53 protein-coding genes and 1 tRNA gene (2 of these 54 running past the window's edge) are annotated in these 57,514 nt (G+C 62.0%); 30 read left to right on the forward strand and 24 right to left on the reverse strand.

The features are described from left to right. The 10 genes from H7847_RS09900 to H7847_RS09945 all read left to right on the forward strand — a co-directional run. Nucleotides 1-289: the 3' end of an indolepyruvate ferredoxin oxidoreductase family protein gene (locus tag H7847_RS09900; protein ID WP_227269322.1), read on the forward strand. It extends 3,110 nt beyond the left edge of the window; 289 of the gene's 3,399 nt are visible here — the last part of the coding sequence; its start codon lies off the left edge, out of view; its stop codon occupies nt 287-289. 73 nt (nt 290-362) lie between these two features. After that, nucleotides 363-1,244, forward strand: a complete 882-nt coding sequence (locus tag H7847_RS09905; RefSeq protein ID WP_227269323.1) for a lysophospholipid acyltransferase family protein — start codon at nt 363-365, stop codon at nt 1,242-1,244. A 27-nt stretch (nt 1,245-1,271) separates the two neighbouring features. Further along, nucleotides 1,272-2,081 carry a glutamate racemase gene (locus H7847_RS09910; protein WP_227269324.1) on the forward strand — a complete coding sequence of 270 codons (810 nt, stop codon included), beginning with the start codon at nt 1,272-1,274 and terminating at the stop codon, nt 2,079-2,081. A 31-nt stretch (nt 2,082-2,112) separates the two neighbouring features. After that, entirely contained in the window at nt 2,113-3,141 is a 1,029-nt protein-coding gene (argC, locus tag H7847_RS09915; RefSeq protein ID WP_227269325.1) for an N-acetyl-gamma-glutamyl-phosphate reductase, read from the forward strand. A 6-nt stretch (nt 3,142-3,147) separates the two neighbouring features. Beyond that, a complete protein-coding gene (gene ccmE / locus H7847_RS09920; RefSeq protein WP_227269326.1) occupies nt 3,148-3,591 on the forward strand; it encodes a cytochrome c maturation protein CcmE in 444 nt (147 codons plus the stop codon). Nucleotides 3,592-3,670: 79 nt separating this feature from the next. Beyond that, a complete protein-coding gene (locus H7847_RS09925; protein ID WP_227269327.1) occupies nt 3,671-4,282 on the forward strand; it encodes a holin-associated N-acetylmuramidase in 612 nt (203 codons plus the stop codon). Continuing rightward, on the forward strand, nt 4,273-4,863 hold the full coding sequence (locus H7847_RS09930; protein WP_227269328.1) for a holin family protein: 591 nt from the start codon (nt 4,273-4,275) through the stop codon (nt 4,861-4,863). Before H7847_RS09925 ends, H7847_RS09930 begins: the two co-directional genes overlap by 10 nt. A gap of 59 nt (nt 4,864-4,922) precedes the next feature. Then, entirely contained in the window at nt 4,923-6,890 is a 1,968-nt protein-coding gene (locus H7847_RS09935; RefSeq protein WP_227269329.1) for a heme lyase CcmF/NrfE family subunit, read from the forward strand. Then, nucleotides 6,887-7,342 carry a cytochrome c-type biogenesis protein gene (locus tag H7847_RS09940; protein WP_227269330.1) on the forward strand — a complete coding sequence of 152 codons (456 nt, stop codon included), beginning with the start codon at nt 6,887-6,889 and terminating at the stop codon, nt 7,340-7,342. The genes H7847_RS09935 and H7847_RS09940 overlap by 4 nt, the downstream gene beginning before the upstream one ends. Nucleotides 7,343-7,412: 70 nt before the next feature. Next, nucleotides 7,413-8,189, forward strand: a complete 777-nt coding sequence (locus H7847_RS09945) for an enoyl-CoA hydratase-related protein (RefSeq protein ID WP_227269331.1) — start codon at nt 7,413-7,415, stop codon at nt 8,187-8,189. Between the two features lie 30 nt (nt 8,190-8,219). On the opposite strand, the gene H7847_RS09950 is transcribed toward H7847_RS09945, so the two are convergent. The 3 genes from H7847_RS09950 to gltX form a co-directional block, all read right to left on the reverse strand. Further along, nucleotides 8,220-8,510 carry a hypothetical protein gene (locus H7847_RS09950; protein WP_227269332.1) on the reverse strand — a complete coding sequence of 97 codons (291 nt, stop codon included), beginning with the start codon at nt 8,508-8,510 and terminating at the stop codon, nt 8,220-8,222. A gap of 315 nt (nt 8,511-8,825) precedes the next feature. Continuing rightward, nucleotides 8,826-10,121: a citrate synthase gene (gene gltA / locus H7847_RS09955; protein ID WP_227269333.1), complete on the reverse strand. Its 1,296-nt coding sequence runs from the start codon at nt 10,119-10,121 to the stop codon at nt 8,826-8,828. A gap of 107 nt (nt 10,122-10,228) precedes the next feature. Next, entirely contained in the window at nt 10,229-11,632 is a 1,404-nt protein-coding gene (gene gltX / locus H7847_RS09960; protein WP_227269334.1) for a glutamate--tRNA ligase, read from the reverse strand. Between the two features lie 24 nt (nt 11,633-11,656). On the opposite strand from gltX, the gene H7847_RS09965 reads away from it, so the two are divergent. Continuing rightward, nucleotides 11,657-13,768, forward strand: a complete 2,112-nt coding sequence (locus H7847_RS09965; protein WP_227269335.1) for a ComEC/Rec2 family competence protein — start codon at nt 11,657-11,659, stop codon at nt 13,766-13,768. Here H7847_RS09965 and lexA read toward each other — a convergent pair. From lexA to H7847_RS10000, 7 genes are read right to left on the reverse strand one after another with little or no spacing between them, the layout of a single operon-like run. Then, complete coding sequence (lexA, locus tag H7847_RS09970; protein WP_227269336.1) at nt 13,762-14,463, reverse strand: transcriptional repressor LexA; 702 nt, start codon at nt 14,461-14,463, stop codon at nt 13,762-13,764. The two genes, H7847_RS09965 and lexA, sit on opposite strands and share 7 nt — an antisense overlap. Before the next feature lie 57 nt (nt 14,464-14,520). Further along, nucleotides 14,521-15,705, reverse strand: coding sequence for a molybdopterin molybdotransferase MoeA (locus H7847_RS09975; RefSeq protein ID WP_227269337.1), 1,185 nt, complete (start codon nt 15,703-15,705; stop codon nt 14,521-14,523). Next, nucleotides 15,702-16,181, reverse strand: a complete 480-nt coding sequence (moaC, locus tag H7847_RS09980) for a cyclic pyranopterin monophosphate synthase MoaC (protein WP_227269338.1) — start codon at nt 16,179-16,181, stop codon at nt 15,702-15,704. Before moaC ends, H7847_RS09975 begins: the two co-directional genes overlap by 4 nt. A 1-nt stretch (nt 16,182) precedes the next feature. Continuing rightward, nucleotides 16,183-16,995 (reverse strand): indole-3-glycerol phosphate synthase TrpC, encoded by an 813-nt coding sequence (trpC, locus tag H7847_RS09985; RefSeq protein ID WP_227269339.1) that lies wholly within the window; start codon nt 16,993-16,995, stop codon nt 16,183-16,185. Beyond that, on the reverse strand, nt 16,992-17,663 hold the full coding sequence (locus H7847_RS09990; protein ID WP_227269340.1) for a uracil-DNA glycosylase: 672 nt from the start codon (nt 17,661-17,663) through the stop codon (nt 16,992-16,994). The genes trpC and H7847_RS09990 overlap by 4 nt, the downstream gene beginning before the upstream one ends. Further along, entirely contained in the window at nt 17,660-18,679 is a 1,020-nt protein-coding gene (gene trpD, locus H7847_RS09995) for an anthranilate phosphoribosyltransferase (protein WP_227269341.1), read from the reverse strand. The genes H7847_RS09990 and trpD overlap by 4 nt, the downstream gene beginning before the upstream one ends. After that, the gene (locus H7847_RS10000; protein ID WP_227269342.1) at nt 18,676-19,257 is read right to left on the reverse strand and encodes an anthranilate synthase component II; all 582 of its coding nucleotides are present in this window, start codon (nt 19,255-19,257) and stop codon (nt 18,676-18,678) included. The genes trpD and H7847_RS10000 overlap by 4 nt, the downstream gene beginning before the upstream one ends. Before the next feature lie 183 nt (nt 19,258-19,440). Here H7847_RS10000 and H7847_RS10005 point away from each other — a divergent pair, with 183 nt between their 5' ends. Next, entirely contained in the window at nt 19,441-21,396 is a 1,956-nt protein-coding gene (locus H7847_RS10005; protein WP_227269343.1) for a divergent polysaccharide deacetylase family protein, read from the forward strand. Nucleotides 21,397-21,480: 84 nt separating this feature from the next. Here H7847_RS10005 and H7847_RS10010 read toward each other — a convergent pair whose 3' ends face one another. The 9 genes from H7847_RS10010 to fabI form a co-directional block, all read right to left on the reverse strand. Further along, a complete protein-coding gene (locus H7847_RS10010) occupies nt 21,481-22,050 on the reverse strand; it encodes an EAL domain-containing protein (protein ID WP_227269481.1) in 570 nt (189 codons plus the stop codon). An 88-nt stretch (nt 22,051-22,138) separates the two neighbouring features. Continuing rightward, entirely contained in the window at nt 22,139-22,360 is a 222-nt protein-coding gene (locus H7847_RS10015) for a hypothetical protein (protein WP_227269344.1), read from the reverse strand. Nucleotides 22,361-22,573: 213 nt separating this feature from the next. Further along, nucleotides 22,574-23,611, reverse strand: a complete 1,038-nt coding sequence (locus tag H7847_RS10020) for a succinylglutamate desuccinylase/aspartoacylase family protein (protein ID WP_227269345.1) — start codon at nt 23,609-23,611, stop codon at nt 22,574-22,576. Nucleotides 23,612-23,614: 3 nt separating this feature from the next. Then, on the reverse strand, nt 23,615-25,126 hold the full coding sequence (trpE, locus tag H7847_RS10025; protein WP_227269346.1) for an anthranilate synthase component I: 1,512 nt from the start codon (nt 25,124-25,126) through the stop codon (nt 23,615-23,617). A 6-nt stretch (nt 25,127-25,132) separates the two neighbouring features. After that, on the reverse strand, nt 25,133-26,971 hold the full coding sequence (locus H7847_RS10030) for a peptidyl-prolyl cis-trans isomerase (RefSeq protein ID WP_227269347.1): 1,839 nt from the start codon (nt 26,969-26,971) through the stop codon (nt 25,133-25,135). Between the two features lie 83 nt (nt 26,972-27,054). After that, entirely contained in the window at nt 27,055-28,230 is a 1,176-nt protein-coding gene (locus tag H7847_RS10035) for an aminotransferase (RefSeq protein WP_227269348.1), read from the reverse strand. An 84-nt stretch (nt 28,231-28,314) separates the two neighbouring features. Beyond that, nucleotides 28,315-28,845 carry a xanthine phosphoribosyltransferase gene (gene gpt / locus H7847_RS10040; protein ID WP_227269349.1) on the reverse strand — a complete coding sequence of 177 codons (531 nt, stop codon included), beginning with the start codon at nt 28,843-28,845 and terminating at the stop codon, nt 28,315-28,317. Between the two features lie 5 nt (nt 28,846-28,850). Further along, the gene (locus H7847_RS10045) at nt 28,851-29,465 is read right to left on the reverse strand and encodes a LysE family translocator (RefSeq protein WP_227269350.1); all 615 of its coding nucleotides are present in this window, start codon (nt 29,463-29,465) and stop codon (nt 28,851-28,853) included. A 4-nt stretch (nt 29,466-29,469) separates the two neighbouring features. Then, nucleotides 29,470-30,276, reverse strand: a complete 807-nt coding sequence (fabI, locus tag H7847_RS10050; RefSeq protein WP_227269351.1) for an enoyl-ACP reductase FabI — start codon at nt 30,274-30,276, stop codon at nt 29,470-29,472. A 165-nt stretch (nt 30,277-30,441) separates the two neighbouring features. On the opposite strand from fabI, the gene pdxH reads away from it, so the two are divergent. From pdxH to H7847_RS10070, 4 genes are all read left to right on the forward strand, one after another. Continuing rightward, complete coding sequence (gene pdxH, locus H7847_RS10055) at nt 30,442-31,047, forward strand: pyridoxamine 5'-phosphate oxidase (RefSeq protein WP_227269352.1); 606 nt, start codon at nt 30,442-30,444, stop codon at nt 31,045-31,047. A gap of 286 nt (nt 31,048-31,333) precedes the next feature. Further along, entirely contained in the window at nt 31,334-31,852 is a 519-nt protein-coding gene (locus H7847_RS10060) for a cold-shock protein (protein WP_227269482.1), read from the forward strand. Further along, on the forward strand, nt 31,849-32,310 hold the full coding sequence (locus H7847_RS10065) for a DUF192 domain-containing protein (RefSeq protein ID WP_227269353.1): 462 nt from the start codon (nt 31,849-31,851) through the stop codon (nt 32,308-32,310). The genes H7847_RS10060 and H7847_RS10065 overlap by 4 nt, the downstream gene beginning before the upstream one ends. Before the next feature lie 41 nt (nt 32,311-32,351). Continuing rightward, nucleotides 32,352-32,428, forward strand: a tRNA-Pro gene (locus H7847_RS10070). A 114-nt stretch (nt 32,429-32,542) separates the two neighbouring features. On the opposite strand, the gene H7847_RS10075 is transcribed toward H7847_RS10070, so the two are convergent. Then, a complete protein-coding gene (locus tag H7847_RS10075; RefSeq protein ID WP_227269354.1) occupies nt 32,543-33,343 on the reverse strand; it encodes an endonuclease/exonuclease/phosphatase family protein in 801 nt (266 codons plus the stop codon). A 292-nt stretch (nt 33,344-33,635) separates the two neighbouring features. Between H7847_RS10075 and H7847_RS10080 the strand changes: the two genes are divergently transcribed. Next, a complete protein-coding gene (locus H7847_RS10080; RefSeq protein ID WP_227269355.1) occupies nt 33,636-34,253 on the forward strand; it encodes a hypothetical protein in 618 nt (205 codons plus the stop codon). Nucleotides 34,254-34,301: 48 nt separating this feature from the next. After that, the gene (locus H7847_RS10085) at nt 34,302-36,986 is read left to right on the forward strand and encodes a CARDB domain-containing protein (RefSeq protein WP_227269356.1); all 2,685 of its coding nucleotides are present in this window, start codon (nt 34,302-34,304) and stop codon (nt 36,984-36,986) included. A gap of 97 nt (nt 36,987-37,083) precedes the next feature. On the opposite strand, the gene H7847_RS10090 is transcribed toward H7847_RS10085, so the two are convergent. Continuing rightward, nucleotides 37,084-37,956, reverse strand: a complete 873-nt coding sequence (locus tag H7847_RS10090) for a MurR/RpiR family transcriptional regulator (protein WP_227269357.1) — start codon at nt 37,954-37,956, stop codon at nt 37,084-37,086. A gap of 116 nt (nt 37,957-38,072) precedes the next feature. Here H7847_RS10090 and H7847_RS10095 point away from each other — a divergent pair, with 116 nt between their 5' ends. The 9 genes from H7847_RS10095 to H7847_RS10135 all read left to right on the forward strand — a co-directional run bounded on the left by H7847_RS10095 (nt 38,073) and on the right by H7847_RS10135 (nt 51,424). Beyond that, complete coding sequence (locus tag H7847_RS10095; RefSeq protein WP_227269358.1) at nt 38,073-38,843, forward strand: N-formylglutamate amidohydrolase; 771 nt, start codon at nt 38,073-38,075, stop codon at nt 38,841-38,843. Beyond that, complete coding sequence (locus tag H7847_RS10100) at nt 38,831-39,352, forward strand: TRAP transporter small permease subunit (protein ID WP_227269359.1); 522 nt, start codon at nt 38,831-38,833, stop codon at nt 39,350-39,352. Before H7847_RS10095 ends, H7847_RS10100 begins: the two co-directional genes overlap by 13 nt. Continuing rightward, the gene (locus H7847_RS10105; protein ID WP_227269360.1) at nt 39,352-40,677 is read left to right on the forward strand and encodes a TRAP transporter large permease; all 1,326 of its coding nucleotides are present in this window, start codon (nt 39,352-39,354) and stop codon (nt 40,675-40,677) included. The genes H7847_RS10100 and H7847_RS10105 overlap by 1 nt, the downstream gene beginning before the upstream one ends. Nucleotides 40,678-40,737: 60 nt before the next feature. Next, complete coding sequence (locus H7847_RS10110; RefSeq protein ID WP_227269361.1) at nt 40,738-41,775, forward strand: TRAP transporter substrate-binding protein; 1,038 nt, start codon at nt 40,738-40,740, stop codon at nt 41,773-41,775. A gap of 68 nt (nt 41,776-41,843) precedes the next feature. Then, complete coding sequence (locus H7847_RS10115) at nt 41,844-43,208, forward strand: glutamine synthetase family protein (protein ID WP_227269362.1); 1,365 nt, start codon at nt 41,844-41,846, stop codon at nt 43,206-43,208. 2 nt (nt 43,209-43,210) lie between these two features. Then, nucleotides 43,211-44,578, forward strand: a complete 1,368-nt coding sequence (locus tag H7847_RS10120; protein WP_227269363.1) for an aldehyde dehydrogenase family protein — start codon at nt 43,211-43,213, stop codon at nt 44,576-44,578. 1,223 nt (nt 44,579-45,801) lie between these two features. Continuing rightward, entirely contained in the window at nt 45,802-49,455 is a 3,654-nt protein-coding gene (locus tag H7847_RS10125) for a vitamin B12-dependent ribonucleotide reductase (RefSeq protein ID WP_227269364.1), read from the forward strand. A 59-nt stretch (nt 49,456-49,514) separates the two neighbouring features. Next, complete coding sequence (locus tag H7847_RS10130) at nt 49,515-49,715, forward strand: hypothetical protein (protein ID WP_227269365.1); 201 nt, start codon at nt 49,515-49,517, stop codon at nt 49,713-49,715. Nucleotides 49,716-50,356: 641 nt separating this feature from the next. Further along, nucleotides 50,357-51,424, forward strand: a complete 1,068-nt coding sequence (locus tag H7847_RS10135) for a serine hydrolase domain-containing protein (protein WP_227269366.1) — start codon at nt 50,357-50,359, stop codon at nt 51,422-51,424. A gap of 33 nt (nt 51,425-51,457) precedes the next feature. On the opposite strand, the gene H7847_RS10140 is transcribed toward H7847_RS10135, so the two are convergent. After that, nucleotides 51,458-51,961 (reverse strand): RNA polymerase sigma factor, encoded by a 504-nt coding sequence (locus H7847_RS10140; RefSeq protein WP_227269367.1) that lies wholly within the window; start codon nt 51,959-51,961, stop codon nt 51,458-51,460. Between the two features lie 255 nt (nt 51,962-52,216). Here H7847_RS10140 and H7847_RS10145 point away from each other — a divergent pair, with 255 nt between their 5' ends. After that, the gene (locus H7847_RS10145) at nt 52,217-52,450 is read left to right on the forward strand and encodes an EF-hand domain-containing protein (RefSeq protein WP_227269368.1); all 234 of its coding nucleotides are present in this window, start codon (nt 52,217-52,219) and stop codon (nt 52,448-52,450) included. Between the two features lie 101 nt (nt 52,451-52,551). On the opposite strand, the gene H7847_RS10150 is transcribed toward H7847_RS10145, so the two are convergent. Together H7847_RS10150 and H7847_RS10155 are read right to left on the reverse strand one after the other, a co-directional pair. Further along, the gene (locus H7847_RS10150; protein ID WP_227269369.1) at nt 52,552-54,090 is read right to left on the reverse strand and encodes a trimethylamine methyltransferase family protein; all 1,539 of its coding nucleotides are present in this window, start codon (nt 54,088-54,090) and stop codon (nt 52,552-52,554) included. A gap of 214 nt (nt 54,091-54,304) precedes the next feature. Beyond that, on the reverse strand, nt 54,305-55,507 hold the full coding sequence (locus tag H7847_RS10155; protein ID WP_227269370.1) for a pyridoxal phosphate-dependent aminotransferase: 1,203 nt from the start codon (nt 55,505-55,507) through the stop codon (nt 54,305-54,307). A 223-nt stretch (nt 55,508-55,730) separates the two neighbouring features. Between H7847_RS10155 and cysS the strand changes: the two genes are divergently transcribed. Both cysS and cimA read left to right on the forward strand, forming a co-directional pair. Then, nucleotides 55,731-57,167, forward strand: coding sequence for a cysteine--tRNA ligase (cysS, locus tag H7847_RS10160; RefSeq protein WP_227269371.1), 1,437 nt, complete (start codon nt 55,731-55,733; stop codon nt 57,165-57,167). A gap of 145 nt (nt 57,168-57,312) precedes the next feature. Next, nucleotides 57,313-57,514, forward strand: partial view of a citramalate synthase gene (cimA, locus tag H7847_RS10165; protein ID WP_227269372.1) — the start only. It continues 1,415 nt past the right edge of the window; the window shows 202 of its 1,617 coding nt (coding positions 1-202); it begins with the start codon at nt 57,313-57,315; the stop codon falls past the right edge of the window.

Raw genomic sequence — 57,514 nt, forward strand, 5'->3', positions numbered from 1 at the left:
CCGCTTCAAGCGGCTCCGGGGGACACCGTTTGATCCTTTCGGATATACGGCGGAGCGCCGGATGGAGCGTGCCCTGATCAAACAATATGAGCGCGATATGGCGGAAGTCTTGCCGCTGACATCGGAAAAGACGAAAGAGGCGATCGTGGCCCTTGCGGAGCTCCCGCTCCAGATCAGGGGCTTCGGGCCGGTAAAGGCGCAAAATGAAGCCAAAGCGGCAAAACGCCGCGAAGAGCTTTTGTCGGTTATCCGCGCGGGAGGACCTGATATTGCCAAAGCGGCGGAATAACTTTTACCCATTTGTCACAGATTTCTTTTAAGTCTATTTCGTAATATTAAGGTCTTACGCTTTGGAGACACCGATGGGAGCACCGCGCCCCAACATGGCCCGCGACATAAGCTATGCGCATAGCGCTGAGACGCGTGGCGGGCGGGCCGTGATCCGGTTGATGGAAAACTCCACGGGACGACTGCGGCTTATCAAACGTGCGCGGGGCTATGAAAATGAAGTGGCGCAGGGGCGCGATTTTTTCGAGGTGATGGCGGATCGCTACGGTCTGACGCTCGATATTGCGACGGGCCGTCTTGAGAATATCCCCCGCAACGGGCCTCTTATCATGATTGCGAACCACCCCTACGGTATTCTGGACGGGCTGATGATGGGCCAGATCCTGGCGCGCACCCGTGGCGATTTTCGGATTCTGGCCAATTCGGTGTTTCGCAAGGCGGAAGAGATCAACCGCGTGCTTCTGCCCATCAGTTTTGAGGACACCAAAGAGGCGCGGGCGCTGAACATAGCCACCCGAAAGCGATCGCTCGAATATCTCGAAAGTGGTGGCGTGATCGGGGTTTTCCCCGGTGGGACCGTGAGCACCGCCGCGAAGCCCTTTTCCAAACCCATGGACCCCGGCTGGCGCAGTTTTACCGCGCGGATGATCGCCAAGTCAGGCGCAACGGTCTTGCCGATTTACTTTGACGGTCACACCAGCCGTTTGTTCCAGATCGCCAGTCACATGCATGTCACCCTCCGGATGGGGCTGTTGATCAAGGAGTTCGGAAAACGGGTTGATACCCCTGTGCGCGTATCGATTGGCGCGCCCATTTCTCCGCAGGTTCTGGGCGCATTTTCAAAAGACAGCAAAGCGATGATGGATTTCTTGCGAAAAGCGACGTATGAGCTTTCTCCACACCCGAAAAAGAATTTCGATCTTGGGTATGAATTCGAGGAACGGCATCGGTCTTGAACAGGTGCCCTGAAAGGCACAAAGACCATGGCGGTTGGAATTTTTGACAGTGGATTGGGCGGCCTGACCGTTCTTGAGGCAGTGCAGAAACGCTTGCCGGATGTGCCCATTGTCTATCTGGCGGACAGCGCACATGCCCCCTACGGCGTGCGGACCTCCGATGATATTTTCGAGCTCACCTGCGCTTCGGTGCAACGATTGTTCGACGCCGGCTGTGATCTGGTCATTCTGGCGTGCAATACCGCGTCGGCGGCCGCGTTGCGCCGGATGCAGGAATCCTGGGTGCCGCCCGATAAACGGGTGCTGGGTGTTTTTGTGCCGCTGATCGAAGCCATGACAGAGCGCCAGTGGGGCGACAATTCCCCCCCGCGCGAAGTCGGGGTCAAGCATGTGGCGCTGTTTGCCACACCCGCGACAGTGGCGAGCCGGGCGTTTCAGCGTGAGTTGGCCTTTCGCGCGATTGGCGTTGATGTGGAGGCACAGGCCTGTGGCGGCGTTGTGGATGCCATCGAAGAGGGCGACATGATTCTCGCCGAAGCGCTGGTGCGCAGCCATGTGGACGCGCTGAAGCGCAAGATGCCGGACCCTGACGCGGCGATCCTCGGATGCACCCATTACCCGCTGATGGAGGACAGCTTTCAGGCGTCGCTCGGTCCGGATGTGCAGGTGTTCAGCCAGGCGGATCTGGTAGCGGAGAGCCTTGCGGATTATCTGGACCGGCATCCGCACATGCTCGGGCAGGGCGCTGCCGGTTTTCTGACGACCGGGACACCTGCGCGTGTCAGCGACCGGGCCACGCAGTTCTTGCGACGACGCATTGAGTTCACAGCCGCCTAACCTGACATTCTTTCCAGACGGACTTCGACCAATGACATACTCTATCGCAATTCTGGGTGCCTCCGGCTACACGGGTGCCGAGCTGATCCGGCTCATCGCAGGGCATCCCAACCTCAAGATCACCGCCCTTGGCGCCTATTCCAAGGCGGGCCAGAAGATGTCTGACGTGTTTCCGCATTTGCGCCATCTCGACCTGCCGACGCTTTTGCAAATAGATCAGATCGACTTTGCAAATATTGATCTTTGCTTTTGCGCCTTGCCTCATAAAACCAGCCAGCAGGTCATCGCGGACCTGCCCAAATCGCTCAAGATCGTGGACCTGAGCGCGGATTTTCGGCTCAGCGATCCGGCGGCGTACGAGAAATGGTACGGCAATGCGCATAGCGCCTTGGCGCAGCAGGCCGAAGCCGTCTATGGTCTGACAGAGTTTTACCGCGATCAGATCAAAACCGCACGGCTGGTGGCAGGCACCGGTTGCAACGCGGCGACCGGGCAATTCATGCTGCGGCCTTTGATTTCAGCGCAGGTCATAGATCTGGACAACATCATCCTTGATCTGAAGTGCGCGGTGTCGGGAGCGGGGCGCAGCCTGAAGGAAAATCTGCTGCATGCGGAGCTTTCCGAAGGCTACCATGCCTATGCCACGGGTAGCACCCACCGGCATCTCGGCGAGTTCGATCAGGAGTTTTCAAAACTGGCGGGCCGCCCCGTCACCATCCAGTTCACGCCGCATCTGATCCCGGCAAACCGGGGGATCTTGGCCACAGGCTACGTGCATGGAAGCGCAGAGGTGATCCATGCCACGTTGTCGCAGGCCTATGCCAGCGAGCCCTTTATCGAGGTTCTGCCGCTGGGCGAAACACCCAGCACGCGACACATAAGAGGTTCAAACTTCTGCCATATCGGCGTTGTGCCGGATCGCACGGAAGACCGGACATTGATCGTCGGGGCGCTGGACAACCTGACCAAGGGATCAAGCGGACAAGCGTTGCAAAATGCCAATCTGATGTTAAATATTGAGGAGACACAGGGGCTTTTGATGGCGCCGCTATTTCCGTGAGGTTCCATGAAAAACCTTAAAAAACAACGCCGCATTCAGATTATCGCGCTGGCGACAGTGGCCTTGGTGCTGTCCACAGCGCTGATCGGATATGCGATGCGGGACGGGATCAATTTCTTTCGGGCGCCCAGTCAGATTTTGGCTGAGCCGCCAGAACCCAGCGAGGTGTTTCGCATCGGCGGTCTGGTGGAGGAAGGCTCCATCGTGCGCGGACAAGGCGAGACCATTCGGTTCAGTGTTACCGATGGCGGCGGTATTGTCCCTGTGACATTTACCGGTGTCTTGCCGGACCTCTTTGAGGAAAACCAGGGGATGGTTGGCACGGGAAGATACATTAACGGTGTGTTTGAAGCCTCTGAAATTCTTGCGAAACACGATGAAACCTACATGCCCGCTGAAGTCGTTGATGCGCTAAAGGAACAAGGTGTCTACAAGGCTCCCGAAGGATAGCACCGTACGCTGGAGTTAAGGCGTCTTAACCCGTTTCCGATGATCTTTGCGCGAAATCAATCGCCGCAAAGGGATCATCATGCTGAACGTCAGGCAAATCGCCACTGAGATTGTGGGGCGCGAGGGGGGCTTCGTGAACGACCCGGACGATCCGGGGGGGGCTACGAACTTCGGCGTGACGATACACACCATGCGCAGACTTGGTCTTGATCTGGATCGGGACGGGACGGTGTCCGTTGCGGATGTGCGGGCTCTGACAAAGGCGCAAGCCATCGACATCTTTGAAAAACACTACTTTGAAAAACCGCTGATCGCGCAGCTCCCACAGGTGTTGCATGCCACTGTTTTCGACATGTACGTTAATGCCGGATCGAACGCTGTGAAAATCCTGCAGAGGCTGTTGCGCGATATGGGCTATGCTCTGGTCGTCGATGGTGCGTTGGGCCCCAAGACGATCGGTGCGGCACAAAGCGCCCATCAAACCGCGCCGGATCATCTGGCAGATGCCTATGGGATCGCCCGCCGCAACTACTATTTCAGGATTGCAGACCGCCGGGCCGCCAGTCGCAAATATGCGCGCGCCCGGTCGGGCGGCAAGGGCGGGTGGATAAAGCGCGCCGAAGAGTTCATCTCGCCGCGCTACCACCTGACCGATCAGCAATTTCAGGAAAGGGTTTCGGGATGGGTTTGATCACCGGATTACTCAACGTCATTTTTGGCAATGACCGCAATGTGTTTAAGGAGACCGCCGAGGTTTTCCGTGCCAACGCCGAAGAAAACGCGGCCCGCGGTCAGGAATTGCGGATCGAGGCTCTGACTCAGTTTGGCCGCGAATACGAGGCAAAGAACGATTCCGTCTTCAATCGAATCATGGACGGCGTGAACCGCCTGCCAAGACCTGCCATGGCACTCGGCACCTTGGGGCTCTTTGTGGCGGCGATGGTCGATCCGATCTGGTTTGCTGCCCGCATGCAGGGCGTCGCCCTCGTGCCGGAACCGCTATGGTGGCTGCTGGGCGTTATTGTCTCGTTCTATTTCGGGGCACGGCATCAGATCAAAAGTCAGCAATTTCAGCGGTCTATTGCCCAGAGCGTGGCGCTGGTACCCAAGGTGGCGGATAATCTCCGGATGCTGCAGTCCCTGCGCGCCACCTCGCCCGGCGTTGCGGACAGTGGCCCCGATGCCCGACTGCGGTCTGTGGCGCTGCAACCTGAGGCAAACCCTGCCTTGGAAGACTGGCAACGTGCGGTGGCGCACCCCGCGACAAAGTGATCACCTAAAAGCGTCGATTATCGTTGGAGGAGCGCGCAGGCCGGATTATACTCCACTGTATGATTACAGAGCTTGGACACTTCGCCCTCATTCTCGCCTTTATGGTCGCCATTGTGCAGACCGTGGTGCCGTTGATCGGCGCACACAAACGATGGCCTGCCTGGATGGCGGTTGCCGAACCTGCCGCGAACGCGCAATTTCTGTTAACGGCGTTTTCCTTCGGCGCGCTGATGTGGGCCTTCGTTGTCTCGGACTTCAGTCTGCAACTGGTGACGCTCAACAGCCACTCCGCAAAGCCGATGATTTACAAGATCAGCGGGACATGGGGCAATCACGAAGGATCGATGCTGCTCTGGGTTCTGATCGTGGCGCTCTTTGGCGCGATGGCGGCCTGGTTTGGGGGCAATCTGCCGCCGACTTTGCGTGCCCGGGTTCTTGCCGTGCAAGCCGCGATCGGTGTGGCGTTCTTCGCCTTTATCATCTTCACCTCCAACCCTTTCGTGCGGCTGGTGGTGCCGCCGTTTGACGGGCAGGATCTCAACCCGCTGCTGCAAGACCCAGGTCTCGCCTTTCACCCGCCGTTTCTCTACCTCGGCTATGTCGGGCTGAGCATGGCCTTCAGCTTTGCCGTTGCCGCGCTCATCGAAGGACGCGTGGACGCGGCATGGGGGCGTTGGGTGCGGCCCTGGACGCTGGCCGCTTGGGTGTTCCTGACCATCGGTATCGCATTGGGGTCCTGGTGGGCCTACTACGAGCTCGGCTGGGGCGGTTTCTGGTTCTGGGACCCGGTTGAGAATGCCTCCTTCATGCCGTGGTTACTGGCGATTGCGCTGTTGCATTCCGCCATCGTGGTCGAAAAGCGTGAGAGCCTGAAAAGCTGGACAATTCTGTTGGCCATCCTCGCCTTTGGCTTTTCTCTCATCGGGACCTTCATCGTGCGCTCCGGTCTGCTGACCTCCGTGCATGCCTTTGCAAACGATCCGGAACGCGGCGTTTTCATCCTGATGATTATGGGCTTCTTCATGGGCGGTGCGTTGATTCTGTTCGTGTTGCGGTCCGGCGCGATGGAGGCGCGAGGCGTCTTCGGTGTAGTTAGCCGCGAAAGCGGACTGGTGGCAAACAACCTGTTGCTGGCGGTGTCGTGTTTCGTGGTGTTCGTGGGCACGATGTGGCCTCTGGTGGCAGAGATGTTCTTTGACCGCCAGCTGAGCGTCGGGCCGCCGTTCTTCAACATGGCCTTCTCGCCTTTCATGCTGGTGCTGGGGCTTTTGTTGCCCATCGGCTCTGCTTTGCCCTGGAAGCGGGCCAAGATCGTCAAGGCGGTCAAGCCCTTGCGCTACGTGTTCATGCTGGCCGTGGCCATTGGCGGGCTCGCCTATGCGATGCAGACCGGGCGCAGCATGTTGGGACCTATCGGTCTCTTTCTGGCAGCCTGGATCGTTATGGGGTCGGTTGTCGATCTCGTTCAGCGGGCCGGGCGCGGCCAGGATCGCTGGGCGCGGATGCTGCGGCTGCCGCGCGCCGACTGGGGCAAGATGGTTGCCCATGCCGGTGTGGGCATTACGATGCTGGGGGTTTGCGGCCTGATGGCCTGGCAACAGGAAGACATCCGCGTCGCCCAGTTCGGAGAGCCCTACGAGGTTGGTGGCTACACGATTACACTGGATCAGGTGAACCGCTCCGAAGGGCCGAATTACCTGTCGACCATGGGGTATATCACCCTGGCGCAGGACGGCCGCGAAATCGCACAGCTGCGCCCTGAAAAGCGCATTTACCCGGTGGCCCAGATGCCCACGACAGAAGCGGCGATTGACTATGATCTGCTGCGCGACGTCTATGTCGTGATCGGGGATGAGCAGGCAAACGGGGGCTGGGCGGTGCGGACCTATATCAAGCCGCTGACAAACTGGATCTGGATTGGCTCCGGCCTGATGGCCTTGGGCGGCCTGCTGAGCCTGTCTGACAGGCGCTTCCGCGTGGCCGCGGGTGCCCGCAAGCCTGTCGCAACCCCGGTGCCGGCGGAATGATCCGGGTTCTTCTCATCGTTCTGATGCTGCTGCCGACATCGCTGTGGGCGGTGCAGCCGGATGAGATTCTGGCCGACCCGGTTCTGGAAGAACGGGCGCGTGACATCTCAAAGGGGTTGCGCTGTCCGGTCTGTCAGAACGAAAGCATCGACGAAAGCCATGCCAATATCGCCCGCGACCTGCGCCTGCTGGTGCGGGATCGCCTTGTCGAGGGTGACAGCGATACCGAAGTGGTCGATTTCGTGGTCGCGCGATACGGGGAGTTCGTCTTGTTGAAACCGACATTCGGCGGCTCGAACTGGCTGCTCTGGGCGGCGGGGCCGTTCATGTTGCTCATCGCTCTGCTCATCGGTTTTTTCTATCTGCGCAGCCGCGACACGCAACGCGCACCGCACGAAGAAGCGCTCAGCACGGAGGAGGCGGCGCGGCTGAGGGAAATCCTCAGAGAATGACGCCTCGTTCCACTTTTGCCTTTGCGCAAACCTGCTAAGGTCCGGCCAAAGGCTGCGTGAAGGACACCCCATGGATTATCAGACGCTCACCTGTGCGCGGGACAACGGGATTGCGACGATCACCCTCAACCGCCCCGACAAGATGAACGCGCTGACCACGCAAATGCGGGCGGAGCTGACCTTTGCGGTGACCGAGGCGGGGCGGAGCGCGCGTGTCGTGGTGCTGACCGGCGCGGGCAAGGCGTTCTGTTCGGGGCAGGATCTGGGCGACAGTGTCAGTGCGGCCAACGTCGATCTGGAGCGGACATTGCGGGATGAATATGCTCCCTTGATCCGGGCCATTACCGAATGTCCCGTGCCGACCATCTCAGCCGTGAACGGGGCCGCGGCAGGGGCAGGGGCGAACCTCGCGCTGGCGGCGGATGTGGTGATCGCGGCGGAAAGTGCTTATTTCCTACAGGCGTTTGCGCGGATTGGCCTGATCCCCGACGCGGGGGGCACCTACGCGCTGCCGCGCGCGATGGGAACGGCCAAGGCCCTGGGGGCGGCGCTTTTTGCGGATAAGATTACCGCTCGGCAGGCCGACGATTGGGGCATGATTTGGGAGGCCGTGCCCGACGCGGAATTTGAGACGCACTGGCGCGCGCGCGCCACCCACTTGGCCGAGGGGCCGACGGCCACCTACGCCGCCATCAAATCGGTTCTGCGCAAAAGCTGGCACCACGACTTCGAAGAACAACTGACCCTTGAAGCGCGGCATCAGGGAGCTTGCGGCAAATCCCGGGACTTCAAAGAAGGTGTGCTGGCGTTCACCGAAAAGCGCAGCCCGCGGTTCGAGGGGCGTTGAGCCCCGCCGCCCGCGCGGCTGGGCAAGCGCTCACCTGTCCGAGACAAATCGTTCGACCAATACAACGTCCTGTGCGGTCAGGCGGGGCCTACCCGAACGGGCAATCACCGCCACCGCGACGCCATTGGCCAGCACCGTCTGGATCTGGCCTGCGGTCTGGGAGATCGTGATCTCGGGCGGCGGGGCGCCATGGTCATAGAGCACCACGATCCGGTCATCGCTTGCGGTGTTATCCGCGATCAACGCCCCTTCGGTGCCGGAGCCTGCCGACAGCGGCAATTGCCGGGCAAAGCCCTCCGCGTTTTGGTCCTTGCTCTGCATGCGCGTCCTCGCCCGGTTGTACCAAGTTACACAGGCCACCCCGATGCTCACGACGGCGCATTGAAAGCCTCATGCCCAGCAACCTAGGGGCTTTCTGGCAGTGAGGTCAAAGAAGCTTTGGGATTGGCAACGGGTGCGAAACAATGACACATTCGCGCCACATTTCTTGTGGCACGCTGTGAACAGTACCCGCAAAACGGGTGTCGCCCCTTGATCGGTGATGCGCGGTTTTCGTCGGAGTGATTCGATCTCGCAGGACAAAAAAGCCAGAGAGGCTTGCGCGCTCTCTGGCTGATGTGATCCGTTTGAGAGGCGTTAGCGCATTTCGATGTCGGTGTAGTCGCGCGTGGTTTCGCCCAGATAGAGTTGGCGGGGGCGGCCGATTTTGTGCTGCGGATCGCTGAGCTGCTCTTTCCATTGCGAAATCCAACCCACCGTCCGGGCCACCGCAAAGACCGGGGTGAACATCGACGTGGGAAAGCCCATGGCTTCGAGAATAATGCCGGAATAGAAATCGACATTCGGGAAGAGCTTTTTGTCGGCGAAATACGGATCGGCGAGGGCCGCGGCCTCCAACTCCTTGGCCACCTGCAGCACGGGGTTGTTCTCCACGCCCAGCAGCTCCAGCACTTCGTCCGCGCTTTGTTTCATCACGGTGGCGCGCGGGTCGTGGTTTTTGTAGACCCGGTGGCCAAAGCCCATCAGGCGGTAGGGGTCATCCTTGTCCTTGGCGCGGGCGATGAACTCCGGAATACGATCCGGCGTGCCGATCTCCTTGAGCATCTCGAGGCAGGCCTGATTTGCGCCGCCATGGGCCGGGCCCCAAAGGCAGGCAATCCCGGCGGCAATACAGGCAAAAGGGTTGGCCCCCGAAGAGGACGCAAGCCGCACCGTGGAGGTCGAGGCGTTCTGCTCATGATCCGCGTGCAGGGTAAAGATACGGTCCATGGCGCGGCTCAGGATCGGGTTCACCTCGTAATCCTCCGCAGGCACCGAAAAGCACATGCGCAGGAAATTGGACGCATAATCCAGGTCGTTCCGCGGATAGACAAAGGGCTGACCGATGGAATATTTGTAGGCCCAGGCGGCAATCGTCGGCATCTTCGCGATCAGACGGTGGCTGGCGACCTCGCGCTGGTGCTCATCGGAGATATCGGTGCTGTCGTGATAGAAGGCCGACATCGCCCCCACCACGCCGACCATGATCGCCATGGGATGCGCATCGCGCCGGAACCCGCGGAAGAAATTCACCATCTGCTCGTGCAGCATCGTATGATGGGTGATGTTCAGCTCGAAGGTTTCGAGCTGCGCGGCCGAGGGCAATTCACCATAAAGCAAAAGGTAGCAGACCTCCAGATAGTGCGATTTTCCGGCCAGCTGGTCGATCGGGTAACCGCGATGCAGCAGCTCGCCCTTGCCGCCATCGATGAAGGTGATGGTGCTGTCGCAGCTCGCAGTGGAGGTAAAGCCCGGATCATAGGTGAAAACCCCAGCCTGCGCGTAAAGCTTGCGGATATCGATGACATCGGGTCCGGCTGTCGGCGAATAGATCGGCAGATCGATTTCCTTGCCGTCAATCATCAGCTTTGCGGATTTTGTGCTCTGAGCCATAAGGTGGTCCTTCCATTCATCGTTGCGGGCAGCGCGATGCATCCCGTGCCTGACAGTCTATCGGTCAAGCGGTTCTCCTGGCTGCACATACGCGGAACACCCATTGGCTATCCATCAGCAGCGTCGGTCAAGCGGGCGTGGGTTTCATCCTGACCCAAAACCAGCATCATGTCGAACACCGAAGGCGTGACCGCTCGCCCGGCCAGAGCCGCCCGCAAGGGGCCGGCGAGCTTGCCGAACTTCGTGTCCTTGCTGAGGGCAAATGCGTTTAGGGTCGCCTCTAGATCTTCGCGGTTCCAGCTAGCATTTTGCAACTGCGGCGTCAATTCTCTCAGTATACCACGGGATACATCGTCCAGCGCCTTGGCTGCTTTCTCCTCCGGTTCAATCGGACGCGAGGTCAGCGCAAAGTGAGCTTTATCAAGGAGTTCCGGAAGTGTCTTCGCGCGTTCTTTGACACAGTACATGGCTTTTCCGAGCGTGTGTAATTGTGACGCGGTCAGGGGAGACGCGCCTTTGGCGGCCAAAAACGCCGTGATTTCTTGCTGCAGTGCGGCATCATCTGCCTGGGCAATGTGCTGACCTGACAGGTTTTCAAGTTTCTTGAGATCGAACCGCGCGGGGCTTTTGCCGATCCCGTCCAGATCAAACCAGTCTCTGGCCTGCGTGTCGGTAAAGAACTCATCGTCCCCATGGCTCCACCCCAGCCTTGCAAGATAGTTCCGCATACCTGCGGCGGAGTAGCCCATGAGCTGATACTCCTGCGCTCCCAGTGCGCCGTGGCGTTTGGAAAGTTTCTTGCCGTCCGGTCCATGGATCAGCGGGATATGCGCCCAGACCGGCACCTCCCAGCCCATGGCCTCGTAGATCATCATCTGGCGGGCGGCATTGTTCAGGTGGTCGTCCCCCCGGATCACATGGGTCACGCCCATATCATGGTCATCCACAACAACCGCCAGCATGTAAACCGGCGTGCCATCGGAACGTAACAACACCATGTCATCAAGCTGGTCGTTGCGGATCACGACATCGCCCTGCACCCGGTCGCGGATCACCGTTTCGCCGGTTTGCGGTGCCTTGATGCGGATGACATGAGGCTTGTTCGGGTAGGTGGCTGGGTCGGCGTCACGCCAGGGCGAGCGATAAAGCGTATTGCGTCCCTCGGCCCGCGCCGCCTCGCGGAAGCGGGCGATTTCCTCCGGCGTGGCAAAGCACTTGTAGGCCTTGCCCGCGGCCAGCAGCTGCGCCGCCACCGCCGCATGACGGGGTGCGTTTTCGAATTGGCTGACGATCTCGCCATCATGATCCAGCCCCAGCCAGGCCATGCCCCGGAGAATGGCCGCCGTGGCTTGCGGTGTGGAACGCGTCCGGTCCGTGTCTTCGATCCGCAACAGGAACCTGCCGCCGCGTCCGCGCGCATAGAGCCAGTTGAAAAGCGCGGTGCGCGCGCCACCGATGTGCAGAAACCCCGTGGGAGAGGGCGCGAAACGCGTAACGACAGGCGCGGACATGCGTGGATTAACCTTTCAGTAACCATGAGGAGCGTATTTCTGGAGCCGTATCTATCCAGTGCAGGGAACGGGGGCAAGGCGGTGCTGCTTGCACGCATCAAGTTGCAAATGCTTCATCAGCGCGGATACCTGTTCGAGTGGGGACCGGTGTGCCTTGCGATCGGGATCGGTCTTTACTTTGCCTTGCGGTTTGAACCCTCGGCGGGTCAGCTCTGGGGGGTCGGTGGCGGCGCGGTGCTGGTGTTGCTCGCCGCCCGCGCCTCGGGGGAGGCCTTCCGCCCGCTGATGATGGCCCTGGTTCTGATTGCCACCGGGTTCCTGCTGGCGGCCCAGCGGGCGCATGATGTCTCGGGTCCGGTGATCGGCTGGCGGTATTACGGACCCATCGAAGGTCGCGTGGTCAACCTTGATCGCAGCGGGTCGGACGCGGTGCGGATCACGCTGGACCAGGTGGTACTGGAGGATGTACGCACTGCTCGGACACCCACCAAGGTACGGATTTCCCTGCATGGCGATCAAAGCCACAGCGTCCAACCCAAGCCGGGTATGCGGATCATGACCACCGGCCATCTGTCGCCGCCGGGCGGGCCGGTGGAGCCGGGGGGCTTTGACTTCCAGCGGCATGCCTGGTTCGCGCAACTGGGGGCGGTGGGCTACACCCGCGTGCCGATCCTGGCCATCGCCCCGGCCAGCGAGGGCAGTGCGGGGCTTACGATCTTCCGGGTCCGAACCGCGGCGGCGGCGCGGGTGCTTGACGTGCTGCCGGGGGATACGGGCGGTTTTGCCGTGGCCATCACCACCGGTGCGCGCTCGGCGATCAGCCAACAGGCGCTTGAGGATCTGCGGGCGAGCAATCTGGCGCATTTGCTGGCGATCTCGGGGCTTCATATGGGGCTGCTCACGGGGTTCGTGTTCGGGTTGCTGCGGGCCATTTTCGCGCTCATCCCCGCGATTGCCCTGCGGTGGCCCGCCCGCAAGATGGCCGCAGCGGGGGCGCTGGTCGCGGCAAGCGGCTATCTGGCGCTCTCCGGGGGGAACGTGGCCACAGAGCGCGCCTTTATCATGGTCGCGGTGGCGCTTTGTGCCATCATGGTGAACCGGCGGGCCATCAGCCTGCGGGCCGTGGCCATTGCGGCGGTGATCGTTCTGGTGCTGCGGCCGGAGGCCTTGCTGGGCCCGGGGTTTCAGATGTCCTTTGCGGCAACCACCGCACTGGTGGCTGTCTTTGGATACATGCGTGACAAACAGATCAAGATCGGCCCGAAATGGCTCCAACCGGTGATCGCGGTTCTGCTCGCCTCCGGCATATCGGGGCTGGCCACCGCACCTGTCGGGGCCGCGCATTTCAATGCCATTTCGCACTATGGGCTGATCGCGAACCTCTTATCGGTGCCGGTGATGGGGACCGTCGTGGTGCCGGCGGCCGTTCTGGCGCTGTGTCTCGCGCCGCTGGGTCTCGATTGGATCGGGATGTGGATCATGGGGCTGGGTCTGCGCTGGATCCTGGAGGTCGGCGGTTTTGTGGCGGGACTTGATGGCGCCCGCTCCTTTGTGCCGGGGCCGGACGGTGTTGTCTTGCCGATGATTGCCTTGGGGTTCTTGTGGCTGATCCTGTGGCAGGGGCGGGCCCGGATGATCGGTGTTGTCCCGGTTCTGACGGCTTTCTGGCTGTGGGCCGGGGTGCAACGTCCCGTGGCGCTGATTGCGGAAAACGGCACGCTGGTGGGCCTTATGACCGAGGAGGGGCGCGCCCTGAGCAAACCCAAGGGTGCCGGGTTTATCGCCCAAAACTGGTTGGAAAATGATGGGGATGCGGCAGATCAGATCAGTGCCGCGGCCCGCTGGCCCGAAACCGGGGCAGGGGTTCTGCCGCAGGGCGCGGTCTTGCGGCATCTCTCCGGCAAGCGCGCTGTCGAAGGATTTGACGGCTGTGAGACAGGGCATATCATCGTGGCCTCGGTTCAGATGGCGGCACCCGATAGCGATTGCGAGATTTATGATCCGACCCGTCTGCGTAACACCGGCGCCATCGCCATTCACCCCGCCCGCGATGGTCTCAAGCTCGTGTCGGTGCGGGATGTCACCGGCACGCGGCTCTGGACGACCTGGCGCACCCCGCGCCGCCGCGATCAGTAGGTGCGGATCAACCCGACGAGCTTGCCCTGCACCTTGACCTTGTCCTCGGTGAAAATGCGCGTCTCATAGGCGGGGTTTGCCGCCTCCAGCGCGATGGTGTTGCCCTTTCGGACATAGCGTTTCAGCGTCGCTTCGTGGTCCTCGACCAGAGCCACCACGATGTCCCCTGTATCGGCGGCGGAAGTCTCGCGGATCACCACCACATCACCATCGTTGATCCCGGCGTCGATCATCGAATCGCCTTTGACCTCAAGAGCATAGTGTTCACCCGCGCCCGACAGCATCTGTCCCGGAACAGCAACACTTGCGGCATTCTGGTTGATGGCCTCGATCGGCACACCGGCTGCGATCCGCCCGACCAGGGGCACCTCGGTGGCGGCGGCGCTGCTGACGGCATGAGCGCCCGAGGGCTTGGGCCCGTCAGGTTTGTCGCCGTCGATCACCCTTGGCGTAAAGCCAGCGGTCGGCTCGCCGCCCATGCTCTCCGGCAGCTTCACGATCTCTATCGCACGGGCCCGGTGCGCCAGACGGCGGATGAACCCGCGCTCTTCCAGCGCTGTAATCAACCTGTGGATGCCGGATTTGGATCGCAGATCCAGCGCCTCTTTCATCTCGTCAAAACTGGGGGGAACACCGTCGCGCTGAACGCGTTTGTGAATGAAATCCAGCAAATCCAACTGCTTCTTGGTGAGCATCGTCTTGGTCCTCCGAGGCCTGATTTGCTTTTGTTCTATTCATGTTCTCTTTTTGTGTCAACGCTCCTGTCGCAGGGGCACGTAACGGGCGCTGGCCCCCGCAGGTTGCGCGGGGTCATGCGGCGGCCGCACCAGTAGGGCATCCGCCCCGGCCAAAACACTCAGCAAGGAACTGTCCTGCCGGTCAAAAGCGCGCAGGCCGTCTTTTGTCAGGGTGGCGCGCATGTAGTGCTCGCGCGGGCCGTTCGCCGCCAGCGGCGCGGCCAGAGGCGCTGTCCTCTGACCCGGAGCCTGACGCGGCAGACCCAGCAGCGCGCGCACCATCGGCACAACAAAGATCGTTCCGCAGACCATCGCCGAGACCGGGTTGCCGGGCAGACCGATCATCGGCACGTCGCGCAGCCGTCCCGCCATCAGGGGTTTGCCGGGCCGCATGGCAACCTTGTAGAACGATTGCGACATGCCGAGCTTCTCCGCCACCGGCGCCACCAGATCATGATCGCCGACCGAGGCCCCTCCGATGGTCACGATGAGATCGGCCGTGGCCGCGAGCTCGAACGCGGTGGTGAGCGAGGCTTCGGTGTCGCGCGCGATGGGCAGGAGCCGGGCGGTCGCTCCTTCCGCCTCCAACAGAGCGGCGAGACCGTAGCTGTTCGACGCGATGATCTGGTCGGGGCCCGGCACTTCGCCCGGCGCGACCAACTCATCCCCGGTGGCCAGGAGTGCGACGCCGGGCTTGCGAAAAACCGGCACCTGCGGCACATTCATGCTCGCCAGCAGCGCGACGTCCGAGGGCGCAAGCCGCCGGGGGGCGGTGACCGTATCCCCGGCCTTGAAATCGCCGCCTGCCGGTCTGATGTGGCTTTTTTCCCCCAGATCGCGGCCGAGCGTGATCAGATCATCGCGGCGGGTGACATCTTCCTGAATGACGATGAAATCGGCACCGTCGGGCAGCGGCGCGCCGGTGAAAATGCGAACGCATTGGCCTGCCGCCACATGGCCCGCATAGGCGTGACCTGCTGCTGCCTCCCCGATCACCTTGAACATGGCATCGGGCTCCACCTCGGCCGCGCGCAGCGCATAGCCATCCATCGCAGAGGCGGCAAAGGGGGGCTGGGTGCGCAGGGCTGTCACATCCTGCGCCAACACACGTCCCGCGGCGGCGCGCAGGGGAACCTCTTCGGTGTCCGTCGGCGTCACCAGATCGAAAAGGTGGCCCAACGCCTCCGCAACAGAGATCATGGTGCCTCGTAGCGACCTGATTTGCCGCCGTCTTTCAGCACAACGTGCAGACCACCGATTTCCATGCCCTTGTCCACGGCCTTGCACATGTCATAGACGGTCAGCGCCGCGATATTGGCGGCGGTCAGCGCCTCCATTTCGACGCCGGTCTGGCCTGTGGTTTTCACGGTGGCCTCAATGCGAATGCCGGGCAGCGCGGCGTCGGGGCTCAGATCGACAGCGACCTTTGTGATCGGCAGCGGATGGCAGAGCGGGATCAGGTCCGCCGTGCGCTTGGCCGCCATGATGCCTGCAAGACGGGCGACACCAAGAACATCTCCCTTTTTGGCACGACCTTCCTGAATGATATCATATGTTTCTGGCTGCATCTTAATGTAGCAGGCCGCGACTGCGATGCGGTCTGTGACAGCCTTGTCGCCCACATCGACCATATGCGCATCGCCCTTGCCGTCAAAATGCGTCAGCTTGCCTGCCATCTCAAAGACCACCTGCAACGACGGGGTTGGCCAGCAGATCCCGGGTTGCCTGGGCCACATCCTGCTGCCGCATGAGGCTTTCGCCGATCAGAAAAATCCGCGCCCCGTAGCGCGCCATATCGGCCAGATCCTCGGATGTGCTGAGCCCCGATTCCGCAACAATCAGCCGGTCCTCCGGCACGGATTTCGACAGGGTGCGCGTCGTGTCCAGGCTGGTTTCAAAGGTATTGAGATTGCGGTTATTGATGCCCATCAGGCGGCTTTTGAGACGGCTCGCACGCTCCAGCTCAGCCGCGTCGTGAACCTCCAGCAGGCAGTCCATGCCCCAGCCATGGGCGGCCTCCTCGAGCTCCTGCGCCTGCGCGTCGCTGACCGAGGCCATGATGATCAGGATGCAATCGGCCCCGAGCGCGCGCGCTTCGGCGACCTGATAGGGATCATACATGAAATCCTTGCGCAGCACCGGCAGGTCGCAGGCGGCGCGGGCCGCGACCAGATATTCTTTGGCACCCTGAAAACTCGGCGTGTCCGTGAGCACCGACAGGCAGGTGGCCCCTCCCGCCGCATAGGCTTCTGCAAGGGTGGCCGGGTCGAAATCCGCCCGGATCAACCCCTTGGAAGGGCTCGCTTTCTTGATCTCCGCGATCAATCCGTAGTTCTGCGTCGAGGCCACGTGCAGGGCGTCAGCGAAAGGTCGGACATTTGGTGCGGCTCTGGCGTCTGCCTCCACAGCATCGAGCGGCCGGGCGGCCTTGTCGGCGGCGATCTCCTCCAGCTTATAGGTTTTGATTTTGTCCAGTATCGTCTGTGTCATGGGGCCTCCGGCGGGTTGGCCCAGTTTATGGCCTGATGGCCGTGGTCCTGCAACCATGCATTCACCCGGCTGAAGGGGCGAGATCCAAAAAATCCCCGCCGGGCGGACAAGGGGGAGGGGTGTGCGGTTTCGATCTTGAGATTGGCACCCGGATCGACATCGCGCGCCGCCTTTTGTGCATGCGTCCCCCACAAAAGATAGGCACGGGGCACGTCAGACAGCCGGTCCAGCACCTGACGTGTCAGGTGATCCCAGCCCAGTTTGGCATGCGAGCCCGGATGGCCGGCCCGCACGGTGAGGGCCGTATTGAGCAGCAGCACGCCCTGATCCGCCCAAAACCGCAGGTCCGCCTGCGCCGGGGCGGCCCCCAGGTCAGACTGCATCTCCTTGAAGATGTTGGCCAGCGAGCGGGGCAGCGGATGCGTCGCGGCACTGGCGGAGAAGGCAAACCCATGGGCGTGACCCGGTGTCGGGTAGGGGTCCTGTCCGAGGATCACAACGCGCACCTGCGCCGGCGCGACCCGCTCTAGGGCTGCAAAAACCTGCGGTCCGGGCGGCAGTACCGGGTCTGTTTCAGTGTCGATCACACTTTGAATTGCGGGCAGCGTGTCGGTGAAAAAGGGCAGCGCTGTCCAGGCCCCCAACCTTCTGGGATCAAGAGCGTTCACGCCTCTTGGGTGATCCGGGCGACGGCGGCGATCTTGTCTGCCGCGGCCCCGCTGTCGATGGAATGGGCTGCTTTCGCCACGCCCTCTTTCAGATCGCCTGCGGCTTCTGCCACGACCAGCGCCGCTGCGGCATTGAGCAGGACCGCATCCCGGTAGGCGGAGGGTTGGCCACTCAGCAAGGCTTTGAAATCGCGCGCGTTTTCCTCAGGCGTGCCGCCGACGATGGCCTCAAAGGGATGCACCGGCAGGCCCGCGTCTTCGGGGTGAATCTCCATTTCCGTGACCGCGCCATCCCGCCCCAGTGCAGACACCCAGCTGACGCCGGTGATGGTCAGCTCATCCGTGCCGTCAGAGCCATGCACCAACCAGGCCTTTTCCGACCCCAAAGCGCCCAGCGTCTCGGCCATGGGGCGGATCAGATCGCGCGCGAACGCGCCGGTGAGCTGGCGTTTGACCCCGGCGGGATTTGTCAGCGGCCCCAGAATGTTGAAAATCGTGCGCGTCCCAAGCTCCGCCCGAGTGGGCATCACATGGGCAATCGCGGGGTGGTGCATGGGGGCCATCATAAAGCCGATGCCGGCCTCCTTCAGCGCCCTTTCCACCACCTCCGGGCCGACCATCACTTTCAGGCCCATCTGGGTCAGCGCATCGGCGGCGCCCGATTTTGAGCTGAGGTTGCGGTTGCCGTGTTTCGCGACAACGACACCCGCCCCCGCCACGACAAAGGCGGTGGCCGTCGAGATGTTGAGCGTGCCCTTGCCATCGCCCCCGGTGCCAACGATGTCGATCGCGCCGTCGGGGGCCTTGACCGCATTGCATTTGGACCGCATGACCGCTGCGGCGGCGGCATATTCGGCCACGGTTTCGCCTCGGGTGCGCAGGGCCATCAGCAGCCCGCCAATCTGGCTGGGCGTGGCTTCGCCGTCAAACAGAATGCCAAAGGCTTCCTCGGCCTGCGCACGGCTCAGCGGGCCGTCGGCCGCCGCCCCGATCAGCGGTTTCAACCTTTCGCTCATGCGGGGACTTTCATCTCATCGAGGAAGTTCTGCAACAGCGCATGACCATGTTCCGAGCGGATCGATTCAGGATGGAACTGCACGCCGTGGATCGGCAGGTCGCGGTGCTGCAGCCCCATGATCGTGCCATCCGTCAGTGCTGCTGTCACCGTCAGGCTGTCCGGCAGGCTGTCGCGCTCGACCACCAGCGAATGATAGCGCGTGGCCGCAAAAGGGGTGGGCAGGCCGGCAAACACGCCCTGCGCCTCATGGTGAATCTCGCCCCTCTTGCCGTGCACGATATCCTGCGCCTGCACGACCTTTCCGCCAAAGACCTGACCAATGGTCTGATGGCCCAGACAGACCCCCATCAGCGGTGTATGCGTCTCTGCGGCGGCTTGTGTCAGGGCCAGACAGATTCCCGCCCGATCCGGGTCACAGGGTCCCGGCGATAGGAGGATTCCTGCCGGATTCATGCCCATCGCCTCCTGAACGTCCAGCGCGTCATTGCGGCGGATGACGACATCCGCGCCTAAGCTGCCTAAATAATGCAATAAATTATAGGTAAAACTGTCGTAGTTGTCGATCAGCAGCAACATGTCCAAAACTTTGCAATCAGGGCTGGAGGCGAGGGCCTCTCGCGCGGTATATATGGGGCATACATGTTCAGGCTTGGCCTGCTGCGTCAAGAGGGCAGGGGGTCAGACCGGGGCAGGGACGAACGTCGGGGCAGGACATATGCACCGGGATCCGGACGCGTCAAGACAGAGGGTGAGCAGATCGTGGCCAGAGGATTTATCAAAGGCGTGCTTTGGGGAACCGGCGTCAGCCTGTGCGCTGTGACGCTGGTTTCGGCGTTGAGCGACCCGCCCGGAGTGCGGGACCAGGCCTCCCTTGGACAGGACCGCGCGACGGCAGCGTCAGGGGCCTCGCAACCGACCAACCGCTTGGGCTCAAGCCAGGTGCCCGTGGCGGGCATTGGTGGGGCGGCGGACGTGCCGCCGGAACCTGACACGCTGGCCGGTCTGGCGTCTGACGCGCTTGCGCCCGCGGCGGTGCCGCAAACCGGAACCGCCACGGATCTGGAGGGCGCGGGCCTGCCGCAGGGGAATGCGATCAGCGGGATTTCAACCCCGACCACCCAAGCGCCGGCGGTTGCCTTTGCCGGAGCCGGGTCGCTTGAAACCCCGGCAACAGAGCCGAACTTGTCGATCAGCACCGAACCTGCACAGCCCCGCGCACCGCGGCCCGTGCCGCAAACCTCAGCCTTTGAAGAGGGGGATGCGCCTGATCCGGTCGGGCAGGCCGCCGAGACAGTGCCCGCCACGCCCTCAACACCAGACGCGACGTCAGAGCCTGACCTGGCGACCGCCCCCTCCATCTCGGCTGATCCCGCGCAGCCGGCGAGCCCCTCTGCAGAGACGCAAGACACTGCTTTTCTGACCGAGGAGGACCCGCAGCCGGTCCCGGAGGTAACGGAAGACCTCAGCGAGGGGGGCCCGTCCGTGATGTCCGCTGCGCCAGAGCAATCTGTCACGGCGGCGCTGCTCCCGGAAAGCCCGACCGTTGAGCAGGTTGCGCCCGAACCGCCCGCACAGCAGGGCACAGAGGCGGCTCCGGAGACGGCAGAGGTGACGTCGGAGGCCGCGGCCCCGGCACCCGCGCCGGTCGAGGGCTTGGCGGCCCCCCAGGGCGCTGATGATGTCAGTGTTGCGGATGACACGGCGGCAGAGGTCGCGGCAGACGAGGCCGTGCAGACCCCGCAGCCTGCACCAGAGGCGGCTACAGAGGTTGCGATTGATACCCGCATTGCCCCGGCACCCGCGTCCCGACGCACGCAGCCCTTGCCGGTGATCGAGCCCGAAGGCGATGCGGAAGCACCGATCCCGGAAGAGCAGCAGCAGCCCACGCCTGTTGTCTCCCAGCAATTGCCGCAGGGCGATGGCTCTGTGCGGGTCAACCGGTTGCCGACCCTGACCGATCCGCCCCCCGTTTCTGACGCGGATGTTCCAGAGGTTGCGGAGGGCGATGCGCCGGTCGATGCGCCTGAGGACATGCGGCCCGTGGATCGCTATGCAGCCCCCTTTGACAATCCCGAGGCCAAGCCGGTGATGGCGGTTGTGCTGATGGATGATGGCGCGGATCTGACGGATGCTGCAACCGGACTGGCGGCGTTGCGCCAGTTGCCGTACCCGGTCAGTCTCGCGGTTGACGCGCTTTTGCCGGATGCGGCAGAGCGAATGGCCGCCTACCGCGCAGAGGGGTTCGAGGTTCTGGCGACCATCGATCTGCCTGCAGGGGCAACGGCGGGGGATGCCGAGGTCAACCTCTCCCTGGCGCTTGAGGCTCTGCCACAGGTTCTGGGTGTGCTCGAAGGGGCAGAGACCGGTGTGCAGACCACGTCTGACGCCGGACGGCAGGTGGCGAGCGCGCTGGCCCAGACGGGCCACGGGTTTGTCACGCAAAACCGAGGCCTGAACACCGTACAGAAACTTGCGGCGCGCGACGGCGTACCTTCGGGTATTGTCTTCCGGGATTTTGATGCGAACCAACAGGACGCGACCGTGATCCGCCGCTTTATGGATCAGGCGGCTTTCCGCGCGGCGCAGGATGGGCAGGTGATCATGCTGGGACGACTGCGCGAGGAGACGCTTGCGGCGCTTTTACTGTGGACCCTGCAAGACAGGGCAAGCACTGTCGCGATGGCCCCGATATCTGCCGCCCTGCGCACGGAGTAGGCTGCTCAGGCGCGCTTGATCCAGGGCTGCGGTACATCCATGTACCAGCCCGCAAACCCCGCCAGAGGCATCGGTTGCCCGATCTCATGGCCGGCCCTGCAGAACATCGCGTTTCAGCCGACGCACCGTCTCAAGATGGCCTGGTGTCTCGACACCTTCTGCAACGACATGCATGTCAAGATTGCGCGAAAGGGTAACGAGAGCAGAGATGATGCTGTCGGCCCTGGCATCCGGCACTGGTTTGATAAGCGACTTGTCCAGCTTGATGGCGTTGAGCCGCAGTCGGGAGAGGTTGGACATGGACGGGTATCTGGTACCGAAATTGTCCAGCACGATGGAAAACCCCGCCGCGGACAGTGTTTCGATCATGTGCAGGATTATGTCATCATCTTTGACCAGGGTGCATTCCAGCACTTCAATCGTCAGGTTTGACGCCTCGAGGTGACGCGCCTTGATCTGCTGGATCAACCGGTCCGCCAGATGCGGGTCCCGCAAGGTGGAAGGTGACGTGTTGACGGAGATTACCGGCAGATCAACGCCGGTCGCGCGCAGTTCCTCCAGCGTATCAAGTGCTTTCTCGATTATGATGCGGTCGATCTGGTCCACCAGCCCTGCTTCTTCGGCTGCGGCGATGAAGGTGGCCGGCGGTACGATACCGCGAGAAGGATGCCGCTAGCGGGCCAGCACCTCAGAGCCAAAGAGCGCACCGGTCTCAGTGCAGACCTGCGGCTGGAGGAAGGGCTCAAATTGATCCTGCTCCAAGGCTGCGCTGTCTGCTGCTCACGCTCAATACCTCCGCATCGTCCCGAGCGGCTTCAATGGTGGCCAGCGATGCCCAATGGGAAACGGAAACCGTGACAAAAATAAACGCAAAACCAATAAGGTGCCGCTGCAACAGGGTCTGTGGTCGGCTGATCCAGAGACGACGTGGAAAACGCCGCACATGTCGCGTTGATGCACCCATGTTGCCCGTCTCGAAAGACGGTATCCTTTGTTAAAATCTCTCATGATCACCGGGCTTTTTCGCGCGCACGGCTGGCCGTTGGGGGGATTATGCAGGGCGCAATTTAACAGCTCTTGGTCCGCAGGCGCAAAATACAAACAGAATGCTCTGGTTTTAGAGAGAATTTTAGACGAATTGATCCGTTCTCACGGCCCGGTTGGGCGGTGAGAGCGGTCAGATGATCTCGTCTTCATCAAAGAGAGGATCGCTCACAAGCTGCTGGGCCAGCCCTTCCACGGTGTCTTCGGCCGCCGTTGGGCTGAGGGCTGCCAGATGAAAGACGGCGTCGCCTTCGTTCACCACCGGCAGGATTGCCCGGCCGATCAGGATACCGGCGGCGGGGGCGAGGATCTCGGTCTCAACCTCCCCAAAGGGATCTGCAACGGAGGCCAGGACCTCCCCTGTCTCCACCGTTTCGCCCTCGGCCCGGAAGGTGCGCAAAAGCCCCCCCGCCGGCGCCCGTACCCAGGTTGATGATTTGCACAGATAAGGGGCCGCCTTGGCCTTGGCGATCCCCTTGGCGGGCAGCATCGCCATGCTGCGCAGAACCCGCAAAATCCCCGCCACACCGGCGCGCACCGCCAATTCGTCAAAGCGCAGCCCTTCGCCGGCTTCATAGAGCAGCACCGAGGTGCCGCGCGCCGCCGCTTCGGCCCGGAGCGAGCCGTCGCGCAGCGCCGAGGTCAGCACCACCGGGGCCCCGAACGCCATGGCCATCGCCATGGTGGTCTTGTCGCGGGGGGAGACGCGGATCTGCGGCAGGTTTGTCCGGTGGATGGCGGCGGAGTGCAGATCAATGCCCGCGTCACAGCGCAGCACAACCTCGTTGAGGAAGATATGAGCCAGGCGGGAGCCCAGAGACCCGGAAGGGTGGCCGGGAAAGCAGCGGTTCAGATCGCGCCGATCCGGCAGATAGCGCGACCGGTTGAGGAACCCAAAGGCATTGACGATCGGCACCACCAGCAGTGTGCCCCGCAGGGCGGTCAGTTGCGGCGCGCGCAGCAGGCGCCGCACGATTTCCACGCCGATGACCTCATCCCCGTGTACCGCCGCAGACACAAAGACCGTCGGGCCGGGGCGCTTGCCATGGTGCACCTGAACCGAGAGGTTCACCGGCGTGTGGTCGGGCAGGATCGAGACCGGCAGGTGAACGGTTTCAAAACACCCCGCCGCAATCCGGTTGCCCGCGATCTCAAAGGGCGCGCGGGCCATGGCTCAGCGGTTGCCTTCGCCACTGAAGCGCGCCGCATCCGCCGCCGCGCGCCGGATCGCGTTCGATTTGTGCACGGTCTCCTGGTATTCGGCCTCGGGGTCGCTGTCATAGACCACGCCCCCGCCCGCCTGGATATAGAGCCTTTGATCCTGCACCACGGCGGTGCGCAACGCGATGCACATGTCCATGTCACCGCCCGCGCTGAAATACCCCACGCCGCCGCCGTAGACGCCGCGCTTTTCAGGCTCCAGCTCGTCGATGATCTCCATCGCGCGGACCTTGGGCGCGCCCGAGACCGTGCCCGCGGGCATGCCTGCAAAAAACGCATCCAGTGCGTCTGCGCCGTCCTTCAGCTCGCCCACCACATTTGAGACGATATGCATGACGTGGCTGTACCGCTCCACGATGAATTCCTCGGTCGGGCGCACCGTGCCGATCTTGGCCACGCGGCCCACATCGTTGCGGCCCAGATCGAGCAGCATCAGATGTTCGGCCAACTCTTTCTGATCCGACAGCAAGTCTGCTTCGAGCGCCTTGTCCGCCTCGGGTGTCGCGCCGCGGGGGCGGGTGCCTGCGATGGGGCGGATCGTGACCTCATTGCCAAAGACCCGCACCAGAATCTCCGGGCTCGCGCCGATGACCTGAAAGCCGCCAAAGTTGAAGTAGAACATGAAAGGCGACGGATTGGTGCGCCGCAGGCTGCGGTAGAGCGCAAAGGGGGCTTGGGTAAAATCCTGTGTCCAGCGTTGGGCGGGCACCACCTGAAAGATGTCGCCCGCGCGGATGTAGTCGCGGGCTTTCTCCACCGCCTGCCTGTAGCCCTCGTGGGTGAAGTTGCTGACCGGGTCGCCCGGCGATTCCGCATCGCCCAGATCGCGGGTGGCCATGGGCATGGCGCGTTCCAGATCGCGCACCGCGTCCATCACCCGCTCTGCCGCCTGTGCATAGGCTGCGCGCGCCGATTGCCCGTCGCTGACCCAGGCGGGAGAGACCACGGTGACCTCCCCCTTCACGCCGTCCAGCACCGCGACGACCGAGGGGCGCAGCATGACCGCATCAGGCAGGCCCAGCGGGTCGGGGTTGATATCAGGCAGATGCTCCACCAGCCGCACCATATCATAGCCCAGATAGCCGAAAAGCCCCGCTGCCGCCTGCGGCAGGTCAGCGGGCAGGTCGATCCGGCTTTCCGCGATCAACGCGCGCAATGTATCGAGCGGATTGCCGGTCAGCGGTTCAAACGCATCCGCGTCGTAGCGGGCGGCCCGGTTCACGGCGCTGGTCTCGCCGGTGCACCGCCAGATCAGGTCCGGTTTCATCCCGACGATCGAATAGCGCCCGCGCACCTCGCCGCCGGTGACGGATTCCAGCACGAAAGCATCTTTCTGCGCCCCCGTCAGCTTGAGCATCAGCGATACCGGTGTATCAAGATCGGCCGCAAGACGGGTGTAGACGATCTGGTTTCGCCCGGCGCCATACGCCTCCTGAAAGGCGTCAAAGGAAGGGGTCAGGGTCATGCCGGGTCAGGGGAAGTTGACATGCACGGCCTGCAAGGCCTGCTGGTTGATCTGCGGATCGGCCCGGCGCCTCACGTCTGCGACGTAGATATCAAAGAGATCGCGCGCCAATTGCTGGGCGGACTGTTCGGAAAGCTGCGTGCGCAGGGCGGCCGCATCGCCATCTGCGGCGGGCGGCGCCACGGCGTCAAGGCGCACCAGAATCACCGCCGCGTCGCTTTCGACCACGCGGGATTGGCCAACCTCCATGGCAAAGACCTGCTCCATGAAACCGGGGGGGGTGCGGGGCACAAAATCAGACCGCAGCAGATTCTCTTCGGCAATGGCATCCAGACCCAGATCCGCGAAGCTGGCACCGCTTTCCAGCTCCGCAAGCTGCTCGACCACCTGTGCGCTCAAAAGACGTGCGGTCTCTGCCGCTTCCCAATGGGCCAGAACGTCTTCCTGCACCTCTTCGAAGGGGGCCGGGCGGGGCGGTAGCACCGCATCGAGCCGCAGCGCGAACAGCCCGCCATCATCCAGACGTTCGATCTCGGGGAAATCCTCTGCGGTGACCGCAGCGGCAACCTGACGGAACGCCTCATAGGCGGCGATGTCGTCGGTGCTTTGCGCGGTCCAGTCAATCTGGCCCACCGTCATATCCGTTTCATCGGCCAGCTCTTCGAGCGTCGCGCCACCGGCCAGCAGGTCATCAAGGTTCTCGGCCTGGGCTTCGACAAGCCGCATCGCGCGGTCATTGGCAAGCTGCGGGCGGATGATCTCGAGCGCCTCCTCGAAAGATGTCTCCTGCGCGGAGAGCACCGCGTTGACGCGGAAAAGCGCGGGGCCGATCGTGCTGGGCAGCGGGCCGACCACGTCGCCCACCTCGGCCTCGAAGATCGCGGCACCGGCCGCGCCGAGGTCGGTCTGCGCCACAGCGCCAAGATCGATGTCCTCAAGGGTCAGGCCGCGGCCTTCAACCAGCGCGTCAAAGCTGCCGCCCTCGGCCAGTGTCGCTGCCGCCGCTTCGGCGCTTTGGGTGTCCAGAAAGGCGAGGCGCTCCACCAGACGCCGTTCAGGCTGGTTGAATTCGGCGCTGCGTTGGTCGTAGGCGTCGCGCAAGGCCGCTTCATCCACCTCAACCTCATCGATGAGCGCATCCGGGCTCAGCCAGGCATAGGTGATCTGCTTGGTCTCCGGCAGGGTGAAATCCGCGATGTTGTCGTCGTAGTGGGCGCGCAGAACAGCCTCGCCCGGCGGGGTGATGGGGGCTGCGAGGTCGTTTGCATCCAGCAGCGACCAGGTAAAGCTGCGCTGCTCACCCACGTAATTCACCAGCGTATCGACATAGGCGTCCGGCATGATGACACCGCCCAGAACCGCCCCCTGAACGATGGTGCGGGCCACCTCTTCGCGCAGTTGCGTTTCAAAGGCGGCTTCGCTCAACCCGGTCTGTTGCAGCGCAAAACGGTAGCCTTCCCGGTCGAATGCGCCATCCAGCCCCTGGAATGCACCGATCTCCAGTATGCGGGTGCGCAGCTCGTCATCGCCAATCGACAGACCCAGCTGGCTGGTTTCATGATCCAGCGATCGGGTGGAGACCAGCCGTTGCAGCACCGCCTGATCGAGCCCGATCTGCTGGGCGCGGGCAAAGGGCAGGGGTTCTCGGGTCTGCTGTTCGACCGCGCGGATTTCCTGCTGCAACTGCCGGGCGTAGTCATCCACGGAAATGGCCTTGTCGCCCGCCGTTCCGATGGTGCGGACCGTGCCGGAGAGATTGGTGGCCCCGAACCCGGCGAGCCCGAGGATCAGCAGGCCCATCAGGATCCAGATTGCGGTTTTCGAGATGCTTGAACCTTTGAGCATGGTCGTCCTTTGCGCGCGCTGCGTTTTGCCTGTTGCAGGACTATCTATGCGGTGGCGCAGGCAGGAGCAAGAGGCCGCGCAGATCAGCCCTTGAGGCCGGCCAGGCGGTCATAGAGCGTTGCAATGCCCGCCGCATCGAGATTTGCAAAGGCGATGCGGAGCTGCCGGGCCCCGCTGGGGTCATCGGCGGGGGTGAACATCGTCCCCGGCAGACACAGAATGCCAGCCTCTCTGACCATCTGGGGCGCAAGTGCCGCGGATGACTTTGCAAAGGGGTGCTGAAAATATGCAAAGTAGGCTCCCAGCCCCAAGAGCCTCCAGCCCTGGGCTTCAAGCGCCGGGCGCCCCGCCTCGATCGCGGCGCGGCGGGTCAGGATTTCGTCCCGTTCGCCCGCCAGCCACTGGGTCAGGTTCTCCATCCCCCAAAGGGCGGCATGCTGACCGATCTGTCCTGGACAGATCGCAACCGTGTCGAGGAATTTCTCCACCTCTGCCAGCCGGGCCTCAGACGCGATCAGGGCGCCGACCCGGTGCCCTGTGAGGCGGTAAGCCTTGGAAAACGAATAGAGGTGGATCAGCGTATCGTCCCATGCCGGATCGTCAAACAGCCCATGGGGCGCGCCGGGCTGGCTGTGAAAGTCGCGGTAGGTTTCATCGACGATCAGCGCGATGCCGTGATCCCGGGCCAGCGCCATAAACGCGGCCATCAGCTCGGCGGGGTATTCCACCCCGGCGGGATTATTGGGGGTGACGAGGGTGATCGCGCGGGTGCGGGGCGTGATGCAGGCTGCCGCCTGCGCGGGGTCGGGCAGCAGATCCGCGCCTGTGGGCAGCGGGACGGCTGCGACACCGGACATATCGAGCCACATTTTATGGTTGAAGTACCAGGGTGTCGGCAGGATGACCTCATCCCCTTCGCCGCAAAGGGTCGCGATGGCGGCGGCAAAAGCCTGATTGCACCCCGAGGTGATGGCCACCTGAGCCGCCCCGATCTGGCCGCCGTAGATCTGCGCCGTGCGCTGCGCAAGGCTTTGGCGCAGGTCGGGCAGGCCCAGCACCGGGCCGTAGAGATGAGCGTCATCGCGGCTCAGCGCCACATCGGCCATCGCCTGACGCAGACCTTGCGGCGGCGGGTCAACGGGGGCGGCCTGACTGACGTTGATGAGCGGACGGTCGGCGGTGAACTGCACCCCCTCCAGCCAGCGACGGGCCTCCATCACGGGGGGCCGAAACGTGGCCTTGGTGCGTGTCAATGTCATGGCAAGACCACCGGTTGAATGCGTGCTGGATTTGGCGCGGTGCTGCCGACCGCTCTGCGCGCCCTCCCGCAAGGGTCCTTGCTGTCAGTCCGTGCCACGATAGGGTTCGACATATTGCAGTGCCATGTCCCAGGGAAAGAAAATCCAGGTGTCCTGGCTGACCCCGGTGATAAAGGTATCCACCTGCGGCTCGCCTTGAGGTTTGGCATAAACCGTGGCGAAATGGGCTTTGGGGTAATGCGCGCGCACCAGTTCGAGAGTTTTGCCGCTGTCCACGAGGTCGTCGATGATGAGGATGCCGGTGCCGTCCCCCATGACCTCGGCATTCGGCGCCTTGAGCACCTGCGCATCGCGGCGCTGATCGGCTTTGCCGCCGCCGGAATGATAGGACATCACCGAGATCGTATCGACCGTGCGGATGTCGAGCTCGCGTGCCACGATCATCGCCGGGGCCATGCCGCCACGGGTGATGGCCACCACCGCGCGCCAGCCGCCGTCGTCCGGGCCCTGCCCATCGAGCCGCCAGGCCAGCGCCCGGCTGTCGCGGTGCATCTGGTCCCAACTGATGTGAAAGCCTTTTTCATGGGGCAGGCGGCTGGGGTTCTTGGCATTCATCAGGGTCACCTTTCAATCAGCAGGCGCAGGCCAAGCGCCCCAAGGATCGTGGCTGCGATCCTGTCGGCCCAGACCTTCAGGCGCAGATAGGCCGCCCGCGCCGGTGTGCTGGCAAGACCAATGGCCATGGCGCTGTAGATGAGAATTTCCACAGCCAGATGGTTGGCCACAATGAGTGCTGCATCAAAGGCGGACAGCCCCGCAGGAAAGATCACGACGATGACGGCACCGGCGAAGAGCACTGACTTGGGGTTGGAGAGGTTCACGATCAGACCCTGGCGAAACCCGCGGTGGGCAGGCTGCTCAGCTCCAGTTTGCAACGGTTCGCGCGCACCGCGCCACATGCCCCAAGCCAGATAAATCAGATAGAGCGCGCCCACGGTCTTCATCAGGACATAGAGCCACGGCACCAGCTCGAACACAGCCGCCAACCCTAGCAATGCCGCAGCGGTCCAGAGTGCGGCCACAAGCCCAAGCCCGAGCCCTGTCATCACACCGGCACGCCGCCCCTGCGCCATACTATTACGTAGTACCAGCAGAAATGCAGGGCCGGGTGCGGCCATCGCAGCCAGCAGCGTGGCATTGAACGCAATAACCTGCGCGAGCGTGAGATCCGTCATCGCTTCATCCCTTGCTCATGTCCGGGGCATCCACGGCCTTCATGCCGACGACGTGGTAGCCTGCATCCACATGCAGGTTTTCGCCCGTGGTCCCCGAGCCGAGATCGGATACCAGAAAAAGCGCGGCTTTCCCGACGTCGTCGATGGTCACATTGCGGCGCAGGGGAGAATTGTACTCGTTCCACTTCATGATGTAGCGGAAGTCCCCGATGCCGGAGGCGGCCAGTGTCTTGATCGGCCCGGCAGAGATTGCGTTGACGCGGATGCCGTCTTTGCCGAGGTCCTCCGCCAGATACTTGACCGACGCCTCAAGGGCCGCCTTGGCCACGCCCATGACATTATAATGCGGCATGACTTTTTCCGCACCGTAGTAGGTGAGTGTCAGACAGGATCCGCCGGGGTTCATCATCTTTTCCGCGCGCTGCACAACGGCGGTAAAGGAATAGACCGAAATATCCATCGACAGGGTGAAATTGGCGCGGCTTGTATCCACGTAGCGGCCCCGCAGCTCGTTCTTGTCCGAAAAGCCAATCGCATGGACGACAAAATCCAAGCTGCCCCAGGTTTCCTTGAGGGAGGCAAAAAGCGCATCCATCGACGCCTCATCGGCCACGTCGCAGGGCAGCACGATATCGCTGCCCAACTGGCCGGCGAGCGGGCCGACACGCTTTTTCAGCGCGTCCCCCTGATAGGAAAACGCCAGCTCGGCGCCGGCATCCGCACAGGCTTTCGCAATCCCCCAGGCGATGGATTTATCGTTCGCCAGCCCCATGATAAGCCCGCGCTTGCCCGCCAGAAGAGTGTTGCTCATGAAGTGCCTCGATGAAAGTTTGGATGTTCACTGTCGCTGTTCTTTAGGCGATTGCGCCCCCCCCATCAAGGTGGCATGCGGCAGCTTGCCGACGCGCTGCCTCTTGACCTGGCGCGGATTTCGGTCACCTGTGCAGCGTGAGCAAATGAAGATGTGAGACAGGCCATGGAAACCAGAAGCGGAAAATTCGCGGGCGACACCCCCTTTGAGATCGCAGAGCGCTGGCTGGAAGAAGCCCAACAGACAGAGCCGAACGATCCCAATGCGATGGCGCTCAGCACTGTGGATGCTGAAGGGTTGCCAAATGTGCGGATGGTTCTGCTCAAAGGCGTCGAGCCGGACGGGTTCGTGTTTTACACCAACTATGAAAGTGCCAAGGCGGGCGAATTGGATCAGGCTGGCAAAGCCGCGTTCGTGATGCATTGGAAAAGCCTGCGCCGCCAGATCCGTGTGCGCGGTCTGGTGGCGCGCGAAGATGGTCCGACGGCGGATGAGTATTACCGCAGCCGTTCCCTGAAGAGCCGGTTGGGGGCCTGGGCGTCAAAACAGTCCCGCCCGCTCAGCAGCCGTGCCGCACTGATGGCGGAGGTGGCGAAAATGACCGCTCTGCACGGGCCAAACCCCAAGCGTCCTCCCTTCTGGGGGGGCTACAGGATCACACCCCTGGAGGTCGAGTTCTGGGCAGACGGGGAATTCAGGCTGCATGATCGATTTGTCTGGCGGCGCGAGAAAACTGACGGGTCCTGGGACATCGCGCGCCTTAACCCTTAGTGTTTCAATAGGGTATTCTGCCTGTGTTGAAAAATGCACAGTAAATGTGCATAGTATTTCTTTAGAATGAATTATCAGGGCGTTAAGGTCGGTAATTCTCGGATAGCGCGAGAATGGCTTTTTTTGACGGACCGGTGTTGCTTGTAAGGCAAAGTTTTCCAGTTTAACCGGCGGAAACAGAAGAATTGTCAGGCTTTTGGCTTGATTACCGGCTGCGATATCGCGCAAGACTATGTAAAGCACCCCAATAATCTGGGTAGAAGAGCAAGTGAACGAGACTGCAGATATGACAAGCCCCGTCGCAGGGGTGGTTAAATGGTTTGATCCAGCCAAGGGGTTCGGGTTTGTTGTATCAGACGCCGGTGGTCCGGATATTTTATTACATGTCAATGTTCTGCGTAACTTCGGACAGAGTTCGGTGGCAGACGGTGCGCGGGTCGAGCTTGAGGTCCAGCGGACCGAGCGCGGTGTCCAGGCGACCCATGTCATTTCTCTATTGCCACCCGCCGGAGACGATTCCGTCGGGCTGTCGGATATCGCGGCGCTGGATCCGCAGATTGTTGCTGCCGCTCCACTGGAGCCTGCGCGGGTGAAGTGGTTCGATAAGGGCAAGGGGTTTGGCTTTGCCAACGTCTTTGGTCGTCGCGACGATATCTTTCTGCATATGGAAGTGCTGCGGCGGTCGGGCCTGTCTGATCTCGCACCGGGCGAGGCGCTTGCATTGCGGGTGATCCAGGGCAAACGCGGGCACATGGCCGCCGAGGTCTTCGCGTGGGAGGCGGCCCTCGATCCCGAGGACGCATGAGCCTGCGGGCAGCGCTTTTCTGGGTCGCTCTGGCGCCGGGCGCTGTTGCTGAAACCTGCGCCCCCGACGCGGTCTATCTCAAGGGCGACTGGGGACAGGCGCGGTTTTCAGTTGAAATCGCGGATGATGGTGAGGAACGCGCCCAGGGCCTGATGCACCGCGAGACGATGGCGAGCGCTGCGGGGATGCTGTTTATCTATCCCAGGCCGCAGACAATGTCCTTCTGGATGCGCAATACGCTGATTGAACTGGACATGCTGTTTATCGATCCGCAGGGTGTCGTGCGACATATCCATCACCGCGCCCAGCCGCTGGATGAAACCCCGATCTTTGGCGGTCATGATCTGACCCATGTGCTGGAGATCAACGGTGGCATGGCGATGCGCCTTGGGATTGAGGTGGGCAGCGTTCTCAAACACCCAAGTTTTTCGCAAGCCGAGGCCGCTTGGCCGTGTTAGGGGTTTTCAAACCCAAAAAGGCGGTCTAAAGAGTGCTTCGTCGGAGCGTGGCGCAGCCTGGTAGCGCACCTGTTTTGGGTACAGGGGGTCGGAGGTTCGAATCCTCTCGCTCCGACCACTTCAAAAATGTCTGATCCGTCCGGAAAAACCGCTCTTTGCAGCGTGGGCCGGTGTCGATGCTGCGTGGGCTGTATTACCTGATGCGCTTGGCCGGTTTTCAGCGGCCCGCCCGCTAGAGCTGCAATAAAAGGGGGCAGTGGTCGGAGACTTCCGGGGCGTAGACGACCTCAAACCGTTGCACCGCGTTTTCGGGACTGACCAGCATGTAGTCCGCGAACTTACCCGGTTTCTTATACTGGGCGGTTCTGGTGCTGGCAAATCCCCGCGCGGTGACCAGCTCGGTCAGCCCTGTACCTTTCAGGATGGCCAATGTCTCGCTGTCTGGCTCCACGTTGAAGTCGCCGCAGAGGACGCGGATGTCCTGGCGCTCCGAGACCTGCCGGGAGAGCGCGAGCAATTTCCTGGCCTGTGCTGCGCGTTCCGGCGTGTCCATCTTGCCCCTCATATCCCGAAGCCCGTGCATATGGGTGATGCTGACCGGGCGCTTCCGGATGTCGTCGTAGAGGCGTACCGCATGGGCACTGCGGGATCTTGGATGATCGCCGTAGCCGTCGGGGGAATAGGTCTTGTGCACGAACCCCTGGGCCTGGCCGATGATCGGGTAGGACCGGTGAACAAAGGTCGCCAGCCCCCACTGTGACGCGACAGCGGTGCCGTCCTGCCACAAGACACCCTGGGCGGCGGGGCAAAAGATCGCCACATGGTCTGGCAGCGTCTTGCAGATGTCTCGAAAGAAATTGGCCCGTTGCGTCAGCACGTGATCGCCGTCCCGGTAGGTCAGCCACGCGGCGTCCGTGGCCGGGCTGTGGACCACCTCCTGCAGGCAGAGCACGTCGGGGGCTTCGGCGGAGATATAGGAGATAACCTCTTCGTGCAGCCTGCCGCCCCAGCCATTCAGGCAGATGATTTTCACGGCGCTCTCCCGACTCAAATGTGGTTCCGAACAGTTGCTGCGTTTGAGGCGATTTGCAACATGACCCAATGGTCGGTGATTGTCCTTTTGCCCCAAGAAGACGCGGCACAGACTGCTTTTCGCCGCAAGCCAAAACCCCCAAAATCGGGTTTTATCTCGGGACAGAGCTTGCAGGTGACCTGTCGCCAGATCGGCTGATAATGGCGCATGAAGCGCCGGTTTGCGAACCGTCGGCAGATTTTCGGGACGGATCGTGGTATACATTCATTTTTACCGGGGTGTGATAGCGCCCATGAAACACATTGTTAAAGTATTGATATTCCTATTGCTTGGCCCCTCTGCGGTGCAGGCTGATTATGGTGCGATGACCCTCTTTCAGATGCTGCTCCGCGCTGATTGGATCGTCACGGGCGAGATTGTCGCGAGCGATGCGGAAACCTATCGCATTGCGGTCAAGCGCAGTTTTAGGCCGTCAAAACCAACCGACACTCTGATGTTTCGCGCGGCAAGCGGGCAGGACTACCCGGCTTTGCACGACAGGTGGGAGACCGGGCAACATATCATGCTCATGGCCCAAGCAGAGGCAGGCGTACTGGACCCGTTGGGTCTTGTGGACGAAGGGGCCATGCTGATCCGGGACGGCGCTGTGCTTGTGCCATCCCTTGCGGGTCAGGGTCCGGCAGCCGAAACCATCTCTCTGCCGCAGGGCAAGATCATGGCCGTCGCCATCCCGGTTGAGCTTTTCCACACCGCATTGGCGGGATTTTTTCACTGCTACCGCGCTGACGGCCCCGCAATGACCCTCAGGCGCCTGTGCACGTCGGAGGCGCTTACAGCCTATAAATCTCAATCCTGGCTTGCCGAGTATTTGAGCGCGCAAGCCGAACGCCGCATCGGAAAGGAGCCATAAGGCGGCCTCTACTGCCATATTTCTAAATCATTTTTTTGGAGACACAAAATGCAACGGAACGATTTTTTCTTGCTGCCCCTAAAGGCAGTTCCTCTCAAGTCATGGCTGCTGAATACCAGCGCCTTTACGGTTCTGGCCTGCCTGGTCCTCGCTGCGGGGGGCGCGCGGCCCGCACAAGCGGCGACAGTCGACTGCCAGGCGGACCGCAGCGGCACGGAAATGGTGCTCTACCTCTATTTTCCGAGCGCAGAGGACAGCGATTTCCCCGCCAGCATTTCCTTTAACGGCAACAACGTGACGACGGGGCCGATCCCCCCGTTCGATGCCAGCGATCTGGACGACACGGTCGGCACCACGGCGCAATACCGCGATGCGATCGCCGAGCGGGTGCGCGATGACTATTGCGAATTCAACGTGCAGGTGGTCCAATCCACCAGTGCCAGCGGGACCACCAATCCGACCCCCACGGACGATCGGTGGCATGTCGTTGGGATTGCCAGTGACGGGTTCCCGACCGGCAACCTTTATGGGCTGTGCTGTGCAGGCTCCGGGTCTGCGCGCACGTCTCGCGTCTGGGCGGGAGAGTTCGGCGACGAGTCGCAACCCGGCGGGGCCATTGAAGACACGCTGACAGGGACCGGATCGACGCTGGCACGGTGGGCCAATGCGATTGCGGGCACAACCTCTCACGAGGCGGGTCACAGTTTCGGTGTCGGTCACGCTGACAGCGTCTCGCGCCCGACCGAGGATGCGCGCAACAATCACATCCTCGCCTCCGGGGCGGGCAACGGCAACATCACGGGCGAAGATCGCGCTTCGGACCGCCACTTCTCGGACACCAGCTACGAGGTGCTGGCCAACAGTATCGGGCTCTTTCAGCAGACGCTGTCGAACTGGGATTTCATCAACCCCAATGACAGTGCGGCCGATGGTTTGCAGATCACCATTCTTGTGGCGCAGGGGGGCGATGCGCCAATGATCGCCTCTGTCTATGATGGCGGCCTCAGCCCGTGGCGCGATGCGGCGCTTTCGGCGAACGGAACCGGGACCTTTCAGGGCGAGGCCTATGACCGCTACCGGGTCAGTTTTACCGACCCGCAGGCCTGGAACAACGGCGATCCCGGCGAAATTCCCGCGGGGGCGGAGTTTCACGTGGGCGTCGGGCTGACGCGCAATTACATCGTGCGGGACGTGACCTTGCTGGACAGTGGCGGCGCCATGACCCTGCACCCGCGGGTTGTAGGGTATACGCCCGAGGGATCATTCGATCCGGCCACGGGGGAGTATCACCTGACGATGTCGGTGCCCGACCCCGACAACGGACCGCTTCTGGTCTCGGATGTGTCGATCCTGCATCTGCCCCGCACGGTGACCATCAATGAAATGCGCGACAGTGGTGCATTGCTGGGGGATGACGGCCGGTCGATCCAGCCCTGGGACAGCCGCGTGGGCCCGGATATCACCGTGGCATCGGCCTCTGATCTGGGGGTGGCAAACCTGGCCCAGCCCCGCGCGGTCGATTTCCAGCGCGTGCCCGATCCCGATTGCCCGCCGTTCCCGGTGCCGCAGCCGGTCCCGGATTCCGATTTCGTGGATCTGCGCTACTGCGAGGAAGGGCCAGTGCTGGGGCTTTTCCCCTCCGCGCGCGTCTATGTCGCGGCGACGGTCACCGATCCCAATGCCCGGTATTTTGACCGCACGACCGGCACGATGGTCACAGGGCCGCTGTCCAACCGGATTTTTATCCAGTTTCCGGGGGGCAAGCCGGATCTCAATGAAAACGGAGTCGATGATGCGATCGATATTGATACCGGTATCTGTGACGATGCAAACGGCAATGGTGTCTGCGACAGTGCGGAACCCACCCGCTACAGATACGGGGCCAAGCTCGTTTGCGGCACCCAGCCCAGTGCCCCCAGCGACGGGCGGCTGGTCAAGGCGCATTACGCCACGACCATCAACGTGCTGAACGTCTCGGACAAGGCCGCGCGGATCAGGAAATCTCTGGCGCTGTCCTACCCGCCCAAGGAGCAGAAACAGGGCGATGTGTATCCGATTGCGGTGGATGCGCTGGCCCCGGGGCATGCGCTCAAGACGGATTGCGCCGATATCGAAGCGCGACTCTTTCCGGGTGGGTTCCCGACCCCTTACATCGAAGGCTACGTCACGCTGGAGGCCATCGTGCCGCTGGATGTCACCGGCGTCTACACCAGCCGCGCGCTTGAGCAGGCCCCGGCGTGTCACGGCGGCGGTGGCGACGGGTGCAAAAAGAGCTGCACCGAGGATCCGCATCACGGCTGTCCCGCAGGTCCTTCGGTGTCGACAACACTCGATGTCGTGCCGATCAAGGAGCACATCATCGACCGCAAGGCGCCGCCGGTCCCGCTATGCTCTGATCTGACCGTCGGAGGGCTGAGCACGCCACGGGTCCGCTGCCCGGAGGGGGCGGGGTCCTGCGTGACACAGCTCGACTATACGGTGGCGAATATCGGCGTCGCGGCCAGCGGGCCGTTCGAGGCTGTCGCAACGCTCGACCCGCAGCAAAGCGTCACGGTGTTGGAGAGCCTGTCCTCCCTCTTGCCGGGGCAGTCGCGCACCGTCTCGGTTGTCACGCCGCCCGGTGGCAATTGCTTTGACCCCGATTGCACGGTGCGCGTGGTTGTCGATCCGGCCAATGGAATTGCGGAGTGCCGCGAGGACAATAACACCGCGACCGCAACGACCGGCGGGTAGCCCGGCCGCGGTCCATGCGATCTCCCGGTGCGGCCGGATCAGGCCGTGCCGGGGGACCCACACCGGCTGCCCCTCCCGCCGCGCAGAGGCCCAAGGCTCAGGTAAACTTGCGAAACAGCTTTGTGCTGTCGAACATCTCTTCGAGTTCCTGCAAGCGGTCTTTGGTCTCGTCCCAGGTCAGGGTCTGCACCGCAGAGATCAGGCTCTCCAGCAGCAGCATGGTGGTTGCGGCGGAATCCCAGGCGGACGGCACGATGATGCGGCTGGTAAAGCTGACACTGGCCAGCTGGTGCACGGGCGAATGCCATTGATCCGTGAACAGAATGATCTCTGCCCCGCGCGCGCGCGCCATCTCCGCCAGCTTCAGAGTATTGTTTTCATAGCGCCGCACATCAAAGATGACGAAGACATCCTTCTCCCGGGCGTTCAGAAGGTAATGCGGCCAGGTGTTGGAGGTAGATTGCACATGGGTCAGGTTCGGTCGGATCACCTGCATGTGCAGAAACAGATACTCCGCCAAAGTATGGGTGATGCGGCCGCCGACGATGTAGAGGTGACGCTCCTGGTCGGCGACCATGCGGCAGGCCTCATCAAAGGAGACAGGATCGATATGCGCCAGCGTGTTGCGGATATTGTCGATCACGGCGTCGGTAAACCGGTTGAGAATGTGCTCGGAGGGGGCGGCCCCGGCCCAGGTCTCCTGCTTTGCAATCGGCCCTTTGCCGATGGCCCCCAGCTCCTCGCGCAGATCGGCCTGAAAATCCGGGTAGCTGGTGTAGCCGAGTTTTTGCACCATCCGGGCCACGGTGGGCACCGATACCTTGGCGCTGCTGGCAAGTGCGGTGAGGGGACCCAGCCCGGACGCGGGGTAGTTTTCGAGGATCGATAGTGCCAGTTGCCGTTCCGCGCGGGTGAGGTCATCCAGTTTTTGCTGGATACGGTCCGAGATGGTCTGGTTTGCAGCGGCCATGGCAATGCCTCAGGGTGTGTAAAAAATTATCACCATGCGATTGCCTGTGATAATTCTTTCACAATTGTGTTGACAGAACGGCCGCTTGGCAAGACCTTTTGCAGGTGGGGGCCGAGATGAATCATTCTGATCATTCAACAGACAACGGCGTGGTGGAGATCCTGAACAAGGACGCCAAGTCGCCGGTCGTGCTGGTGTGCGAACATGCCAGCTCTTACATCCCCGCAGAGTTTGAAGATTTGGGGCTGTCAGAAGACGCGCTGAAAAGCCACGCTGTCTGGGATCCGGGGGCGATGGCCCTGACGACCCGAATGGCGGATACGCTGGATGCGGTTCTGGTCGCCTCGAAAGTGTCCCGTCTGGTCTACGATTGCAATCGTCCCCCGGAGGCCCCCGACGCCATGCCGGGCCAGAGCGAGGTGATCGCTGTGCCGGGCAATCTCGGCCTCAGCGCGCACCAGCGGGCGGCACGGGTCGCACGATATTATCAGCCATTCCGCACGTCCGTCGCAAAAGTCATGGCCCATAAGGCCGCGCCGATACTGGTGACCCTTCACAGCTTCACACCGGTCTATCACGGGGTCCCCCGCGCGGTTGAGATCGGTGTGCTGCATGACAGCGATGACCGGCTTGCGGAGGCTCTTTTGACCTTGGCCAAGGGCATGGTCCCATATGACGTGCGCCGAAACCAGCCTTACGGGCCGGAGCATGGTGTGACGCATACGTTGAAAGAGCACGCTTTGCCGGCGGGCCATCTGAACGTCATGCTCGAGGTGCGCAGCGATCTGATCGCAGACGCCTCGGCTCAGGACAGAATGGCTCGGACCCTGTCAGACTGGGTGGCGCAGGCTTGCGTCCGGGTAGGAGCCGATCCATGCGGGGTCTGATGCGCGGCTATATACGCCGCGTGGATGCCGTCAACTACCACATCGGGCGTGTCATCATGTACGGCATCTTTGTGATGATGGCGATCCTGCTGTGGTCCTCGGCCTCCAAGACGTTCTTTACCCCCTCCCTCTGGACGCTTGAGGTGGCTCAGTTTGCCATGGTCGCCTATTACATGCTGGGTGGGCCCTATGCGTTACAGATGGGGTCGAATGTGCGCATGGATCTACTCTACGGCGAATGGTCGGACCGCCGAAAGGCACAGATCGACGCGATGACGGTGATGTTCCTGATCGTCTATCTGATCTTCCTGCTCTGGGGCGGGTGGGAAAGCCTGATGTATTCCTTCGCCTACGGGGGAGAGCGCAGCTCTTCGGTCTGGCGACCGTATCTTTGGCCGATCAAGTCGATCATGGTGCTGGGCATCTTCCTTATGCTGCTGCAGGCTCTATCGGAGTTCTTCAAGGACATCCTGCGCCTGCAAGGGCACGACATGGGAGAGAAGGTCTGATGGCCTATGAGACCATCGCCATCCTGATGTTTTCATCCATGATGCTGATGCTTCTGACCGGGCAGCGCGTGTTCGGGGCGATTGGATTTGTCGCAGTGGTGGCGGCCTTCTTTCTCTGGGGGGATCGGGGCGGCTATGATCTGGGCTTTGCGGCGGCGATCAAGCTGATGCGCTGGTACCCGCTGCTGACGCTGCCGATGTTCATCTTCATGGGGTATATCCTGTCGGAATCGCGGATTGCCGACGACCTTTACAAGATGTTCCACGTCTGGATGGGCGGGCTGTCGGGCGGGCTTGCGGTTGGCACCATCGGGCTCATGGTGCTGATCTCCGCGATGAACGGGCTGTCGGTCGCGGGGATGGCCATCGGGGCCACCATCGCACTGCCCGAGCTGCTGCGGCGTCACTACGACAAACGCATGGTGACGGGGGTGATCCAGGCGGGGTCTTCGCTGGGAATCCTCGTACCGCCCTCCGTTGTGCTGGTGCTTTATGCGATGATCGCGCGACAGCCGGTGGGGCAGTTATGGCTGGCGGGCGTGGTGCCGGGGCTGCTGATGGCCACCCTGTTCGTGATCTATATCGTGATCCGCTGCCGGCTGAACCCATCGCTCGGGCCGATCCTGCCGCCTGAGGAACGGGCGATGCCCAGGGGCGAAAAGCTCAGACTGCTCGGGGCCGGGCTTTTGCCGCTGTTTATCTTCTTTGCGATGATGGTGCCTTTCGTGAACGGCTGGACATCGCTGGTCGAAAGCTCGGCCATTGGGGCGATCGCGGCCTTTTCGGCGGCGGTTCTCAAGGGCCGGATGACCCGCGAGGTGTTCGAGACCTCCGTGCGCAAGACGCTTGGCATCTCCTGCATGTTCATGTGGATCATCCTCGCGGCACTGGCCTTTGGCGCGGTGTTTGACGGGTTGGGGGCTGTCAAAGCCATCGAGAGCCTCTTTACCGAGCAGCTTGGCCTCTCGCCCTGGACAATCCTGATCCTGATGCAGCTCAGCTTTATTCTGATGGGGACCTTTCTGGATGACACCGCAATGCTGGTGATTGTCGCCCCGCTTTACGTGCCGCTGGTCGGCGCGCTGGGCTTTGATCTGATCTGGTACGGCATCCTCTACACGATCACCACGCAGATTGCCTATATGACGCCGCCGTTCGGGTATAATCTGTTTCTGATGCGGGCGATGGCCCCGCCCGAGATCACGCTGCGCGACATCTACGCCTCCATCCTGCCTTTCGTGCTGGTGATGGTGGCAGCCCTTGCCACGATCATGGCCTTTCCCGAGATCGCCCTGTGGCTGCCGGGATATGTTTACGGAAATTAACCGCAAAGAAGATCCCCGAACGGGACGCATAAGACGAGCTTTAACAGAGAGGAAAATAAAATGACGACAAGACGTAAGTTTCTGACCACGGCGGGTGTCGGGGGGGCTGCGGCCCTGGCCAGCCCTTCGATTGTCAAGGCACAGACCGCGATCACCTGGCGGTTTCAGACCTATGCCGGGGCGGCGCTGGGCGAGCATGTGACCAAGCCGGTCATCGACTACATCAACGCCAATGCCAACGGGGAGCTTGAGGTCGAACTGTTTTACGCCGACCAGATTGTGCCCACGGGCGAGCTGTTCCAGGCGCTTCAGCGCGGTACGATCGATGGGGTGCATTCGGATGACGATTCCATGGCGTCGCCCACACCGCTGCGCCAGTTCGGCGGCTATTTCCCCTTCGCGACCAAACACATTCTGGATGTGCCGGTGCTGTTCAACCAGTACGGCCTCAAGGAGATTTGGGAAGAGGAATACGCCAAGGTCGGCGTCAAATGGCTGTCGGCGGCCGGGCAGGACCCCTGCAACTTCAACACCACGCGGGAAATTACCTCCGTGGCCGATCTGGATGGGCTGAAACTCTATACCTTCCCGACGGCGGGGCGTTTTCTGGCCAAGTTTGGCGTCGTGCCGGTGAACATTCCCTACGAGGATGCCGAGGTTGCGGTGCAGACCGGAGAGCTCGACGGCATGGCCTGGTCCGGCATCACCGAGGATTACACGGTGGGCTGGGCGGATGTCACCGACTACTTCCTGACCAACAACATCTCGGGGGCCTGGATCGGGTCGTGGTTCGTCAACGAAGAGCGCTGGGCCGAACTGCCGGATCACCTGAAATCCGTGGTGATGGCCGCGACAGAGGCCGGGCACACCTACCGCAACCAGTGGTACTGGGGCGGCGAGGCAGCCTTGCGCGCGAACGGCGACAAGCTGGCGCTGCGGTCGGTGCCGCCCGCCGAATGGGCCGAGGTCGAGAATGCCGCCAAGGACTTCTGGGAAGAAGTCGCGCAGGAAGGCGAAATCCAGCAGAAGATCGTCGACATCTTCAAAGAGTACAACAGCGTCATCAACCAGGCCGGCGTGCCCTATAACTTCGAGTAAACCGCCGACCGTGACCGCAGGCGTCCCCGGGGTTCGGGGGCGCTTCTTTTCGAGAAAGGATTTTTCCCATGGCTGCCCCCCTGACGTTCGAGGCGCTGAAAAAGGCCGTCACCGCCGGTGAGGTGGATACTGTTCTGGCCTGTCTGGTCGACATGCAGGGGCGGCTGCTGGGCAAACGCTTCCATGCGGTGAACTTTGTCGACACCGCCTGGCGGGAGACGCATTGCTGCAATTACCTGCTGGCCACCGATCTGGAGATGGCGACCCCCGATGGCTATGCCGCCTCCTCCTGGGAAAAGGGCTATGGCGATTATGTCATGCGCCCGGATCTCGACACGCTGCGGCCGGTGCCCTGGCTTGAGGGCACCGTGATGGTGCTCTGCGATGTGCTGGACCACCACAGCCACGCACCGGTGCCCCATGCGCCGCGCGCGATGCTGCAAAAGCAGGTCGCCCGGCTGCAGGCGCTGGGGTTTGACGCGATGATGGCCACGGAGCTGGAGTTCTTTCTGTTTGAAAAGAGCTTTGATGAGATCCGCAAGGGGGGCTTCCGCGATCTGCAGCCGATCAGCGGCTACAACGAGGATTACCACATCCTGCAGACCACCAAGGAAGAGGGCGTGATGCGCCCGATCCGCAATCACCTCTATGCCGCCGGTCTGCCCATTGAAAACACCAAGGGCGAGGCGGAGACCGGACAGGAAGAGCTCAACATCCGCTACGCGGCGGCCTTGGATTGCGCCGATCACCACACCATTGCCAAACATGCGATCAAGGAGATCGCCTGGCAGCAGGGGCATGCCGCGAGCTTCCTGCCCAAATGGCACCATGACAAGGTGGGCTCTTCCTCTCATGTGCATCAATCGCTGTGGCAAGACGGGGTGCCGGTGTTTTTCGACAAGGAAGCACCGCTCGGCATGTCCGAGCTGATGAAGCACTACATGGCGGGGCTCATCGCTTACGCCCCGGACTACACGTATTTTCTGGCCCCCTACATCAACAGCTACAAACGGTTTGCCAAAGGCACCTTTGCGCCCACCAAGACGGTCTGGTCGGTCGATAACCGGACGGCGGGCTTTCGTCTCTGCGGGGATGGGACAAAGGGCGTGCGGGTCGAATGCCGCATTGGCGGCTCTGATCTGAACCCCTATCTGGCGCAGGCCGCCATGCTGGCCGCCGGGATCAGGGGCATCGAGGACAAGATGGTGCTGGCCCCGCCCACCCGTGGTGACGTCTATGAGGACGCCAAGGCGCAGGACATTCCGCAAACCTTGCGGGCCGCGACCGAGACCCTGCGCGGCTCAAAGCTGCTGCGCGAGGCGATGGGGGAGGATGTGGTCGACCACTACACCCGCTGCGCGGAATGGGAACAGGAAGAATTTGACCGCGTGGTGACCGATTGGGAAATCGCCCGCGGATTTGAAAGGGCTTGAAGATGATCCGATGTATCTCTCCCATTGATGGGTCGGTTTACGCTGAACGCGAGACCTTGTCGGCGGATGCGGCGCAGGCTGCGGCGGGGCGTGCCAGGGCCGCTCAGGTGGCTTGGGCCAAGCGTCCCCTGTCCGAGCGCATCGCGCTGGTGCGGACCGGGGTCGCCAATGTGGGGGCGATGAACGACGAGATTGTGCCCGAGCTGGCGCATCAGATGGGCCGCCCGATCCGCTACGGTGGAGAGTTTGGCGGCTTTAACGAGCGCGCAAGCTACATGGCCGACATTGCGCCTGCCGCCCTTGCGGATATCGAGATCGAGGACAGCGATGCCTTCCGGCGGGTGATCAAACGCGTACCGCATGGGGTGGTGCTGGTGGTGGCCCCCTGGAACTACCCCTATATGACCGCGATCAACACGGTGGCCCCGGCGCTGATCGCGGGCAACGCGGTGATCCTGAAACATGCCAGCCAGACCCCGCTTGTGGGCGAACGGATGGCGCGGGCCTTTCACGCGGCGGGGATCCCCGAAGAGATCTTCCAGAATGTCTTTCTGGATCACCAGACCACCTCTGACCTAATTGCCGCAAAGAGCTTTGGCTTTGTGAATTTCACCGGCTCCGTGAGCGGCGGGCAAGCCATCGAGCGGGCCGCCGCAGGCACTTTTACCGGTGTGGGGCTGGAACTTGGCGGCAAGGATCCGGGCTATGTCTGCGACGACGCCGATCTGGAGGCAGCCGCGGAGACGCTTATAGATGGGGCGATGTTCAACGCGGGCCAATGCTGTTGCGGGATTGAACGGATTTACGTGGCCGAACAACATTTCGATGCCTTCGTGGCAAAGGCGGTCGGGATCGTCCAGGCCTACATCCTCGGCAATCCGCTGGACCCCGAGACCACCCTGGGACCGATGGCGCACAAACGCTTTGCCGAGGAGGTCAGGGCGCAGACAGGTGAAGCTGTGGCACAGGGGGCAACGGCGCATATTCCGACCTTTGACGCGGATGATGGCGAGGCCTATCTGACGCCGCAGATCCTCACCGGTGTTACCCATGAAATGCGCGTGATGCGCGAGGAAAGCTTTGGCCCGGTTGTGGGCATCATGCCGGTCAAGGATGACGCGGAGGCCATCGCCCTGATGAACGACAGCCCCTTCGGTCTGACCGCATCGGTCTGGACCAAGGAGGTTGCCCGCGCGGAGGCCATCGCAGACCGGATCGAGACCGGAACAGTTTTTATGAATCGGGCGGATTACCTTGATCCCGGTCTCTGTTGGACCGGCTGCAAGGATACCGGGCGCGGGGGCGGCCTGTCGGTCATCGGCTATCACAACCTGACCCGCCCGAAATCCTACCATCTCAAAAAGGCCTGAGCCCAGGCTGTTGATTGCAATCTGGTTCTGATCGACCGTGATCCGTTTGGGGCCGGTCGGGTGCCCGAGATTTCAGAGGCCTTCGTCGTTTCAGGCATCAAGAAGCCGCTTCTGGTCAGTGAACAGGCCTCGCCAAGACGGAGCGCACCCCCAGAACGCGCGCCTCGCCGCCCTGAAACGCAAGCCCGGCGCACGTGCGGGCTTTTCAACCGGCATGGGCACGTCTGCGGTGGCAGGTTCGGAGGTGTTGCGCAATCTGCTTGCTCTTGCAACGCCACATCCGGTCCGGCGTGCTTGACTGTGGCAGTGGCTCTTTGGGGCATGAGGCAAGCAGCGTGCAAATTACTCTCACAAGGGTACCGGCGATTCGTCACAAGGATGTGACAGCGTTCGCATCTGCCGGTCCCCGATGGCGCAGGACCGGGGAGAAAGGGCCATGGGCCTCGAAAGGCTTGCTCTGAAAGGGTTTCGATGGTTCGCGGTCAGCGCATCCGCTGGGTTGGCGGCGCTGAATTGGGGGCTCAGGCCGGAATGGCACAAGGCATATTGTTGAAAGAGCAGCATTCAGGTGGCTTGCGGGTTCCCCCATATCTTGTGTTCTTTTATCGGTTGCGCCGCTTGCCTCCCCCGATCTGGCGGGTCGGATGTCTTGGCTGTGGCGTCCTCGCCACATCGCAGAGCGGGCCATCCAGAAAAAATGACACGATCAATTCAGGAGGCCCGATTCATTTCCTTAACGCCAATTTTCCAAGTTAACCTGTGGGTAATTTCACGTATCGCCTGAAGCTCGGAGGCTAACTGCAACAATCCATTCAGTTATTCCAAAGCATCTCCCACAGGGGGATTCACGGGGGAGTTGTGGATAATAAAAGGGCGTTAATCAATTGAATCACATCGGCACGGTCAGCACTGAAAAAGAGCCTTCCGTCAAGACGCCTTCCTGTAAAAAAAACATAAAAAGCCCGTTGACCGACTAGGGGTAGATACGTCAGGTTGTGGAGGCCGACGATATCGCCACAACATGTAGTGGTAAAACGCTCAGGGGGCGGATCGACGGGGCAGGGACAACAGACGATCACATGACGAGCTGATCCGGGCCGGGGGGCGTTTGCGTTTTTCCGGGGCGAGAGCTGTTGCCGCTGACCTGCGGCACCGGGCGGGGGCCTGTCTGCAATGACAGAGGGTCCCCTGAATTGGAAGAAGCTGGAAACGAGGCAGCGCATATGAAAATTGAACGTAAATTCACCAAAGCCGGTCAGGACGCCTACGCGGACCTCGATTTCATTCATACTGCGTCAGAAATCCGGAACCCGGATGGCACCATCGTTTTCCGGCTCGACGCGGTTGAAGTGCCCGGCTCCTGGAGCCAGGTCGCCAGCGATGTGATCGCGCAGAAGTATTTCCGCAAGGCGGGGGTGCCGTCCAGCACGCGCAAGGTAAAGGAAAAAGGCGTGCCGGAGTTCTTGTGGCGCTCGGTGCCGGCGGAGGGCGCTGAAATGGGCGGTGAGACGTCGTCCAAGCAGGTGTTTGACCGGTTGGCGGGGGCCTGGGCCTATTGGGGCTGGAAGGGGGGCTATTTCACTTCCGAAGACGATGCCAAGTCCTATTTCGACGAGATGCGCCATATGCTGGCCAGCCAGCGTGCCGCGCCGAACTCTCCACAGTGGTTCAACACCGGTCTGCACTGGGCCTACGGCATCGACGGGCCCGCACAGGGTCACCACTATGTGGACTACAGAACCGGCAAGCTGACCAAATCGAAGTCATCCTACGAGCATCCGCAGCCGCACGCCTGCTTTATCCAGTCTGTTTCGGACGATCTGGTGAACGACGGCGGGATCATGGATCTCTGGGTGCGTGAGGCAAGGCTTTTCAAATACGGCTCGGGTACCGGCACCAACTTTTCGTCGCTGCGCGGCGAAGGCGAGGGGCTTTCGGGCGGCGGCAAATCGTCTGGCCTGATGGGGTTCCTCAAGATCGGGGACCGGGCCGCGGGCGCGATCAAATCGGGCGGCACCACACGCCGCGCGGCCAAGATGGTGATCGTGGATGCAGACCACCCAGATATCGAGGACTTCATCAACTGGAAGGTTGTCGAAGAGCAGAAAGTGGCGAGCATCGTGGCAGGCTCCAAAATGCACGAGCAAAAGCTCAACCTGCTCTTTGAGGCGATCAAGGCATGGGATGGGGCGGCAGAGGATGCCTATGATCCGGCCAAGAACGATGGCCTGAAGAAGGCGATCCGTGAGGCGAAAAAGGTCGCGATCCCAGAGACATACGTAAAACGTGTTCTGGACTATGCGCGGCAGGGGCATACGGCGATTGAGTTCCCCACATATGACACCGACTGGGATTCGGAGGCCTATAGCTCTGTCTCGGGCCAGAACTCCAACAATTCGATCCGCGTGACCAATGCGTTCCTGACAGCGGTCGAAAAGGACGCCGACTGGGAGCTTATCAACCGTGTCGACGGCAAGGTCACCAAGACCGTCAAAGCACGCGATCTGTGGGAAAAAGTAGGCCATGCCGCCTGGGCCTGCGCCGATCCGGGCATTCAGTATCATGATACCGTGAACGACTGGCACACCTGCCCGGAAGATGGCGCGATCCGCGGGTCGAACCCGTGCTCGGAATACATGTTCCTCGACGACACAGCCTGTAACCTCGCGTCGATGAACCTGCTGACCTTCCTCAAGGACGGCGAATTCCAGGTCGAAGATTACATGCACGCGGCCCGTCTGTGGACCGTGACGCTGGAGATTTCGGTGATGATGGCGCAGTTCCCTTCGAAGGAAATCGCGCAGCGCTCTTATGACTTCCGCACGCTGGGTCTGGGCTATGCCAACATCGGCGGTCTCCTGATGAACATGGGGTATTCCTACGACAGTGATGAGGGGCGCAGCCTTTGTGGTGCGCTCACGGCGATCATGACCGGCGTGTCCTATGCCACCTCCGCCGAAATGGCGGGCGAGTTGGGCCCGTTTCCGGGCTATGCCAAGAACGCCGAGCATATGCTGCGGGTGATCCGCAATCACCGCACGGCGGCCTATGGCAAGGTTGGCGGCTACGAAGACCTCGCGGTCAACCCGGTGCCGCTTGACTATAGGAACTGCCCCGATGAGCGGCTCATCCAGGTGGCCCGGGGAGCCTGGGATCAGGCGCTGGAACTGGGCGAGAAGTTCGGCTACCGCAACGCGCAATCCACCGTGATTGCCCCCACCGGCACCATCGGTCTGGTGATGGACTGCGACACCACGGGGATCGAGCCGGACTTCGCGCTGGTGAAGTTCAAGAAGCTCGCCGGCGGCGGATACTTCAAGATCATCAACCAGTCGGTGCCGGCTGCCCTTGAGAAACTGGGCTACGGCTCCGCCGAGATCGAAGAGATCGTGGCCTACGCCGTGGGGCATGGCTCCATCGGAAATGCGCCGGGCATCAACACCAAGACGCTGGCCGGCCACGGTTTTGGCGCCAATGAGCTGGCCAAGGTCGAAGCGGCGCTGGCCTCCGCCTTTGACATCCGGTTCGTGTTCAACCAGTGGACGCTGGGCGAAGAGTTCTGCACCCAGGTCCTTGGGATCCCGACCGAAAAGCTGAACGACCCGACGTTCGACCTGCTGCGCCACCTGGGCTACTCCCGGCAGGATATAGAGGCGGCCAACGACCACGTCTGCGGCACCATGACCGTCGAGGGTGCGCCTTTCCTGAAAGAAGAGCACTACGGCATTTTCGATTGCGCCAACCCCTGCGGCAAGAAAGGCAAGCGGTTCCTGTCGGTCAACAGCCACATCACCATGATGGCGGCGGCGCAGAGCTTCATCTCGGGGGCGATCTCCAAAACGATCAACATGCCGAACGATGCAACCATCGAAGACTGCCAGAAGGCCTATGAGTTGAGCTGGTCGCTGGGGGTCAAAGCCAACGCGCTCTACCGGGATGGCTCGAAACTGAGCCAGCCGCTGGCCGCTGCTCTGGTCGAAGACGACGAGGAGGCCGCAGAGGTGCTGGAGACCGGCAGCCCGCAGGAAAAGGCGGTCGTGCTGGCAGAGAAAGTGGTCGAGAAGGTGATCGTCAAGGAGATCATCAAATCGCACCGCGAGAAGATGCCGCAGCGCCGCAAGGGCTATACGCAAAAGGCCATCGTCGGCGGGCACAAGGTCTATCTGCGCACCGGCGAGTACGAAGACGGCAACCTCGGTGAAATCTTCATCGACATGCACAAGGAAGGTGCCGGTTTCCGGGCGATGATGAACAACTTCGCCATCGCGGTCTCGGTCGGTCTGCAATACGGTGTGCCGCTGGAGGAGTTCGTGGACGCCTTCACCTTTACCAAATTCGAGCCTGCGGGCATGGTGCAGGGCAACGAGACGATCAAGAACGCGACCTCGATCCTCGATTATGTGTTCCGGGAACTGGCCGTTTCCTACCTCGACCGGACAGATCTGGCGCATGTGCAGCCCTCGGGCCATACCTTCGACGATCTGGGGCGTGGCGAAGAGGAAGGTGTCAGCAATGTCACCGAGTTGAGCGACAGCGCGGCCTCCAAATCCCTGGAAGTACTGAAGCAAATCAGCTCCACCGGGTATCTGCGCAAGCGGCTGCCACAGGAGTTGATGGTGTTGCAGGGCGGCCAACAGGGGTTTGCCGAAGAGACGGTGGCCTTCGACAACATCGCGCCTGCCCAGGCCGGCAATGTCGCGGTGGCCATGACAACCACAGCCGTGGCAACCGGCACGGTCGAAATGGACGCCCGTACGAAAGCCAAGATGCAGGGCTATGAGGGCGAGGCCTGCGGCGAGTGCGGCAACTACACGCTGGTGCGCAACGGGACCTGCATGAAGTGCAACACCTGTGGCGGCACGAGCGGGTGTAGTTGAGGGGAGGTTCAATGTCCGTGAATAGCGATAGGCGCGCAGACTTTCTGTGGATCGTTCAGATGATCATGATCAAATACGAGGACAAGATTTTTGGTTGGTCGGGAATAGCTGGAGACGCGATTGCAGCCAGTTATCGAATTCCAAAGGAACTAACGGCACGGGAAGCAGCTTTGAAGTTCTGTGCGTTGTTCGTCGAGGGTTTTAGCGGCGATGAAAGACCGTCGGTCCCCAACTGGCTGGCAGAACTCGATGATCCTTAAAGAGATGGTAATGACTTGCAAAGCGCAATGACCTCCAAAGGAAGTGCGACACTTGTAGCTAGACGCCTTCGTGCCGCTGAAGAAAACGCGCCGGTGATGGCGTGTAGGGGTCGCGGTCCTGCCATCGGCAGGCCGCACCCCGACGAATAGGGGAATGGCCGATTTACCGGCTGTTCCTGACTAAGGCGGGATGAGACTCCGCAGAAAACCGACGGTTTTCCGCTCTGTCTCACTTGTCGGAAATCCTTTGGATTTCCAACGTGGTTGGGGACGGGCAGGGTGGGACCTTGGCCTCTTCAATAGGGACAGAGTTGGACTCCGCAGGTTTCTGCGAAACCCGCTCTATCCAACCCGGCGGGTTTTCGGTGAAAACCCGCGCGTACAAGGGGCGGGTGCGCTCGCCCCCGACGACGTTCAGGCCGCAGGCAGAAAAATACCGAGCGGTTAACAAACTGAGCCTGAACGGCGAAACTTAAAGGGGTGCCTCGGCATCCCTTTTTCTTTTTTCACTCTGCGGCCCGCGCCGTTCGAAAAACCCATAGGCGCGACCGGAAATCTGGCATAGCCTGCAAGACAGACAAAAGCGCAGGGTACGCACCTTGAAAAACAGCTTCAGGATCACACACCGATGGCCCCTTCGCTTGGTTGCCATTCTTGCGGTGATCGTTATTGTAATCAATGCCCTGGAGCGCAAAGCTAAACCTGATCCGACCGATGTGCTGATCGCGGATTTCCTATCGCAATACAACATTCCCGGCGCGGTGATTGGCCTGTCTCAACCAGGATCCCCTGTGGAGCTTCGCGCCTATGGGCTGGCGGACAGGCAGGCTGCACGGCAGATGCAGACGACGGATCGTTTTCGTCTCGCGAGTCTGTCCAAACCTGTTACTGCCGCGGCGGTCCAACAGCTTTTGGCAGAGCATGGGGCGCGATCACTCGATACCGCGTTGGCGGAGGATCTGCCCGCGCTGCTGACCGCGCGGGACGGGCGGATGACCCAGGTCTCGCTGCGCCATCTTTTGCAACATGGTGCAGGGTGGGATCATCACGCTGATTTCGATCCGTTCTTCCTGCCGTCTGCCGATCTTGACGACAGGCTGGGATTGAGCTTCGAGACGTTGCAGGACTGCCGGCCAATCGCTTACGGGATGCTCGAGCGTCCGCTGGATGCGGATCCCGGCACCTCCTACGGATATTCGAACCTTGGCTATTGCTGGCTGGGCATCTGGATAGAAGAGATCAGTGGCCTTCCGTACGGCACCGCCGTTCAGCAATTGGTCCCGGAGGCCAGAGGGCTGTCTCTGGCCGCCGCGGATGTCACGGTGACCCACCATGGCTGGGCCCAGGCGCCGCAGGTGGCGGCGGCCCTGCCTGCGGTGATTGCGGCAGCGGGGGGCTGGGTCGGGACCGTGTCGGATTTCATGCCTGTCGCGACGCGACCGCTTGCCCCTTGGGTCTTTTCGCGCCCCGGCTATGCCGCCCCGGATCAGTACTATGGGTTGGGGTGGCGGGTCTGGGAGCGTCCGGAGGGGCGTCTTCTGACCCATTACGGTGCGTTGCCGGGGGTTTTCAGCCTCGTGGTGCGCACCGAAAGTGGCGCGGCTGCCGTTGCCTTGTTCAACGGACGGCCGGCACCGGAGCTTGAGGCTTTTGGCTTCCTTTTCGAGGGCCTCGCAGGGCTGCCGATCTTTCAGAACCGTGCAGAGTAAAACGGCCTCCGGTCTGGCCGCAGCGGGCCGGGGTTACAGCAGATCTGCCACCGGGGCCTGTTCGGGCATGCCCATCTCGATCCGCAGACGGGCCCGCGCCCGGGCCAGACGCGACATGACCGTCCCTTGCGGGACTTTCGTGAGCCGCGCCAGGGCGATCGGGCTGGTCTCGCCGGCCGCCACCAGCCGCATCAGATCGGCCTGCGCGCTTGGCAGCCGCTCGATCGCTGCGGCGATATCTGCGCAGGCCAGACGGGCCGGGCCGCTTTCCGGGGCGGCGGCCATTTCTTCGTCCAAAGGTTCAGTGGGCCGGGTCTTGCGCCAATGCTGGCGGGCATGGTTGCGCAGCACCGTCATGCTATAGCGCTCCTTGTCGTCGATCCTGGCGCCGTCGTGCTGCACCCGGATAAGGCTCAGAACCGTTTCCTGAACCAGGTCATCCGCTTCTGACGCGGTCTCGGAGAGGCGGCGGGCGCGGGCGCTGAGGCGGGCTAAAAGGTGGTCGAAATCTTGGCGGGTGTCGCTGTGCATGCCCATGCGGGATCCTTTCAGAACAGAACTGTCCTCAACATGGCACCTTCCCTGCGGAGCAAAAGACCGGGGCTTTCCGCCGATGGCCATTCCCCGCCCTTTTTTGGCGGGGATTTGCCGCGGCGGCCTCCTGAAAACGGCGAAGACCGGCACATCGCAGCACCGGGACCCCGGGGCGGGGACGCAAACCGTCTTTGGCGCATCTTACTGGGTGAGACGCGATGATGTGTCTCTTTATGACAAAACTACGGGAGACTACCTATGACACGGATTTTCAAAGCCCTCGGGTTGACGACTGCCCTGCTTCTGCCTGTTGCTGCTTTTGCCCAATCGGCAGATGCGAACGGCGACGGGGTCCTGACCATTGACGAAGTACAGGTTGTATTGCCCGACATTACCGCCGAAGCCTTCAGTGCAATGGACACCAACGCCGATGGTGCGCTGGATGCAGCAGAAGTGCAGGCCGCACAGGACGCAGGTCTGATACCTGCCTAACATCGTGATAGTCTGAGCGGTATATGCCCTGAGGCCGCTCAGGCTTTGCAAAGGCGCAGCGTGGATTACCTCGGCTTTTCTGCTGCGCCTTTGCTCCTCCCCTAAGCGGGCAGGTGAATGGTGAACCGGCGTCTGATCGCGGCATCCAGGATCGGGTCAAAGCGGGCAGCCGCGCGCTGACCGAGGATTTCCTCCTTGCGAGCCTTGGCCTTTTTTATCAGGTCCGGTTTGTTGTTTTCGTCCCATTCCTTGGGTGAGGTACGATCCCCGAGGGTCGGGTAGACGTGATCGGCCTGCATGCGACCCAAGGTCTGCTCCGTTCCCAGATAATGGCCCGGCCCACCCAGACAAACCGACATGATCTGATCAAGCGCCAGGGTGTCATCGGTGACCTCGATCCCGCGCACGCAGCGCAGGGCCTGACCGATCAGATCATCCCCCAGGATCAGCGACTCGTGGCAGAACCCCAGCAGTGACGCGTGCATGCCCGCCGCCTCATAGACCATGTTGAGCCCGGCAAGCCCCGCCATCACGTTGGAGCACATCTGTTCCCATCCGGCCTGCATGTCGGGTAGTTTGCTGTCGGCAATCCCAGCGGCGGCCCCCCCGGGCAGGTCGTAATATTTATGCATCTGGGCACAGCCCGCGGTGAGCAGAGCCTGCTCGCCCGAGCCGCCGGTCATCGCGCCGGTGCGCAGATCGAGCCCGAAAGGCCAGGTGCCAAAGATCGCCGGATGTCCCGGTTTGACCGCCTGTACATAGACCAGCCCGGCTAGACATTCCGCCACTGCCTGCACAATGGCCCCGGCCACGGTGGAAGGGGCCGTGGCACCCGCCATACCCGCCGACAGCAGCAGCACAGGCATGCCGTGGCGGATGCATTCTTCCATCACCTCGCAGGATTCCGTGGCGAACTTCATTGGCGGGACGACAAAGCAGTTGGTGTTGCCCACAAAGGGCCGCGCCCGCCAGCTTGCCTCCCCCCCTGCGATCATGTGCAGCATCTCGATGGCCGGGGCCACATGCGCGGGGTCGGTAAAGGAGGTGCCGATGTGTTTGGTGGTCCCGCAGGTGGTGGCATAGATGGTGTTCAGATCCATCTCCAGATTGTCGGTGATGTCGCGGCAGACCATCGGGCGTTGCAGGAAATGGATATTGTCCAGAACATCTGTTATCCGCGCCGCATCGTGCAGATCCTGCACGCCGCATTCGCGGTAACTGCGCCCCTCCGCATCAACCAGATGCACCGCAGCACCGGCCGTGCCGTAGTGCACACGGGTGCCCGACAGGTCGAGATCATGCGCCGGGTCGCGCCCGTGCAAGGTAATGGAGCGGTTGGCGCGAGCCAGCGCGTCCTCCACCAGGGCGCGGGGGAAACGGAGGCGCCCGTCCCCGCCCTGTATCGCACCCGATTTGGTCAGATAGGCCACCCCGCTGTCGGGTGCATCGGCCAGACCGATGGTCTCCAGCGCCTCCAGAGCGGCTCCGTGGATACGCTCGACATCTGCGGCGGTCAGGGGTTCATAGCGGCCGCCTTCCATACCGGGGCGAATGGGGCGCAGATGCGCGGCCAGTGGCGCGCTCCGCGCCGCCCGACGGGCGGAGCGTCCGCCGCTGCGGATTTGGGTTCTTTGTGTCATATGCAAGGTCCTGAAAGTGAGAGAGCTGTCTTGGCGGATCAGCGTCTCTCCGGTCGACCGCGTGCGGCGCGCCCGCGCTCTGCCCCGATGGTGCGGGTCACAAGTGTGATCTTGATCCAGTCTGCGCGCATGCCATTCCCTTGACTGCCTGCAGGATTTCAGCCCAAGGCGTCCGGGTCTGTTCTGTTTGCGACGCGGGGTCGCTTTCTGACATCTAGGTCTGGATGTCCCGCACCACCCCGTTGTGCTGCGCCCGTTCCGCGGCGTATGTCATGAGCGTTTGCAGCGCCGCCGCAAACACGTCATCCGCCACCGTCATGGCGACCCGAACGTGTCCGGCGGCGGCCTGACCAAAGCTTTCGCCGGGCATCACAGCGATATGGTGGCTGTCCAGCAGCCCGTTGGCAAAGGCCTCTCCGCTCATGCCAGTGGCCCGGATGTCCAGCATCAGATACATCGCCCCCTGGGCGGGGACGAGCCCCACGGTGTTCTGTTGCGACAGCATCCTCTGCGCCAGCGCCCGGCGGCGCAGAAAGGGGGCTGCGATCTCCGCTTCGAAGGCCTCTCCTTGCGTGAGTGCGAAGCGGCTGGCATCCTGAATGAACCCAGGCACGCCGTAGGTGGTATGGGTGGCCAGGGTGATGAGATGGCTGATGGCCTCCTCCGGCCCGATGATCCAGCCACAGCGCGAGCCTGTCATCGCGTGGGATTTCGACATCGAGCCGACAACCAGCGTCCGCGCCGCCATCCCGGGCAGGGCGCGGGGCGACAGGTGGGTGCCTTCCCAGACCTGCGTGTCATAGACCTCATCCGAGATCAGCCAAAGGTCGTGGGTGAGACAAACCTCTGCAATCCCCCTGAGCGTTGCGTCGGAATAGACCACGCCGGTGGGGTTGTTGGGGGTATTGATAAGCAGCGACGCCGCCCCCGGCGCATGGGCGGCAATCTCCGCCGCGCGGGGCTGAAACGCATCCTCGGCCCGTGCTTGGATTACCTGTGGCACCGTACCCGCCCCGCGCAGGGTCCCGGGGTAGGTGGCGTAATAGGGATCGATATAGAGCGCCGTGTCGCCGGGATCGCAGGCCGCCACATGCGCCGCAAAGAGGGCGGCTTGCCCGCCCGGCGTAATCAGCACGTTCTCGGCGGTGGTCGGCACGCCGGTGCGCGCCGCGATCCGCCGGGCCACCGTGTCGCGTAAATCCTGCGTTCCGGGGACCGCAGCATAGCCGGTGTGGCCGGCAAGCGCCGTGTCGTGCATTTCCTGCAGGATGGGGGCGGCGGTGCGGATGTCATGCTCTCCGATCGTCAGTTCGGTCACCGGGGTGCCCTCGGCGATCATGCGGCGCGCCTTGAGAAACAGATCCCAGCCGTCTGACCCGCCCCCGGTGAGCTCTGTGATGCGCTGTGATAGGTGCATACCGTGTCCTTTGTCGTCTTTTCCGCAAGGGCGCAGAGCAGGTGCGATTCGTCAATCGGACTTGACCCGCGCAGCGCACTCCGGGTAGGAGAAGCCATGACCTATAAGACGCCCCTCTGTTCCATTATCTGCTGAACCCCACCTGCGGGCGGCATAAGGGTCGTTTCCATCCCTGATCGAGATTGCTATGCCCGCGCTGACCCCTGCGCAAGGACGCCCCGTGATGACGATCAAGCTTTACAACACCCGGACCAGGACCAAAGAGGATTTCGTACCGCTGGATGCGGCCAATGTGCGCCTGTATGTCTGTGGCCCGACCGTCTATGACCGGGCGCATCTGGGGAACGCACGGCCCGTCATTGTGTTCGATGTGCTTTTTCGGCTGCTGCGCCATGTTTATGGCGCGGATCACGTGACCTATGTGCGCAATTTCACGGATGTGGATGACAAGATCAACGCGCGTGCGGCGGAAAGCGGGCGCGACATCAGCGAGATCACCGCCGAGACGACACAGTGGTTTCTGGACGATATGGCCGCCGTTGGCGCGCTGGAACCGACGGCAATGCCGCGCGCCACGCAGTATATTGCGCAAATGGTGGCGATGATCGAAGATCTGATCGCCAAGGGGCACGCGTATGAAGCCGAAGGTCACGTGCTTTTTGCGGTGGAAAGCTATGCGGCCTACGGCGCGCTCTCCGGACGCTCGGTCGATGATATGATTGCGGGCGCGCGGGTCGAAGTCGCGCCCTATAAGCGCAATCCGATGGATTTTGTGCTCTGGAAGCCGTCAAGCGATGATCTGCCGGGGTGGGACAGCCCTTGGGGGCGGGGGCGTCCGGGCTGGCACATCGAATGCTCTGCCATGGCGCGGGACCTGCTGGGCGAGACTTTCGACATCCACGGCGGCGGTATCGACCTGCAATTCCCGCACCATGAGAACGAGATCGCCCAGTCCAAATGCGCCGGCTACGGTTTTGCAAATGTCTGGATGCACAATGAGATGTTGCAGGTCGAGGGCAAGAAGATGTCCAAATCCCTGGGCAATTTCTTTACCGTGCGCGATCTGCTGGATCAGGGCGTGCCCGGCGAGGTGATCCGCTTCGTGATGCTGAGCACGCATTACCGCAAGCCGATGGATTGGACGGAGAAGAAGCGAGACGAGGCCGAAAAAGCACTAGACAAACTGACGGTTGCGCTTGAGGCAGCTTTGACCTTTGGAAAACCTCCGGGCACCAGTGTCGATGATTTGCCGGAAGGTATGAAGCTAAGGCTCTTGGATGATCTTGACACTTGGGGTGCGCGCACTGTGCTCATGGCGACAGCTGAAAATCTTCTGGGGCAAGTAGGCAAAGATTTTATTGGTGGAGATCCGGAGCGGACCGCAATCGAGTTTCTGACGGGCCTCAGCATTCTGGGACTTTACGAGCTGCTGCTTAAACGCAACGCGCAGAAGAGTTCTCAGAATGTGCTGCTGGATCCCTTTGCAGTTGATATGACGATCCGCCGCAATCTTGCGAAGGAAACGAAAGATTTTACCGATTTCGATTCTCGAAAAGCCCGCCTTGAAAGCGCGGGCGTTGAAGTACGTGTTTTGTCGACCGGTGTTGATCTGTTCCCGAGACCTGACTTCGATCCCTCCAAACTGGAGGCGTTGAAATGATCCGCCCTTGCACCGAGGACAGCGCCCGAGCCTGGGGGGGCGTGAAGCGCCCTCTCGGGGGGAGGGTCGGGCGCTGTCCGGGTTTGCAGCCCGGACTGAGACCACCGCTTGGTGAGGGGCGCGGCCATCCTCGGCGAGGTGTCGCATGACCGACCGCCTCTATCTCTATGACACCACCTTGCGGGATGGGCAGCAGACCCAAGGCGTGCAGTTCTCCACCGAGGAAAAACGCGCCATCGCCGAGGCCCTCGACACCCTCGGGGTCGACTACATCGAAGGCGGCTGGCCCGGTGCAAACCCCACTGACAGCGCCTTTTTCGACGCCGCTCCGAAAACCCGCGCGCTGA

The organism is Roseobacter weihaiensis, from assembly GCF_020622345.1.
In the GTDB taxonomy this organism is placed as follows: domain Bacteria; phylum Pseudomonadota; class Alphaproteobacteria; order Rhodobacterales; family Rhodobacteraceae; genus Roseobacter; species Roseobacter weihaiensis.

Coding starts and splice junctions, on each gene's coding strand:
- H7847_RS09905 (WP_227269323.1), top strand. CDS start 363: ATGGGAGCACCGCGCCCCAACATGGCCCGCGACATAAGCTATGCGCAT.
- H7847_RS09910 (WP_227269324.1), top strand. CDS start 1,272: ATGGCGGTTGGAATTTTTGACAGTGGATTGGGCGGCCTGACCGTTCTT.
- argC (WP_227269325.1), top strand. CDS start 2,113: ATGACATACTCTATCGCAATTCTGGGTGCCTCCGGCTACACGGGTGCC.
- ccmE (WP_227269326.1), top strand. CDS start 3,148: ATGAAAAACCTTAAAAAACAACGCCGCATTCAGATTATCGCGCTGGCG.
- H7847_RS09925 (WP_227269327.1), top strand. CDS start 3,671: ATGCTGAACGTCAGGCAAATCGCCACTGAGATTGTGGGGCGCGAGGGG.
- H7847_RS09930 (WP_227269328.1), top strand. CDS start 4,273: ATGGGTTTGATCACCGGATTACTCAACGTCATTTTTGGCAATGACCGC.
- H7847_RS09935 (WP_227269329.1), top strand. CDS start 4,923: ATGATTACAGAGCTTGGACACTTCGCCCTCATTCTCGCCTTTATGGTC.
- H7847_RS09940 (WP_227269330.1), top strand. CDS start 6,887: ATGATCCGGGTTCTTCTCATCGTTCTGATGCTGCTGCCGACATCGCTG.
- H7847_RS09945 (WP_227269331.1), top strand. CDS start 7,413: ATGGATTATCAGACGCTCACCTGTGCGCGGGACAACGGGATTGCGACG.
- H7847_RS09950 (WP_227269332.1), bottom strand. CDS start 8,510: ATGCAGAGCAAGGACCAAAACGCGGAGGGCTTTGCCCGGCAATTGCCG.
- gltA (WP_227269333.1), bottom strand. CDS start 10,121: ATGGCTCAGAGCACAAAATCCGCAAAGCTGATGATTGACGGCAAGGAA.
- gltX (WP_227269334.1), bottom strand. CDS start 11,632: ATGTCCGCGCCTGTCGTTACGCGTTTCGCGCCCTCTCCCACGGGGTTT.
- H7847_RS09965 (WP_227269335.1), top strand. CDS start 11,657: ATGAGGAGCGTATTTCTGGAGCCGTATCTATCCAGTGCAGGGAACGGG.
- lexA (WP_227269336.1), bottom strand. CDS start 14,463: ATGCTCACCAAGAAGCAGTTGGATTTGCTGGATTTCATTCACAAACGC.
- H7847_RS09975 (WP_227269337.1), bottom strand. CDS start 15,705: ATGATCTCTGTTGCGGAGGCGTTGGGCCACCTTTTCGATCTGGTGACG.
- moaC (WP_227269338.1), bottom strand. CDS start 16,181: ATGGCAGGCAAGCTGACGCATTTTGACGGCAAGGGCGATGCGCATATG.
- trpC (WP_227269339.1), bottom strand. CDS start 16,995: ATGACACAGACGATACTGGACAAAATCAAAACCTATAAGCTGGAGGAG.
- trpD (WP_227269341.1), bottom strand. CDS start 18,679: ATGAGCGAAAGGTTGAAACCGCTGATCGGGGCGGCGGCCGACGGCCCG.
- H7847_RS10000 (WP_227269342.1), bottom strand. CDS start 19,257: ATGTTGCTGCTGATCGACAACTACGACAGTTTTACCTATAATTTATTG.
- H7847_RS10015 (WP_227269344.1), bottom strand. CDS start 22,360: ATGGGTGCATCAACGCGACATGTGCGGCGTTTTCCACGTCGTCTCTGG.
- H7847_RS10020 (WP_227269345.1), bottom strand. CDS start 23,611: ATGGCCCGCGCGCCCTTTGAGATCGCGGGCAACCGGATTGCGGCGGGG.
- trpE (WP_227269346.1), bottom strand. CDS start 25,126: ATGACCCTGACCCCTTCCTTTGACGCCTTTCAGGAGGCGTATGGCGCC.
- H7847_RS10030 (WP_227269347.1), bottom strand. CDS start 26,971: ATGCTCAAAGGTTCAAGCATCTCGAAAACCGCAATCTGGATCCTGATG.
- H7847_RS10035 (WP_227269348.1), bottom strand. CDS start 28,230: ATGACATTGACACGCACCAAGGCCACGTTTCGGCCCCCCGTGATGGAG.
- gpt (WP_227269349.1), bottom strand. CDS start 28,845: ATGAATGCCAAGAACCCCAGCCGCCTGCCCCATGAAAAAGGCTTTCAC.
- H7847_RS10045 (WP_227269350.1), bottom strand. CDS start 29,465: ATGACGGATCTCACGCTCGCGCAGGTTATTGCGTTCAATGCCACGCTG.
- fabI (WP_227269351.1), bottom strand. CDS start 30,276: ATGAGCAACACTCTTCTGGCGGGCAAGCGCGGGCTTATCATGGGGCTG.
- pdxH (WP_227269352.1), top strand. CDS start 30,442: ATGGAAACCAGAAGCGGAAAATTCGCGGGCGACACCCCCTTTGAGATC.
- H7847_RS10060 (WP_227269482.1), top strand. CDS start 31,334: ATGACAAGCCCCGTCGCAGGGGTGGTTAAATGGTTTGATCCAGCCAAG.
- H7847_RS10065 (WP_227269353.1), top strand. CDS start 31,849: ATGAGCCTGCGGGCAGCGCTTTTCTGGGTCGCTCTGGCGCCGGGCGCT.
- H7847_RS10080 (WP_227269355.1), top strand. CDS start 33,636: ATGAAACACATTGTTAAAGTATTGATATTCCTATTGCTTGGCCCCTCT.
- H7847_RS10085 (WP_227269356.1), top strand. CDS start 34,302: ATGCAACGGAACGATTTTTTCTTGCTGCCCCTAAAGGCAGTTCCTCTC.
- H7847_RS10090 (WP_227269357.1), bottom strand. CDS start 37,956: ATGGCCGCTGCAAACCAGACCATCTCGGACCGTATCCAGCAAAAACTG.
- H7847_RS10095 (WP_227269358.1), top strand. CDS start 38,073: ATGAATCATTCTGATCATTCAACAGACAACGGCGTGGTGGAGATCCTG.
- H7847_RS10100 (WP_227269359.1), top strand. CDS start 38,831: ATGCGGGGTCTGATGCGCGGCTATATACGCCGCGTGGATGCCGTCAAC.
- H7847_RS10105 (WP_227269360.1), top strand. CDS start 39,352: ATGGCCTATGAGACCATCGCCATCCTGATGTTTTCATCCATGATGCTG.
- H7847_RS10110 (WP_227269361.1), top strand. CDS start 40,738: ATGACGACAAGACGTAAGTTTCTGACCACGGCGGGTGTCGGGGGGGCT.
- H7847_RS10115 (WP_227269362.1), top strand. CDS start 41,844: ATGGCTGCCCCCCTGACGTTCGAGGCGCTGAAAAAGGCCGTCACCGCC.
- H7847_RS10120 (WP_227269363.1), top strand. CDS start 43,211: ATGATCCGATGTATCTCTCCCATTGATGGGTCGGTTTACGCTGAACGC.
- H7847_RS10125 (WP_227269364.1), top strand. CDS start 45,802: ATGAAAATTGAACGTAAATTCACCAAAGCCGGTCAGGACGCCTACGCG.
- H7847_RS10130 (WP_227269365.1), top strand. CDS start 49,515: ATGATCATGATCAAATACGAGGACAAGATTTTTGGTTGGTCGGGAATA.
- H7847_RS10140 (WP_227269367.1), bottom strand. CDS start 51,961: ATGGGCATGCACAGCGACACCCGCCAAGATTTCGACCACCTTTTAGCC.
- H7847_RS10145 (WP_227269368.1), top strand. CDS start 52,217: ATGACACGGATTTTCAAAGCCCTCGGGTTGACGACTGCCCTGCTTCTG.
- H7847_RS10150 (WP_227269369.1), bottom strand. CDS start 54,090: ATGACACAAAGAACCCAAATCCGCAGCGGCGGACGCTCCGCCCGTCGG.
- H7847_RS10155 (WP_227269370.1), bottom strand. CDS start 55,507: ATGCACCTATCACAGCGCATCACAGAGCTCACCGGGGGCGGGTCAGAC.
- cysS (WP_227269371.1), top strand. CDS start 55,731: ATGACGATCAAGCTTTACAACACCCGGACCAGGACCAAAGAGGATTTC.